Source organism: Ensifer sp. (assembly GCF_035999135.1).
In the GTDB taxonomy this organism is placed as follows: domain Bacteria; phylum Pseudomonadota; class Alphaproteobacteria; order Rhizobiales; family Rhizobiaceae; genus Ensifer.
In genome coordinates this window covers 1-57,671 of sequence record NZ_DASYGZ010000204.1, presented here as the reverse complement: position 1 = coordinate 57,671, position 57,671 = coordinate 1, and the positions used below count along the sequence as shown (strand labels likewise).

Genomic DNA, 57,671 nt, shown 5'->3' with positions numbered 1-57,671 from the left:
CACCAACCGCGGTTATATCGGCGCCAAGAAGGTCGGCATCTCCGCTGCCGGCCACACTTCCGTCCTGATGCAGATGGCCGACGTGCGCGTGCCACTGCAGAGCCAGCCGCTGCAGGCGCTGGTGTCCGAGCCGCTGAAGCCGATCTTCCCCTGCGTCGTCATGTCGAACTCGGTGCACGCCTATATCTCGCAGTCCGACAAGGGTGAGTTCGTTATCGGCGCCGGCACCGACCAGTACAATTCCTATTCGCAGACCGGTGGCCTGCAGATCATTACCCATACGCTCGATGCGATCTGCGAGCTCTTCCCGATGTTCCGCCGGGTCAAGATGATGCGGCAATGGGGCGGCATCGTCGACGTCACCCAGGACCGCTCGCCGATCCAGGGCGTCACGCCGGTTCCGGGCCTGTTCCTCAACGCCGGCTGGGGTACGGGCGGCTTCAAGGCGACGCCGGGCTCGGCTCATCTGTTCGCCCATCTGATCGCCAAGGGCGAGCCGCACCGTCTGGCCGCAGGGCTGACGCTGGAGCGCTTCCGCACCGGCCGGCTGATCGACGAGGCGGCTGCTGCCGCCGTTGCGCACTGAGGATTTCGAGATGCTTCTGATCTACTGCCCCTATTGCGAGGAAGAGCGCTCCGAGCTCGAGTTCCGCGGCGCCGGCGACGCCCACATCGTCCGCCCGGAAAACATCGCCGACATCACCGACGAACAGTTCGAGGAATTTTTCTTCCTGCGCCAGAACCCGAAGGGTCTGATCTTCGAACGCTGGCGCCATATCCACGGCTGCGGCCGGTTCTTCAACGCCGCCCGCGACACGGTTAGCGATCGTTTCTACACCACCTACAAGGCGGGCGAGCCGAAGCCTGACGTCGCCGCCATTCTTCAGAACGAGCAGGACAAGGGAGCCGCAAAATGATGGGGGCCAACCGCATTCCAGGCGTCGGCCGCCTGACACCGGCCCGCACGGCACGTTTCACCTTCGACGGCCGCACGCTGACGGCGCTCGAGGGCGACACGGTGGCTTCGGCCCTGCTTGCCAACGGCATCCATCTCGTCGGCCGCTCGTTCAAGTATCACCGTCCGCGCGGCATTCTGTCCGCCGGCGCCGAGGAGCCGAACGCGCTGCTCGACGTCTCGCGCGATGCCGCCCGCCGCCAGCCGAACGTGCGCGCCACGGTTCAGGAAGTGTTCGACGGCATGAAGGTGAGTTCGCAGAACCGCTGGCCGTCGCTCGCCTTCGACGTCGGTGGTCTCAACGACCTGATGTCGCCGTTCTTCGCCGCCGGCTTCTACTACAAGACGTTCATGTGGCCGAAGGCTGCCTGGCACGCGATCTATGAACCCTTCATCCGCCGCGCCGCCGGTCTCGGCGTTGCGCCGACGGAAGCCGATCCGGACCACTATGCGAGCCGCTATGCCCATTGCGACGTGCTCGTCATCGGTGCCGGCGTTGCCGGACTATCCGCAGCCCTTGCGGCGGCCAAGGCCGGCGCCAAGGTGATCATCTGCGACGAGCAGCCGGAAGTCGGCGGTGCGCTTCGCTACGAGAGCGGCACGACGATCGACGGCAAGGACGGCTGGGACTGGGCGCAGCAGACCGCCAAGGCGCTTGCCGCCATGGACAATGTCACGCTGCTCACCCGCACCACCGGCTTCGGCTATTACAACCACAATTTCGTCGGCCTGGTCGAGCGGGTCACCGATCACCTTGCTGCCCTCGACAAGTCGCTGCCGCGCGAGCGGCTGTGGCAGGTGCGCGCCAAGAAGGTGATCCTTGCCAACGGCCAGATCGAGCGCCACATGGTGTTTGCCAACAACGACCGTCCGGGCATCATGCTCGCTTCGGCAGGCCGCACCTATCTCAACCACTTTGGCGTTTCGGTCGGCTCGAAGGTCGGGGTCTATACCGCTCACGATTCCGCCTACGAAGCCGCCTTCGATCTCAAGCGCGCCGGCGTTTCGGTTCCGGTCATTGTCGACTGCCGCGAAAATCCGGGCGAAGCCGTTCTTGCCGAAGCACGCAAGCTCGGCATCGAGGTGCTGACCGGCCATTCCGTCATCAAGGCTGGCGGCAAGCTCCGCGTCAATTCGATCAGCGTCGCCCGCAATGGCGGCGGCTCGGCGCGAAAGTTTGCCGTCGACGCGCTCTTGGTTTCGGCCGGCTGGACGCCGTCGGTGCACCTCTTCTCGCAATCGCGTGGCAAGGTGAAGTTCGACAAGGCGACGGAGCGCTTCCTGCCCGGCACCTATCTGCAGGACTGCCTGTCGATCGGCGCCTGCAACGGCACCGACGACCTGCAGGCAACCATCGACGAGGCGCTCGCCGCCGGCGAACTGACCGCCCGTGCCGCCGGCTCCGAAGGCGGGACGCAGGTGACGCTTTCGGGTGAAAACCGCTTCGGCTGGACCGGCGGCATGATCGGCGCTGCCGAAGGCGCCGGCCCGGACACGACGGTCAAGGCCTTCATCGACTTCCAGCACGACGTCTGCGCCAAGGACATCCGTCTGGCGGTGCGCGAAGGCATGCACTCGATCGAGCACATCAAGCGCTTCACCACCAACGGCATGGCCTCCGACCAGGGCAAGCTTTCCAACATGCATGGTCTCGCCATCGCCGCCGAAGCGCTCGGCAAGGAGATCCCGCAGGTGGGCCTGACGACCTTCCGTCAGCCCTATACGCCGGTAACCTTCGGCGCGATCGTCAACCATTCGCGTGGGTCGCTGTTCGATCCGGCGCGCAAGACGCCGGTTCATGCCTGGGAGGAGGCGCATGGCGCCGAGTTCGAGGATGTCGGCAACTGGAAGCGCGCCTGGTTCTATCCAAAGGCAGGCGAAGACATGCACGAGGCGGTGGCGCGCGAATGCAAGACTGTGCGTGAGGTCGCTGGTCTCTTCGACGCCTCGACGCTCGGCAAGATCGAGGTCGTCGGCCCGGATGCGGCTCAGTTCCTCAATCTGATGTACACCAACGCCTGGGACAACCTGAAGCCCGGCCGCTGCCGTTACGGCATCATGCTGCGCGACGACGGCTTCGTCTATGACGACGGCGTGGTCGGACGGCTGGCCGACGATCGTTTCCACGTGACGACCACAACCGGCGGTGCGCCGCGCGTCATGAACCACATGGAAGACTATCTGCAGACCGAGTTCCCGCATCTGAAGGTGTGGCTGACCTCGACGACGGAGCAATGGGCCGTCATCGCCGTGCAGGGCCCGAAGGCGCGCGAGATCATCGCGCCACTCGTCGAAGGCATCGACCTTTCCAACGAGGCCTTCCCGCATATGAGCGTGGCCGAGGGCAAGATCTGCGGCGTGCCGACCCGGCTCTTCCGCATGTCGTTCACCGGCGAGCTCGGCTTCGAAGTCAACGTGCCTGCCGATTACGGCCAGGCCGTCTGGGAAGCGATCTGGGCACGGGCCGAACCGATGGGCGCCTGCGCCTATGGCACGGAAACCATGCACGTGCTGCGCGCCGAGAAGGGCTACATCATCGTCGGCCAGGATACCGACGGCACGCTGACGCCTGACGATGCCGGTCTCTCCTGGGCGGTGTCGAAGAAGAAGGCCGACTTCGTCGGTATCCGTGGCCTGAAACGCCCGGATCTCGTCAAGGACGGCCGCAAGCAGCTCGTCGGCCTTTTGACCAAGGACCCGAAGGTGGTGCTGGAGGAGGGGGCACAGATCGTCGCCGATCCGAACCAGCCGAAGCCGATGACCATGCTCGGCCACGTGACGTCGTCCTACTGGTCGGAGAACTGCGGCCGTTCGATCGCGCTCGCCATGGTCGCCGGCGGCCGCGAGCGGCTGGGACAGACGCTCTACGTGCCGATGACCGATCGCACCATCGCCGTCGAAGTGAGCGACATGGTGTTCTTTGACAAGGAAGGGGGCCGTCTCCATGGCTGACCAGGTTACTGTTAGCCGCAAGGCGGCGCTCAACGCACGCGGCGGCTCGGCCGAAGCGATCCTGACGCCGGCACCGGCCGCGACGCGCATCTCGCTGCGCGCCGGCCCCGATGCGCTGCATGCGCTTTCCGCCGCACTGGGCGTCACGCTCCCGACACGACCGAAGACCTCGGCCTCGTCGGGCCAGCGTCACGCGCTGTGGATCGGCCCCGACGAGTGGCTGGTGTTCGATGAAGGCGAAGCCGACCTGATGGCGGCGGCTGCGTCCAGCGGCACGCTGCATTCGGCGGTCGACATTTCGCATCGCAACGTCGCCGTCATCGTCAGCGGCCCGGGGGCGGACGTGGCCATCAACAGCGGTTGCCCGCAGGACCTGTCGCTGCCGATCTTCCCGGTTGGAGGCTGCTCGCGTACGATCTTTGGTAAGGCGGAGATCATCCTCTTCCGCACCGGCGAGGATCAGTTCCGCGTCGAGTGCTGGCGGTCGTTCTCGCCCTTCGTCTTCGGGCTCTTGTCCGAAGGCGCTGCCGACGCCGGTCACTGAGTGAAAAAGCCGGGAAGGGCTCACGGCGTTTCCCGGCTGTCGATTCTCACGCGAGCCGGAAATACCAATAGAGCGCGATCTCGCGGGTTCCCGGCTTCAGTGCCGAATAGAGATGCCTGTCGTAGCCCGCAAGCTCGAAACCATAGCGCTCATAGAAGCGGCAGGCGGCGACATTGTTCGACTGTGTCTCGAGCCGGATCCCCGGCAGGTCCTGTTGTTTCGCCCAAGCAACGGCCTGGTCCATGAGCGACTTGGCAACACCTGCACGTCGAGCGGCGCGGTCGACAGCGATATCGTCAACTTCGGCAAAGCCGTTCCAGGCCTTTGACAGCGCAATGTAACCGGCAAGCCTGCCATCGACGCGCGCGGTAAAGAGGGCGGCATCCGCCTCTGCGGATGCGTCCATCAACTCCTTCGCGTCGGCCTCATAGCTCTTCATGTAAGGTTCGACGGGAGCGACAGCGCCAAGACCAGGGCCGCTGAACGGCGGCAGCGCCTCTATCGTTACCTCGAAGGAAAAGTCGCAGCCTGCAAACGCGCTTGCGAAGCGTCCGTCGGCCGGCTCAATGGTGACCGTGGTATCCACCGGGTGCGTTCTCGGGCCGGCTCACGCGTCCACCGGCCGATCCTTGGGATCGAACTGGATGATCGTCTGCCATGTGGCCGTCAAAGCCGGTTTGCGCTCGCCCTCGATCTCGACGCTGACCTCATAGGTGATCATCAGCATGCTGGCGCCGCGGAAGCGGGCATCGGCCATGGTGAAGTGGCCGCGCACCTTGGCGCCGCTCTTGACCGGGGCGATGAACCGCACCTTCTCGAAGCCGTAGTTGATGCCCATCGTCTGCTCTCGGATCTTCGGCAGGCAATTGTAGTTCATCGCCGACAGCAGCGAGAGCGACAGGAAACCGTGCGCGATGGTGCCGCCGAAGGGCGTTTCGGCGGCGGCCCGCACCGGGTCGACGTGGATGTACTGGTAGTCGCTCGTCGCCTCGGCGAACTTGTCGATGGTTTCCTGGCTGACCGTGATCCAGTCGGAAACCCCGACCTCCTGGCCGACCAGCGCCTTGATCTCAGAAAGTGAAATGTCTTCAAGCATATGAACGCCCCGAAACAAGCCCCCCGATCGATATAGGCCGGCCCGCTGCAACCTGCAAGCGCTGGAAAAGCCTTAGAAAATTTCGACGAGGAAAGTGACGGAGCGGGGCGCGACATGGCCGGGGATTTCGGGCCTCGCCAGCACGTCCTGCCATTTTCCGCCAATGCTGTCAGGGGGCCTGACGGGATGCGGTGCATGGCTGCGGTTGATGACGATGGCAAGGCGCGCTTGCCGCTTCTGCTGGCGGTCCCGGGTGGTCATCACCATCATCAGGTTGTCCGTGGCAGGATGCTCCCAATCGCCTGTCGTCATCATCTGCCCGTCGAGGCGGCGCCATTCGACATCGCCGTTGCCGGTCAGGAATGTGGTTTCCTCGAAGATGCCGAAGCGCGCGCGCAATGCCGACAGCGCCGCGGTGTGGGCGACGATGTCGTCGTCCATCGTGGTCCAGTCCAGCCAGGTGATGGCGTTGTCCTGGCAATAGGCGTTGTTGTTGCCGTTCTGGCTGCGCCCGCCTTCGTCGCCGGCGGTCAGCATGATCGTCCCGCGGGTTGCAAACAGCGATCCGAGAAGCGCCAAGACATCATGACGCCTGGCCGCCCGGATCTCCGGATCGGCGGTCGGCCCTTCCGCGCCGTTGTTCCAGGAGTGGTTCTCGTTGTGGCCGTCGCGGTTTTCCTCGCCATTGGCCTCGTTGTGCTTGCCGGCATAGGAGACGATGTCGGCAAGCGTGAAGCCGTCATGGGCGGCGATGAAATTGACGGTCCGCGTGCCTTCCTCGCCCCAGCGGGAAAAACTGTTCGACGAGCCGGCAAGGGCTGTCGCCAATGCGCCGATCGCGTGGCGGTCGCCGCGCCAGTAGATGCGGATATCGTCGCGGGCACGGTCGTTCCATTCGAGGAACGGGGCGGGAAAGTTGCCGAGCTGATAGCCGCCGGGGCCGATGTCCCAGGGCTCGGCAATCAGCACGCGGTCGGCAAGCAGCGGATCGGCCGAGATCGCCTGGAAGAGCGAGGCGTCACGATGAAAGCCGCCCATGTCGCGGCCAAGGATCGAGGCAAGGTCGAAGCGGAAGCCGTCGACGCCTGCGGTGCGCACGAAATGGCGCAGGCTGTCGAGAATCAGCGCCTCGACCACAGGATGGTCGCAGGCAATGGTGTTGCCGCAGCCGGTATCGTTGATGAGTTCGCCCGGCCGGTCGGTGACATGGCGATAGTAGGTGAGGTTGTCGAGGCCGCGCATGGAAAGCGTCGTGCCGAAGCGGTCGCTCTCGCCGGAATGGTTGAAGACGAGATCGAGGATGACGCCGATGCCGGCCTTGCGCAGCGCCGCGACGGTCTTCCTCAGCTCCTTGATGCCGCCCGGCACCAGCCGCGGATCGAGGGCCATCGGCGCGATCGGATTGTAGCCCCAACCGTTCTTCAGCCCGAGCGGAGGCAGGTGGCGCTCGTCGATCCAGGCAACGATCGGCATCAGTTCGACCGCCGAAACCCCGAGGCGTTTCAGGTGCTCGATGACCGCGGGTTCGGCAAGGGCTGCCACCGTGCCACGCTTGGCCTCGGGAACGTCGGGATGTTTTATGGTGAAGGGTTTGACGGCAACCTCGTAGATCAGGCCGCCGGCCCTGAAGAGAGGGGACTTCGCCTTGGCGGACTTTGCGTCGCAGACAATCGCCTTGGGCACGAGATGGGCGGTGTCCTCGCCGAAGATCGTCAGGCGCGGATCATGCTGGAAAGGCCGGTCGAGTTCGACGGCATAGGGATCGACGAGCAGCTTGGAAGGGTCGAACCAGAGGCCGTGATCAGGCGAATAGACGCCATCGGCCCGAAAGCCGTAGCGCGTTCCCTTTGGGGCGTCAGTGACCGTCAGGCTGTGCAAGTCGCCGTTTCGCGCCATCGGCAGCTGCCGCAGCTGTTTCGCGCCTGATTTGTCGAACAGGCAGAGATCGACGCGGGCGGCGTTGCGCGACCACACCGAAAAGGTGGTGCCTTCGGAGGTGACGGTGGCGCCGAGGGGTGGAGTTGCAATCGTCGGCATGGCGGCGGGCTCCTTCGTGGCGTCGAAGTCGTATGGGGCGTACCCCCCCTCTGCCCTGCCGGGCATCTCCCCCACAAGGGGGGAGATCGGCCTGTGGCAACCTCTTGTTCAACCAGAAAACCCATGTCTCGGTTCACGGGTGATGGGCTGCAGCAACGTCAATGCCGTCTTCGGGCAAAGCCGTGCCACAAATCGATCTCCCCCCTTGTGGGGGAGATGCCCGGCAGGGCAGAGGGGGGTACTCGGTCAACGGAAAAAAGGGCCGCATCAAGCGGCCCTCGTTTCGGTCTCTCAGGTAATGACACTCGGCTCGGTGCGGCCGGTGCGGGTCTTGATGCCGGCGATGTCGTCGGCAACGGCGATCAGGTCGGCCAAGGCTTCCTGGGTGTCGATGCCGTGACGTGTCGCGTCCGGCTCGAAGCGCTCGATATAGACGCGCAAAGTCGCACCCGAGGTACCGGTGCCCGACAGGCGGAACACGACGCGCGAACCGCCTTCAAACAGGATGCGGATGCCCTGGTTCTTGCTGACGGAGTGGTCGACCGGGTCGTTGTAGGCGAAGTCGTCGGCGGTTGCGACCTTGAGCGCGCCGAAGGACTTGCCGGGGAGCGTCGCGAGCTGGTCGCGCAGGTTGGCGATCAGGCCATTGGCGGCGTCGCTGTCCACTTCCTCGTAGTCGTGGCGCGAATAGTAGTTGCGGCCGTAGGTCGCCCAGTGCTTCTCAACGATATCGAGAGCGCTTTCCTTGCGCGCGGCGAGAATGTTGAGCCAGAGCAGCACTGCCCACAAACCGTCCTTCTCACGCACGTGGTTTGAGCCGGTGCCCGCACTTTCCTCACCGCAGATCGTCGCCATGCCCTCGTCGAGCAGGTTGCCGAAGAACTTCCAGCCGGTCGGCGTCTCGTAGATGCCGATGCCGAGTTTCTCGGCAACACGGTCGGCAGCCCCGCTGGTCGGCATCGAGCGGGCGATGCCGGCGATGCCCTTGGCATAGCCCGGCGCCAGGTGCGCGTTGGCGGCAAGCATGGCCAGGCTGTCGGACGGCGTGATGAAGATGCCGCGGCCGATGACGAGGTTGCGGTCGCCGTCGCCATCGGAGGCGGCGCCGAAATCGGGCGCATCGGGCGCCATCATCGTCTCGTAGAGCGCGCGGGCGTGCACCAGGTTCGGGTCGGGGTGATGGCCGCCGAAATCGGGCAGCGGGATGAAGTTCATCACCGAGCCCTTCGGTGCGCCGAGGCGCTTCTCGATGATCTCCTTGGCATAGGGACCGGTGACGGCGCTCATGGCGTCGAAGACGACGCGGAAGCCGCCTTCGATCATCTTGCGGATGGCGCCGAAGTCGAACAGGCTTTCCATCAGTTCGGCGTAGTCGGCGACCGGATCGATGACGGTGATGGTCATGCCGTCGATGTCCTGCGTGCCCTCGGCATCGAGGTTGATGTCGGCGACATCGGAGATCTTGTAGCTGTCGATCACCTGGCTGCGGGCGAAGATCGCATCGGTGATCTTTTCCGGCGCCGGGCCGCCATTGCCGATATTGTACTTGATGCCGAAGTCTTCGGTCGGGCCGCCCGGGTTGTGGCTGGCGGAAAGCACGATGCCGCCGAACGCCTTGTACTTGCGGATGACATTGGAGGCGGCCGGCGTCGAGAGGATGCCGCCGCGGCCGACGAGCACGCGGCCGAAACCATTGGCCGCCGCCATCTTGATGGCGATCTGGATGACCTCGCGGTTGTAGTAGCGGCCGTCGCCACCGATAACAAGCGTTTCGCCCTGAAAGCCTTCGAGCGCATCGAAGATCGACTGGATGAAGTTCTCGGCGTAGTTCTTCTGCTGGAAGACCGGGACCTTCTTGCGCAGCCCTGACGTGCCAGGCTTCTGGTCGCCGTAGGGGGTTGTGGTGACCGTTCTTATCATGCTGACTTAACCTTTCCCGAGAAGACCGGAATATAGTGAGACGTATCGCTCGGCACTTGTGGCCCAGGAAACGTCCGATTTCATGCCCTGGGTCTGGATTTTCGACCAGACCTTAGGCTCGCTGTATGCACGCAGCACGCGCCGGATCGCAAGCCGCAACCCGTCGCCATTGACAGGCGTGAATTGGAAGCCGGTGGCGACCTTGGCGGCAAGGCCGGCCTCGTTGGCATCGATGATCGTGTCGGCAAGGCCGCCGGTGCGTGCGACGACGGGCACGCAGCCATAGCGCAGGCCATAGAGTTGGGTGAGCCCGCAGGGCTCGAACCGCGACGGGATGAGGATCGCGTCGGAACCCGCCTGCATCAGGTGCGACAAGGGTTCGTTGTAGCCGGTGACCATGCCGATATGGCCGCGGTGACGGGAAGCGGCCGCAAGCAACGCGCCTTCAAGGGCCGCGTCGCCCGATCCGAGCACCACCAGCCTGGCGCCAAGAGCGACGAGTTCGTCCGCCACTTCGGCAACGAGGTCCATGCCCTTCTGCCAGGTGAGGCGGCTGACGACGCAGAAGATCGGGCCGTCGCCCTTTTCGAGGCCGAAGCGTTCTTCGAGCGCCCGCCGGTTGAGGACGCGTTGCTTCAGGCTCGTCGCGCTGAAGGTCTGGGCGATGTGCGGGTCCGTCTGGGGGTTCCAGACATCGGCGTCGATGCCGTTGACGATGCCCGAGAGGTCGGCGACGCGGCTCTTCAACAGGCCTTCGAGCCCCATGCCGAATTCGGGTGTCAGTATCTCCTGAGCATAGGACGGGCTGACGGTGGTGATGGCATTCGCAGTCTGCATGCCACCCTTGAGGAAGCCGACATCGCCGTAATATTCGACGAACTGCATCGAGAAGGCTTCCGGCGGAAGCGCAAGTTCGGGAAAGACGGACGCGCCGAACTGGCCCTGGAAAGCGATGTTGTGGATGGTCATGACCGTCGGTGTCGCGGCGGCACGGCCGAAGCGCATGTAGACCGGCGTCAGCGCCGTCTGCCAGTCATGGACGTGGACGATATCGGGCTTGAAGCCGGGGACGATGTCGCCGGCGGCGATTTCGGCGGCCGCAAGCGAAAGTGCTGCGAAACGGCGGAAGTTGTCGGCATAGTCGAGGCCCGTCGCATCGACATAGGGGCCGCCGTCTCGATTGTAGAGTGCCGGCTGGTCGAGGATCAGGAGGTCCAGCCCGTCAATCTCCGCCGCAAGAACCGTGGCCGGATTGCCGAACAGGTTGTCGAAGCTGCCAACCTTCTTCTTCTTTTTCAGCTTCTGCAGCACGGCCGGATAGCCGGGCACCAGCGTTCGCGTCTTGACGCCGTGCGGCAAAAGCGCTGCGGGCAGCGCGCCGACGACATCGGCGAGCCCCCCGGTCTTGATCAGCGGATAGACTTCGGACGCAACGGACAGGACGTTCATGGAGTGCCTATAATCCCAACTTGTCGATCATCGTCTGCGTGATCAGGCAGACGCCGTTTTCCGAACGTCGGAAACGCTTGGCGTCGAGCACCGGATCGTCGCCGACGACGAGGCCCTCGGGGATCACGACACGGCTGTCGATGACCACGTTGCGCAGCGTCGCATGGCGACCGATCTTCACATCGGGAAGAACTACGGCATTCTCCAGACGGGAATATGAATTCACCCGGACACCTGTGAACAACAGGCTGCGGTTAAGGGCCGCGCCTGAGATGATGCAGTCACCTGAGATCAGCGACGAGGTCGCCGAGCCGCGGCGGTTTTCATCGTCATGCACGAATTTCGCCGGCGGCTTGATCTCGGCGAAGGTCCAGATCGGCCAGGTGCTGTCGTAGATGTCGAGTTCCGGCGTCACATGGGTGAGGTCGATATTGGCCTGCCAATAGGCGTCGATCGTACCGACATCGCGCCAATAGGCCTCGCGTTCGAAATCCGAGCGCACGCAGGACTCGGCGAAACGGTGGGCGACGGCTTTGCCGTTGTCGACGATGTAGGGGATGATGTCCTTGCCGAAGTCGCGGCTCGATTTCGGATCGGCGGCGTCGCGGCGCAGAAGATCCATCAGGAACTTCGTGTGGAAGACGTAGATGCCCATCGAGGCAAGCGCCATCTCCGGATTGCCGGGAATACCCGGCGGATCGGCAGGCTTCTCGACGAAGGCGATGATGCGGTCCTTTTCGTCGACATGCATGACGCCGAAGCCGGTCGCTTCCATGCGCGGCACTTCGAGGCAGCCGATGGTAACATCGGCGCCGGAATCGACGTGCTGCTGCAGCATCAATTCATAGTCCATCTTGTAAATGTGATCGCCGGCGAGGATGACCATGTACTCGACGCCATGGTCCTCGATGATGTCGATGTTCTGGTAGACGGCGTCGGCGGTGCCCTCGTACCACTGCGTCTCGGACACGCGCTGGCTGGCGGGCAGGATGTCGAAGCTTTCGTTTCGCTCGGGGCGGAAGAAGTTCCAGCCGCGCTGCAGGTGCCGGATCAGCGAATGCGCCTTGTACTGGGTGGCGACGCCGATGCGGCGGATACCGGAGTTGAGCGCATTCGACAGCGCGAAGTCGATGATGCGGGCCTTGCCACCGAAATACACGGCCGGCTTTGCCCGCCGGTCGGTCAGTTCCTTCAGGCGGCTGCCGCGGCCGCCAGCGAGAACATAGGCCATGGCATCACGTGCCAGAGGTTGCGTACGCTTTTCCACCATTTGTCCTCCCCAAACATTGACCTCGGGGTCGTCGAGGCGGCTTTCGCAGACGCCTCGCGGCCCTCGAAATTGGCTGCTATTCCTGCTCCAGCATCAGTGTCGCCAGAGGCGGCAGTGTGATGCTGGCCATCGTCGCTCCTGTCGTATTTTTCTTGGCAAAGACGGCGCCGCCGTTGCCCTTGCCGCTTCCTCCGTAGATTTCCGCGTCGGTGTTGAGGATTTCCTTCCAGCGACCCTCGACCGGCAGCGGAACGGCATAGTTTTCCCGATAGACGGGTGTGAAATTGGTGACGACGGCGACCAGTTTCTCGCCGGGCGCCTTGCGCAGCCAGGCAAAGACCGAGTTGTCGCGGTCGTCGGCAAGCAGCCACTCGAAACCCTCGCCTTCGCAGTCGCGGGCATGCAGCGCCGGCTTGGCGCGGTAGGTGCCGTTGAGATCCCGCACAAGGCGTCGCACGCCCTCGTGCAGGTGGTATTCGAGCAGGTTCCAGTCGAGCGCGCGCTCCTCGGACCATTCGCGCCATTGCGCGAATTCCTGGCCCATGAACAGGAGCTTCTTGCCCGGATAGCCCCACATGAAGGCGTAGTAGGCCCTCAGATTGGCAAACTTCTGCCAGTCGTCGCCGGCCATCTTGGCGATCAGCGAGCCCTTGCCGTGCACGACTTCGTCATGGGAGAGCGGCAGCACGAAGTTCTCGCTGAAGGCGTAGAGCAGACCGAAGGTCAGGTCGTTGTGGTGGTGCTTGCGGTGCACCGGCTCGCGCGACATGTACTGAAGCGTGTCGTGCATGAAGCCCATGTTCCACTTGAAGCCGAAGCCCAACCCCCCGGCGTGAACCGGATGGGAGACCTTCGGCCAGGAGGTCGATTCCTCGGCGATCGTCAGGATGCCCTTCTGGACGCCGTAGATCTCGGTGTTCATGGTCTGCAGGAAGCGGACTGCTTCGAGGTTCTCGTTGCCGCCATATTCGTTCGGCACCCATTCGCCATGCTTGCGCGAATAGTCGAGGTAGAGCATCGATGCGACCGCATCGACGCGCAGGCCGTCGACATGGAACTTTTCCGCCCAGTACAGCGCGTTGTTGACGAGGAACGACAGTACTTCCTGGCGGCCGAAATTGTAGATCGCCGTGTTCCAGTCGGGATGAAAGCCCTGGCGCGGGTCCTCGTGCTCGTAGAGCGCGGTGCCGTCGAACCAGCGTAGCCCGTGTTCGTCGGTCGGGAAATGCGCCGGCACCCAGTCGAGAATGACGCCGATGCCGACCTTGTGGCAGCCATTGACGAAGCGGGCGAAACCTTCCGGCTCGCCGAAGCGGGCGGTCGGCGCATAAAGGCCTGTCGTCTGGTAGCCCCAAGACGGATCGAACGGGAACTCCGAGATCGGCAGGAACTCGATATGGGTGAAGCCCATGTCGACGCAATACGGGATCAGCCGGTCGGCAAGCTCGTCCCAGGAGAGCATGTCGCCATTGTCGCGACGCTGCCAGGAACCGGCGTGGACCTCGTAGATCGAGATCGGCTGACGCCGCGCGTCGGTCGAGGCCCAGTGCTTGCGGTGCGCCTCGTCCTCCCAGGCCTGGGCGATCTCCGGCGTGGTCATCGAGGCGGTGTTGGGGCGAAGCTCGGAGCGCCGCGCGAAAGGATCGGCCTTCAGCGGCAGCAGCGTGCCGTTGCGGTCGAGGATCTCGTACTTGTACGCAACTCCGCCCTCGACGCCGGGAATGAAGATCTCCCAGATGCCGGTATCCGTACGCAGCCGCATGACGTGGCGTCGGCCGTCCCAGTCGTTGAACTGGCCCACCACCGAAACACGCCTGGCGTTCGGCGCCCAGACGGCGAAGTGGTAGCCGTGCGCGCCGTCATGCTCGATCGGGTGCGCGCCCATCTTGTCGAAGAGCCGGAGGTGCGAGCCCTCGCGGATGTAATAGTCATCCATCGGACCAAGAACGGGACCGAAGCTGTAGGGATCGACGACGACCCATTCGCCGCCCTGGTTGCGCGCGCGGTAGCGCACGGGCTGCGGTTTCTTGAGCGATATGGGCCCTTCGAAGAAACCGGCATCGTCGCGCCGTTCAAGGGTGCCCAGGTCCTTGCCGGCGAGCGTTTCGACCGCCACGGTCTCGGCGTCGGGAATGAAGCAGCGGGCGAGGAGCCCTTTGCCGTTCGGGTGTATGCCGAGCACCGCGAAGGGGTCGTCGTGCGTGCCCGCAAGGATGGCCGCGATATCCGGCGCTGACAGCAGACCTGAAGCTGCGGGTTCCGGGTCCTTGCCGGCCGAAGGCGTCATCCAGCTCTCCAGATTTCCCCGGCATACTGCCGGATGGTGCGGTCGGATGAGAACCAGCCCATCCGTGCGGTGTTGCGGATTGCCTGCGCGTACCACTCCGACGGCGTGGTCCAGAGGTGGTCGATCTCACGCTGGGCCTTGGCATAGGCCTCGAAATCGGCGGCGACCATGAACCAGTCGTGATTGTAGAGCCCTTCGACCAGGCTGGAGAAGCGGTTGCGGTCATCCGGCGAGAACACGCCCGAGGCAATTGCCTGCAGCGCCTGAGACAGCTCGCGCGAGCCTTCGATGATGGCGCGCGGATTGTGGCCTTCGGCCCGGGCTCTCGTCACCTCTTCGGCGGTCATGCCGAAGATCTTGATGTTCTCCTCGCCGATCCAGTCCCGCATTTCGACGTTGGCGCCGTCGAGCGTGCCGATCGTCAAGGCGCCGTTCAGCGCAAACTTCATGTTGCCGGTGCCGGACGCTTCCATGCCGGCGGTCGAAATCTGTTCGGAGAGGTCGGCGGCCGGAACCATGATCTCGGCGAGCGAGACGTTGTAGTTCGGCACGAAGACGATCTTCAGCAGGCCGCGCACGGCCGGGTCGTTGTTGACGACGCGGGCAACGTCGTTGGCGAGCTTGATGATCAGCTTGGCGTTGTGATAGCTCGGCGCCGCCTTGCCGGCAAAGAGCTTGACGCGCGGCACCCAGTCGAGTTCCGGATGCGAGCGGATCTGGTCGTAGAGTGCCACCGCCTCGATGATGTTGAGCAGCTGGCGCTTGTATTCATGGATGCGCTTGATCTGGATGTCGAACATCGCCGACGGATCGAGCCGGATGCCGAGGCGGCTCTGCACGACCTGGGCGAGGCGCACCTTGTTGGCGCGCTTGACGGCGGCGAAATGCTCCTGGAACTCGGCCTTGCCGGCGAACGCGTCGAGCGCCTGCAGCGCCTCGGTATTGTCCATGAACTCGTCGCCGATCGCCTCGCGGATCAGCCCGAAGAGTCCCGGATTGCATTGCATCAGCCAGCGGCGCGGAGTGATGCCGTTGGTCTTGTTGTTGATGCGGTCGGGATAGAGCTTGTGCAGGTCGGCAAACACCGTTTCCTTCATCAGCTCGGTGTGCAGCGCCGAAACGCCGTTGATCGAGTGCGAGCCGACAAAGGCGAGATTGCCCATGCGCACGCGCCGTTCGCCACTTTCGTCGATCAGCGAGATGTTGCGGATCTCGTCGTCGGTCGCACCCTTCTGGCGGCGGGCCTCGATCAGGATCTTGGCGTTGATCGCATAGACGATCTGCATGTGGCGCGGCAACAGCCGCTCGATCAGCGGCACAGGCCAGCTTTCGAGCGCTTCGGGCAGAAGGGTGTGGTTGGTGTAGGAGATGGTGCGGCGGGTGATGTCCCAGGCCTGCTCGAAATCAAGGCCGTGCAGGTCGGTCAAGAGCCGCACCAGCTCGGCAATGGAGATCGCCGGATGGGTGTCGTTGAGCTGGATCGCGACGGCGTCGGGCAGCGAGGTGAAATCCGGATACTGCTGCAGGTGGCGGCGCAGAATGTCCTGAAGCGAGGCGGACGAGAAGAAATATTCCTGGCGCAGCCGCAGTTCCTGGCCGGCCGGCGTCGCGTCGGCGGGATAGAGAACGCGGGTCAGGCTTTCCGCCTTGTTGCTTTCCTTCAGCGCGCCGATGTGGTCGCCGGCATTGAAGGCGGCAAGCAGGATCGGGTCGATCGGCTGCGCGGTCCAGAGCCGCAGCGTGTTGACCCGCTTTGCCCGCCAGCCGACGGCGGGCGTGTCGAAGGCGGTGGCGATGACGCGCTCGGCCGGCTTCCAGACGAACCGCTGGATTTCCTCGTCGATATTGGCGGTTTCGACAACGCCGCCGAAGCCGATTTCATAGGAGCTTTCGCGCCGCTCGAATTCCCAGGGGTTGCCGTGGGCAAGCCAGGTTTCAGGCAATTCCACCTGCCAGCCATCGGCCATCTGCTGGCGGAAGAGGCCGTGCATGTAGCGGATGCCGTAGCCATAGGCCGGGACGTCGACGGTCGCCATCGATTCCATGAAACAGGCTGCAAGGCGGCCGAGGCCACCGTTGCCAAGGGCTGCGTCCGGCTCCAGCTGGGCGACGACGTCGATATCGACGCCGAGCGAGGCGAGCGCATCGCGCATCTCGTCCATCAGGCCGATATTGGTCATGGCGTCGCGCATCAGGCGGCCGATGAGGAACTCGAGCGAGAGATAATAGACGCGCTTGGCGCCCGTCGCGTAGGTCTTGCGGGTGGAGTCCATCCACTTGTCGGTGATGCGGTCACGGGCAACCAGGATCGCCGCCGTCAGCCAGTCATGCGGCTTGGCGACCTTCGGATCCTTGCCGATGCGGTACTTCAGGCGTTCGAGGATTTCGACAGCGAGCTGGCTAGGTTCGGACGACCTTGGGGCGGGCTGCGGCACGTCGTTGGTGGAGAGCCTGTTCATCATGAAACTGTCTTTACCCTTTTGCGTTGGGAGATCGCAGGCCGGACCCGACCGGGGATAAAGGCAATTTATGCATCGATCCGAAGCGCTTGCAACAGATGTTTTTAAATGGATTAGACTTGTCTCAAGCGGTGGGGAACGCGTACCCCACAAACGCAAAATGCCGCCCGGGAGAGCCGGGCGGCATCAATGATATCAGGCGTGCGAGACTACTTGGTCAGGCGGGTCGCCATGGCCGATGCCCGCTCGCCGATCGCCTTGAAGGCTGCGATCAGATCGGCGGCTTCTTCCGCCTGGAAGTAGTTCGCGTCGGTGGTGGCGCAGGCCTTGAGCAGCGACTTGCCGCGGTCGGGCGCCATGAAGGCGACGGTGTAGACCTGCACATTGTTCTTGCGCGCCGTATCGCACCACGAAAGCGTCGTCGTATCGTCGCTCGTGTTGTTGTTGTCGCCATCGGTCATGAAGACGATGTACTTCGTCGGAACCTGACCGTTCTTGTCCTTGTGGGCCGTATCTTCGGTTGCAGCGGTCACGCGGCCATAGGCTGTCTTGAACGCATTGCCAGACGCGGTGCCGCCAGTTGCGGCAAGCGCATTGACGTAGGTCGAGGTTCCCTTGGTGCCCCAATCGAGTGTCCCGGCCGTATCCTGCGCCGAGTTGTAGGAGATGGCGGCAGTGCGCACATAGACCGTGTTCGGATCGGCGGTGTTCAGCTGCTTGAGAAGATCGCTGACGGCGGTCTTCAGTGCGTCGATCTTCGTGACATAGCAGGGGCTGGTCGCCTTCAGGTTCGGATACTTGCTCCAGTTCGCTTCGGTGTAGTTCGGGCATGACGTCTTCTTGGCGTCCTGCGTATTGGTTTTCCAAGCCATCGAGCCGGAACGGTCGAGCACCAGATACATCGAGAGCGCGTTCTTGCTTTCGGTGGCGCTCTCGGCGGTGGCGAGGGTTTCGATATCAATCGATTTCTGGCCAAGCAGGCGCGTCATCGCGTTGAACTGGATCGTCTGTCTGTTGAGCACGGTAACCTTGAAGGTTTTCCCGGTTGGGCCGTTCTTGCCCTCGACGATATCAACGGTTGCCTTCACGGAAACCGGGTCGATCGCGTTGGGATCGGACTTGGCCGACGCGGTGCCCGCGCCAGCGTCGCCGCCCAGATTGTCGACCGACGTGGCACTGGCCTGCCCTTTGAGGAATGCAAGCGCAATCTCCTTGGCCTTCTCAGTCGTCGGCGGAGTTTTAGTGACCAGCGACGAAGCGGCCGCAAGGGCTGCGGCATCGGCTGCGTCCTGCATCTGAGTCTTGGTCGTCACCATGCCGGCGAGGTCAATGGCGACGCCGCCGGCCGCCAGGATCAACGGCGTTGCGAGCGCAGCCATAATGCCAAAATTGCCACCCCGGTCCTTGAGCATCGCTACAAGGGACCGGCCTACTGTGTATCGTCTTCCCATCTTTGCACACCCCAAAGGAACACGTTGCAAGCTTGAGGGCATCAATAGCGCCGATGGCTTACGATATCGTTTGGGTAATCGCTGCAATTTTAACGGAATTCAGGAAAAGCAGCGCGAACAGCAGGTTCGCCGGTCATGGTCCTGTGCGGAAGCGGGAATCGATCTGTGCCAAATCGGATCACGGTACCGGAATGACGTCGACGGACTGCTTGGTTTCCTGGCTGCCATAGCTTTTCAGGATGCCGATGACAGGTGCGACATCGCCGTAGTCGCGCCCGTGGCCGACGACGATATGGTCGGTTCCGGCCGGAATATTGTTGGTCGGGTCGAGTTCGATCCACCCACCGGTTGCGCCGCACCAGACGCGAACCCAGGCGTGCATGGCATCCGCACCCTCCAGCCGCTCCTTGCCGGGTGGCGGAATCGTCCTTAAGAATCCGCTAACATATCCGGCGGGAATTCCGAGGCTCCTCAGCGCCACGATCATCACATGGGCGAAGTCCTGGCAGACGCCACGCTTCAGTTTGAAGGCTTCCGCCGGCGTGGTGTTCACCGTCGTTGCTTCGCCGTCATAGGTAAAGTCGCGATGGATGCGTTCGCAAACCGCCACGGCGATCTGGCGGATCGTCATGGCGTCGTCGACGATGTCGCTCGCATAGGCCGCTATCTCGGCGACGTCGGGCAGGAGCGGGCTCGGGCCGGTGAAGTGGTGCGGCGCCTCCGCGGCGACGGACCAGCAGCTGGCAAGCTCTGCCGGCAGGCCGGCAAGATGCGGCGAAAAATCAGCGGTCAGGGCCTGCGTCTCCACCTGCACACGCGCCTGCATGCGGATCGTCAGGTCGGCATGCGAGGCGCGAAAGAGGATCGAGGTGAACGGGTTGGCGAAGAAGTCGGTGCTTTCGCTGCGTTCGGCCGGCATCGGCTGACAGCTGATCGATCCGACGACGAGACGCTGGCGGCCGGGCAGGTTGGCCGGCAGCACGCGCACGAGATGGCGACCGCCGGAGACCGGCACTTCGTAGTCGTAGGTGATCTTCAGGCTGACGTCGTAAAGCATTGGGTCGCCCTTACCCGAGATAGGTTCGCGCAAGCAGGTCGGAAAGGTTTTCCAGATCCCGCTCCAGCCGGTTGTAGACCTCGAGGTTCAACGCTTCGGGCGTCATCACCGCCAGGCTCGAATGCAGGCGCATGGCCTCGCGGTAGAAGGGGGACATCTGACCGTTGACCAGCGCGTTCGGCAGCAGTTCCACCTCGGTCTTGATCTCGTTGACCTGGTAGAGCACCGAGCGCGGATTGAGCGGGTCGAGCGCCAAAAGGTCCGTGACCGTCAGGGCGGCGGTGCTGACATTGTAGCGGCGGCGATGGGTCATGACGCTGTCGCCGATCTCAAGCAGCATGTCGTAGGCGCCATCAGGTGCGTCCGGTCCGGACATGTGCCCGAGCAGGCGGGTCATGTGCAGGCCGCGTTCGAGATAGCGGCCGATGGACAGGAAACGCCAGCCGGTGAAGCGGTACATGTTTTCGTGCACGAGACCGGCAAAGCCTGCGAGCTTTCGCAGGAGCACGGTCATCGCCCGCGTCGCATCGTCGCCGGCCTGGACCGTCGCGTGGAATTTGCGGGCCGTCTGTGACAGGTCGTTCAGTGCCAGCCAGCCGTCCGGCGAGAACCGGTCGCGAATGTTGCCGGCGCTGAAAAGGGCGCTGGAAATGTTGGCAAGCAGGCTGTCGGGCACCGGCTGGCGCGTGTCGATGTCAAGGGCTGCGAGATAGTCGCTGACGTCCTTGAGCAGCGGCAGGTCCGGATTGGCGGTTTCGGCGAAACGCCCGTGCCATGCGCGCAGGATGCGCAGCGCCCCCTCGGCACGTTCGATATAGCGGCCGAGCCAGAAGAGGTTGTCCGCCGCCCGGCTCGGCAGGCTGCCGGGCATGTTGCGGGTAAAGCTTTCCTCCGAAGGTAGCAGCGTGGTGCGCTCGACCGGCCGGTCGCTGACGATCCAGACGTCGGCGGCGGTGCCGCCGGCTTGCATGGCGATCGCCGCCACGTCGTCGCCCGAGCCGATCCGGGCAAAGCCGCCCGGCATGATCTGCCAGCCGTCGCGGGTGCGGGCGGCAAAGACACGAAGGCTCATGGGGCGCGGCGTCAACCGGCCGCGCACCCAGGCGGGCGTGGTCGAAAGGGTGACCAGTTCCTGGCCCACGAGCTTGCCGCCTTCGGCGTCGAGCCAGTCGGCAATCGAGGCCCTTGCCTCCTCGTCGAGTGCCGCGCCGAGCACGGACTGGCCGTTGTCGTCGAAAAAGGGGCGGGTCGCATAGGCCGGACCGATCACCATGCGCTCGATGTTGGCGGCGACCTGCTGCCGCTCCGCACTCTGGCCGCACCACCAGGTGGCGATCGAAGGCAACAGCTGTTCCTCGCCGAGCAGGTGGCGACAGATCGCCGGCAGGAACGCCAGGAAGGCGCGGGTCTCGACGATGCCGGTGCCAAGCGCGTTGACGATCGAGACGGAACCGGCGCGCAGCGCCTCGACGATGCCGGGCGTGCCGATATGGGAGGACTGGTTGAGTTCCAGCGGATCGGCGAAAGCGGCGTCGAGCCGCCGCCAGAGCACGCCCACGGGCTTGAGCCCGGCGACGGTGCGCACCATCACCCGGCCGCCGACGACGGTCAGATCTTCGCCTTCGAGCAGCATGAAGCCGAGGTAGCGGGCGATATAGGCATGCTCGAAATAGGTTTCGTTGGCGATGCCGGGAGACAGAACGGCGATGCGGTCGTCCGGGTGCAGCCTGCGGCTTTGCAGCGTGTCGCGAAACTCACCGAAAAAGCCTGCCAGCCGGTGGACGTGGGTCTCGGCATAAAGGTTGGAAAAGGCGCGGGTGGTCGCCACCCGGTTTTCCAGCGCGAAGCCGGCGCCCGACGGCGCTTCGGTGCGATCGGACAGGACCCACCAGTTGCCGTCGGGACCGCGGCCGATCTCGAAGGAGACGAAATGCAGGAAATGGCCATCGGCCGGCTTCACGCCGACGAGGGGCCGCAGGAATTCCGGATTGGAGGCGACGAGCGCCGGCGGCAGCAAGCCCTCGCGCACCAGCCGGTTCTCGCCATAGATGTCGGCGACCACCTTTTCCAGCAGGTCCGCGCGCTGCACCAGCCCCTGCGAGACGACGGCCCATTCCTTCTCGTCGATCAGGACCGGAATGTGGGACAGCGGCCAGCTGCGCTCGGAGTTGTCCTTGGCGCCATAGACCCTGTAAAAGACGCCGGCGTCGCGCAGATAGCGGTCGGCGCGCGCGAAGCGGTTGGCAAGCTCGGTCTCGTCGAGGCGTCCAAGCGTCGCAAGCAGCCGCTGCCAGACCGGGCGGACGTTGCCCTCCTGGTCAAGCATTTCGTCGGCGATATCAGGAAGGGCGCGGTAACCGAACACCGGGTCCTCATCGGTGGCCCGATGGTCCGCGGCCGCTGTCTGCTTCTTGGCCATTTACGCTCCTGGCGGACGCCTGAGATCAAGCGTCATCGGGAATTCCATCGTCGGGCTTTCCGGACGCAGCGGATAGCCGCCGGGCGTATGGCCCCAGGGCTCGAACCGCGCCAGCCGTCGCGCCTCCGCTTCGTTGCCGTTGACCGGAAACGTGTCGTAGTTGCGCCCGCCCGGATGAGCGACGTGGTAGATGCATCCGCCGATCGCCCGATTCGACCATGTATCATAGATATCGAATGTAAGGGGAGTGTCGACCGGCAGGACCGGGTGCAATCCCGAGGCCGGCTGCCAGGCCTTGTAGCGGACACCGGCAACAGTCGTTCCATTGGCGCCCGTGCGGGCAAGCGGCACGGGCCGGCCGTTGCAGGCAACCGCATAACGCTCGGGATTGGCGGTATCGAGCCTGACCTGAAGGCGTTCGACGGAGCTGTCGACATAGCGAACCGTGCCGCCGATCGCGCCCTGTTCACCCATGACGTGCCAGGGTTCCAGCGCTTGGCGGATTTCCAGTTTTGCGCCTTCGTACTCCACCTCGCCGCAGAAGGGGAAGCGGAACTCAAGTTGCGCCTCGAACCATTCCGGCTTCAGGTCAAAGCCGTGGGTGCGCAGATCGGCGAGCACATCGAGGAAGTCCTGCCACACATGGTGCGGCAGCATGAAGCGATCGTGCAGCGTGGTGCCCCAGCGCACGAAGCGGCCGTCGACCGGGTGTTTCCAGAAGCGGGCGATCAGCGCGCGCACCAGCAGCTGCTGGGCGAGCGACATGCGGGCGTTCGGCGGCATCTCGAAGCCGCGGAACTCGACCAGGCCGAGCCGGCCGGTCGGTCCATCCGGCGAAAACAGCTTGTCGATGCAGATTTCCGCCCGGTGGGTGTTGCCGGTGACGTCGACGAGCAGGTTGCGGAACAGCCGATCCACGAGCCAGGGCAGGGGCGGCGGCGTCGCCGAGCCGGGCATCGGCACCTGGGCGAGCGCAATCTCGAGCTCGTAGAGCTGATCGTGCCGGGCCTCGTCGATGCGCGGCGCCTGCGAGGTCGGGCCGATGAACAGGCCCGAAAACAGATAGGAGAGCGAGGGATGCCTTTGCCAGTGCAGCACCATGCTCTTCAGGAGATCCGGACGGCGCAGGAACGGGCTGTCATTGGGATTGGCGCCGCCGACGACCACATGGTTGCCGCCGCCGGTGCCGGTGTGACGCCCGTCGATCATGAACTTGTCGGCCCCAAGCCGGCTCTCGCGCGCTTCCTCGTAGATCGCCGTGGTGATGTCGACGCAGTCGCGCCAGCTGGCTGCCGGATGGATGTTGACCTCGATGACGCCCGGATCCGGCGCGACGCGAATGACGTTGATGCGCTCGTCCTGCGGCGGGGCGTAGCCCTCGATATGCACCGGCAGGCCGATCGCTGCCGCGGCCCGTTCCGTCGAGGCGATGAGGTCGAGATACTCCTCGATGCTCGCCGTCGGCGGCATGAAGACGCAGAGCCGCCCATCGCGGGGCTCGACGCTGATCGCGGTGCGCACAAGGCCGGCGATCTCGTCGCGCGGTGCAGGCTGCGGTGTTTCCGGAACCGCTGCGGCCTGGAAGCGAGCCTGTTGCGGCCGGCTGGTTTCCTCGGAGAAATCCGGCAGGTCGTCGCGCGGCACGGTCGGATCGACCGGGTTGACATAGGGGTACCAGGACGGAGCGATGTAGGGCAGGGCTCCGAGCGGCAGGCGGTAGCCGACGGGGCTGTCGCCGGGGACCAGGAAGAGCTTGCCGCGGCGGGTGCTCCACTTCTCACTCATCCATTGGCGACCCGTGGCGCGCGCATTCCACGCCTGCACCGGCAGCACGTATCCGGTCGGCGTCGTCAGGCCCCGCTCGAAGACGCGCGCCATGCGGCTGCGTTCTTCGGGATCCTTGAGCTTGGAATTGGCCGGATCGACGTTATCGGGCAGGTTCGCTTCCTTGAGCAGCCACTCTGCCGGATCCTCGAAGGCGGGCGCCACCATGTCGGCGGCGACATCGAGCTCGCCGGCGATCGCCTTCAGCAGCCGTTCGGCGTCTTTTTCGGTGACGTCGTGGCGGCCGGCCTCCTCGGCGATGAGGTCCGGGCGGCGCCAGATCGGCACGCCGTCCTTGCGCCAGTAGAGCGAGAACGTCCAGCGCGGCAGGCTTTCGCCTGGATACCACTTGCCCTGGCCGTAATGCAGGAAGCCGCCGGGAGCAAAACGCTCGCGCAGGCGCCGGATCAGATCGTCTGCCTTCTCGCGCTTGGTCGGACCGACGGCTTCGGTGTTCCATTCCTCCGCCTCGAAATCGTCGATCGAGACGAAGGTCGGCTCGCCGCCCATCGTCAGGCGGATGTCGTTGTCCTCGAGCACGCGGTCGATCTCGCCGCCGAGCGCGTCGAGCGCCTCCCAGCTCTCGTCGGAGAACGGCTTGGTGATGCGCGGATGCTCAGCGACGCGCGTGATCTTCATGTCGAAGGCGAAGTCGGTGCGGGTGTCGGGATCGCCGGAGAAGCCACCGGAAATGGGGGCTGCGTTGCGATAATGCGGCGTTGCTGCGAGCGGTATGTGGCTCTCGCCGGTCAGGAGGCCCGAAGTGGGGTCGAGACCGACCCAGCCGGCACCGGGCAGGTAGACCTCGGCCCAGGCGTGCAGGTCGGTGAAGTCGTGATCGGTACCCGAGGGACCGTCGAGGGCTTTCAGATCCGGTGTCAGCTGGATGAGGTAACCGGAGACGAAGCGGGCGGCGAAGCCGAGATTGCGCAGGATCTGCACCAGCAGCCAGCTGGAATCGCGGCACGAGCCCTTGGCCGATGTCAGCGTATCCTCAGGCGTCTGGACGCCCGGCTCCATGCGGATGACATAGCCGATTTCCTGCTGCAGGCGGGCGTTCAATGCCACGACCATATCGACCGTGCGCTGACGGGAGCGGTCGACCGTCGCAATGAAAGCCGAGAGTGCCGGCCCCATCGGCTCAGGCGTCATGTAGATCTTCAGGTCGTCGCTGAGATCTTCGGGATAGGAAAACGGCCAGTGCTCGGCTTCCTCTTCGACGAAGAAATCGAACGGATTGTAGATCGTCATGTCGGCAACGAGATCGACCTCGATCTTCAGTTCACTGACAGGGTCTGGAAAGACGAAGCGGGCGAGATAGTTGCCGTAGGGATCCTGCTGCAGGTTGACGAAGTGATTGCCGGGCGAAACCTTCAGCGAGTTGCTGATGACCTTGGTCTTGGAATGGGCGGCTGGCTTCAGCCGGATGATTTGCGGCGACAGCCTGACGGGACGGTCATAGAGGTAATGGGTCAGGTGATAGATACTGGCCTTGATCGACATGCCGGATTCGGTCCCCTTCTTGGAAGGTCTTGCGCCTCCATCTCCGGGAAGTTTGTGCAATGCAAATTGAGAATGCAAGCGCGAAAGCGCGCGAGGAAAATCAAGGTGCTGCAAGGCTTTCGCACGCCTCCTCGAGCGTGCGAAAGCAACGGGTGCGAGCAACGGTCAGACGATCGGCGGATTGATCCGCGCGAAACCCTCCTGGCGATAGTAGGGGAAGTAGGGATAGGCAGGCGTCGTCCTGCTCGCCTCGTCGAGGCGCGCAACCTGCTCCGGCGACAGCGACCAGCCGACGGCGCCGAGGTTCTGGCGCAGCTGCTCCTCGTTGCGGGCGCCGATGATGACGCTCGAAATCGTCGGGCGCTGCAGCAGCCAGTTGATGGCGATCTGCGGGATTGTCCGACCGGTTTCTTCCGCCAGTTGATCGAGCACGTCGACGACATCGTAGAGTTTTTCGTCGTCGACCGGTGGACCGAAGACGGCGGTGTCGTGCAGCCGGCTGCCTTCCGGCCAGGGCTTTCCGCGGCGGATCTTGCCGGTGAGGCGGCCCCAGCCGAGCGGGCTCCAGACCAGTGCGCCGACACCCTGGTCGGCGCCGAGCGGCATCAGTTCCCATTCGTAGTCGCGACCGACAAGCGAGTAGTAGACCTGGTGGGCGACATGGCGCACAAGGCCGTGTCTTTCCGAGGCCGCCAGCGACTTCATCAATTGCCAGCCAGCGAAGTTGGAGGCGCCGACGTAACGCAGCTTGCCGGCGGCAACGAGGCCGTCGAGCGTCGACAGAACCTCTTCGACCGGTGTGCCGGCATCAAACGCGTGCAGCTGCAAGAGGTCGATGTAATCGGTGCCGAGCCGCCTGAGAGCGTCATCGACCCCTTTCACCAGACGTGCGCGCGAGGTGCCGGCGTCGTTCGGGCCGTCGCCCGTCGGCAAGCCGATCTTGGTCGAGATCAGGACCTGATCGCGCCGCCCCCTGATCGCCGCGCCAAGCACGCTCTCCGACGCGCCATCCGAATAGACATCGGCCGTGTCGAAGAGGTTGACGCCGGCCTCCAGCGAAATGTCGATCAGCCGGCGTGCTTCCGTCTCGCCGCTGTTGCCCCAGGCGCTGAAGAGCGGTCCCTTGCCGCCGAAGGTTCCTGCGCCGAAACTCAGGGCCGATACCTTCAGTCCGGATGATCCAAGCCGTCTGTATTCCATTTTCCAACTCCTCGCAGGCTTTCCGTGTTGCAGGCGGCGGATGTCGCCCGCCCATGACGAGAAGGTGGTCACGATTTCATTTGCGATGTAGACCAGATGAAGGAACATCATTTGTGAGTTGAAGTCACATGTCGCGATTGCCGATAAACCGTTCGGGCGAAATGGCGGTGTTTGCCAGGGTGGTGGAACTTGGCGGCTTTTCCGCTGCGGCGCGGCTTTGCTGCATGACGCCGTCGGCAGTCAGCAAGCTCGTCCTCAGACTGGAGGAGCGGCTCGGTGTCCGGCTGGTCAATCGCTCGACACGGCGGCTGCAGCTGACGGCCGAGGGCTGTGCCTTCTACGAACGCGCCGTGCGCATCCTGGCCGACATCGATGAGGCGGAGCGCCTGGCCGGAGCGGGTGAAACGCCCGAGGGCCGGGTGCGGCTGAACGTCAGCGCGTCCTACGCAACCCATGCGCTGATGCCGGTCCTTTCGGAATTCCTGTCGGCGTTCCCGGCCGTTTCGATCGATATCCTGCAGACCGATACCGTGGTCGATCTGATGGTGGAACGTGCCGACGTCGCCGTACGTGCCGGCCCGCTCAAGACCTCAAGCCTGATCGGCAGAAAGCTCGGCACCACGTCGATGACCATCGTCGGTGCACCGTCCTATGTCGCACGCCACGGCGAGGCCAGGACGATTGCGGATCTCGAGGTGATGAACCGGCTGAGCCACAGCTACACGCGCGCCGTCGCCGGCTGGCCGCTGCTGGCGGACGGGCAGGAGGTCGCACTGCCGCCCAGCGAACACGTGCGGGTCAGCGATGGCGAAGGCTTGCGCCAGCTTGCGCTTGCAGGCGTCGGTCTCGCCCGCTTGCCGACTTTCACCGTGAAGGAGGATATGCGCGCCGGCCGGCTTCTGCCGGTTGCCGAGCACCTGAACCCCGGCGACAGCGAGGCATTTCATGCGGTGTTTAGCGGTCAGGGCGGGGCCTTGCCGGCGCGCGTGCGGGTGGTGCTCGATTTTCTTGCTACGCGCGCGCGGATTTCGCCGACGTGAGGTGGGCAAGGGATGCGGACGCCTGCTGGACGCAGACGCGGTTCCGGCCTTCGGATTTGGCGCGGTAGAGTTCGGTGTCGGCACGCGCGATCAGGCGTGTCCAGCCGCCGTTGGCGCTCCGGCCCTCTGCCACGCCGAAGCTCGCTGTCACGGTCAGGGCGCGGCCCTCCGAGACGACGATCGGCTCACGCGCCAGATTGAACCTGATCCTCTCAGCAAGGGCCAGCGCGGACTCGATGTTGTCGCCGGGGGTGATCACCGCGAATTCTTCGCCGCCGAAGCGTGCCACGAGATCCGAGTTGCGCACGGAATTGCGGATGATGCGCGCCGTTTCCTTCAGCACGATGTCGCCGACCAGATGGCCGTGCGTGTCGTTGATCTGCTTGAAATGGTCGATGTCCATCAGGATCAGGCAGACTTGCTGATCGCCGCCGTTCTTGTGCTCGGCGCTGCCGATGAGCTCCAGGGCGCGGCGGTTGAGCAGGCCGGTCAGTTCGTCCGTTTCGGCCTGGCGCTCGAGGTGCTGCATCAAAAGGGTACGCTCGTCGAGGCGCTGGCGCAGCACGTCGATCGCATCGAACAGGCGGCCCATCTCACCCTCGCCGCCCTTGCCCTGAAGGCGGGAGATCGGGCGATCGTTGGCGAGTTCGATGATGCTGTGACGCGCCAGAAGCAACGGTTCAAAGACCAGGGAGCGGGCGCGGCGCATCAGGACGAGCAGCACGAGGAACAGCGCAAAGGTGGCAAGAGTGGCGACGGCGAGCTTGATCGAGGCCCGCGTCTTATTGGCGGAGAGCCGTTCGACGGTCGCATCCATGAAGGAGCGGCGCAGGTCCTCGAGCGGCTTCATCTTCGGGACGAAGCGGTCGGTCAGCTGTTCGGCCGTCATGGGATAGGCGCCGGAATTTCTGCCGACGGCGATGATGCCGTCGATCATCGCCAGGCCCTCGCCGAAGAACTCGCGGTCGATCTTCGCCAGATCGCCGATGTCTGCCGGGCTGAGACCCGGAAGCGCACCGGGCTTGCCGACGATCGACCAGACTTCCTGAAGCCGTCCGCGCGTGCGCTCACTGTCGGCAAGGTTCTGCGCCTCGAGCGGCTTGCCGACCGCGACCGGGGCCATGATCTGCGAGCCGAGGCGGCCGCCGTCCTCGCGCAGGTTGGCGAGCATCTGCGCGGCAAGCGCGATGCCGGCAAGATTAGGGTCGGTGTTGGTGAGGCGCTGAATGTTCCAGTCGATCGCAGGGCGAAGCGCGTCGATCACGCCGAACATCGCCTCTATGGCCGCCTGGATTTCGGCAAGGTTGCGTTCCTCGGGGGGAAGGGCGGCGATGCGATCGACCTCGACGCGCGCAAGCGCCAGCCGGCGCTGAACCTCGACCAGGATCGGCGAAAGCGCATCAGCGGGCTCTGCCCGGCTGGCATTGTCGATGTCGGCGACGAGCTGCGCCAGGGATGCGTCGCTGCGTGCACGAAATTCGGCAAGGCGGGCTTTGACCGGCGAGCCGGGCGCCACACCAATGCCAAGCATGCCATTGGACGGCCCGCGCTCGGCCGACAGATAGTTTGCCGCGTCAAGCACACGGCAGAAGGCCATCACCTCGGTCAGATTGCGGCGGGCGATGACGAAGTCGCTATAGGACGCGGCAATGATCTCCGTCGCAAGGACGCCCGTGCAGGCAACGACGATCGCGATCAGCCACTGGAGCTTTCGACGCAGCACCTTGGCCGTGCGCGCTTCCGCAACGTCCGCACGAGGGGACGCATAGCTGCCGCCTGTGTTGCTCATTGATGCGAAGTTGCTCCACTCATGTCGTCACCATCGCATGCAAGGCGCGACAAATTCTTGTACACGACAAGAAACCCATCCGAAATCAGTGTGCTTGCCGCCCCACTTATCGTATAAGATGTTAAATAATCTTGAAATACCCTTAAATACTAGGGGCGATACCGCAACCGAGGGATGCGTCAGACGCAGGGCAGGCCCCTCCGTTTGCCCGCATTGACGCCAAATTCTGATCTCACTCAAACAACAGAAGCGGCCCGCCTTCTTGCGGAAGGCGAGCCTGATCTTTGCATTGCCCCGGTTTTACTTCAGAAACTGTTGCGCAAGAAGACGTCGCCCAACAGTCGAGACGCGGTGAAGCCGGGGAGAGATACCGGAGGCGACCCGTTCGTCCCGGGAATTACCGTCTTGGACCGACCAGTGCGAACAACGCGCCTTGCGGGTCGAGCGCCTGGACGATCCAGGCGCCCCCGGGGACCTCCATCGGCTCCAGCACGATCTTGCCGCCGCCGGCCTTGATGCGCTCGATCGAGGCATCGAGCGCTGCGACATTGATGTAGTAGAGCCAGTAGGGCGAGGGGACTTCCTTCGGCTTGGTCATCATCCCGCCGATTGGCGCGCCGCCTTGGGCAAAGATCTGGTAAATACCCATCTCGCCCATGTCCATCGCCTGATCCTTGGTCCAACCGAAGAGCTCGGCATAGAAAGGAAAGGCCGTATCGAGATCGCCAGCGGCCAGTTCGTGCCAACCGACAAGGCCCGGTGTCATCGGATCTGTGACCGGAGGCGGATCGCCGATCCCCTTGAAGATAGAGAATACGGCGCCGTGCGGATCGGTGACGACCGCGAAGCGGCCGATGCCCGGGATGTCGTCCGGCGCGCGGTGAACCTTGCCGCCCTTGGCTGCGATCTTGTCCGCCGTCGCATCGACGTCATCGACGCCGACATAGCCGAGCCAGGCGGGAGGCACCTTCATCTCGAGCGCGCCGTCGGGCATCGTCATCAGGCCCGCCACCGGAATCTCGCCGACATGAAACAGCGTATAGCTGATCCCGGGCATGCCGGCATCGCGCGCATCCCAGCCGACGACGTCCCTGTAGAACGTTTCGGCCGCGGCCATGTCGGTCGTCATCAGTTCATACCAGACAAATTTGCCGTGATCTGCCATTGTCTTCCTCCAGTGTGCGGGGGTTCGTAGCGGCGTGCCTTGTGCCTTGCCCTCAGTGTGCCTTGCTCTCAGTCGCGGCGCTGGTACTGCGCCGTCATCATGTGTTTCCAGCGTCCGTCGGACGTCTGCACCTCGGCCTTCAGCCGGCGACGGGAATGGTCCATGAGCGTGATGACGTCCCGATAACGCGCCGTGCGGCCCGGATTCTCGAAGTCCGGTCCGTCGCAATAAAGCGCCAGCGACGTTCCGTCCGCATCGAGTTCTCCGTCATAAAGCCACATGTGGGGCATCATTGAGCCGACCCAGGTGCCGACGTAGCGGCCGGTTTCCGGCCTGAAGCCGAGTGTCATCAGCGTCTGGCCGAAGCTGCCGTCCGGCATGGTCCCCTGGCCCTCGCAGACAACCCACATGCCCTGAAGCGAACGCACGTGCTCCGTCCAGTCTCCGCTGCCATCGGGTTTGCCGTCTGGGCCAGAGGTTTGAACCTGCCAATCGCCCAGGATCTGCTCGAGCCAGCGATGCGCTTCTTCCGGTTCTGCCGTCACGGGGGCCTCTTTCCGGCGGGCACGGACCATCGACCCGGCGCGCGAGTTTCATGAGAACGCGTCTGCAGGCGAAAGGTTCCGCCCGCGACGGACCCGTTAGCCGGCGTTGCGCTTCTGGTCGTATTCGTCGTGGCGGCGCACGAAATCCATCGTCCCGCCCTCATTGCGGCCCTTGGGCGCCCGGTCGAGCAGCATCAGCGTTCCGGCCAGTTCTTCCAGCCCGCGGGCGTAGCTGGAATAGGTGTGGTAGACCGCCCCGTCGTCGCCCTTCTGAAAGGCGCTGAGACCGGGCAATTCCTCGTGGGCATTGGCGCTTTCGATCTCTGTGAAATTGTAGGAGACCGCGCCGCTCGCAAGTTCCTCCGGCGAGAAGGCCACATGGAAATCGCGGTTGAAGCCGTTGCCCTCGGCCGAAACCCAGGGGAAATGCCACTCCATGCGCCTTTTGTAGGCTTCGATCTTGGCAAGCGATGCGTTCGAAGCGGCGACCAGCGTCACGTCGTGATGGTTGAGATGCGGCAGCATCCCGTCGAAATGGTCGACGAGGAACGAGCAGCCGGGGCAACCGGCGTCCCAGCCGGGGCCAAACATGAAGTGATAGACGACGAGCTGGCTGCGCCCGTCAAAAAGCTCGGAAAGCTGTTTCTTGCCGGCTGGCGTGTCGAAGACATAGGTCTTCTCCATCTTCACCCAGGGCAATGCCAGGCGGGCGGCGTTGACCCTGTCGCGCAGGTGCGTGTGCTCCTTTTCCAGCGCCAGCAGCGCCTTGCGCGCGCTGGACCACTCCTCAGGCGATACGACTGCGTGTTCCTGTCTCATGCCTGCTCCTCCTAAACACCGCACTTGACTAATTACGTTGATATCAACATTAATCGGGCATGTCAAAAATGCCGCTCGTTTCGTTCGACACGACCCTGCATGTGAAGGACACCTGCCTCTGCCTGCACGTGCAGCGTGCCGCACGCGCCATCGCCCGCCGGTTCGACGAGGCGCTGCGTCCCCTCGATATCACCAACGGACAGTTCTCCCTCCTGATGTCGCTCAACCGTCCGGCGCCTCCGAACATGGGTTCGGTGGCGCAGCTGCTTGCCATGGACCGGACGACCTTGACGGCGGCATTGAAGCCGCTGGAGCGGCGCGGCCTGGTCGAAAGCGTCCCGGATGCCGACGACCGGCGGTCGCGGCGATTGCGGCTGACACCGGAGGGGCAGACGCTGTTGGCGCGTGCCGTGCCGATCTGGCGCAACTTGCATGAGGCGCTCGATCCGGTGCTCGGCGATGGCGGCCCGGGCCGCCTGCGTGTGGATCTCCTAAGGTTGGCTTGACCGGCGGTCGTTCAGTCCCCCGGCGCAGGGCGCTCGTTGAGCACCTCGATCACCTCGGCGATCAGGGCAGAGGCCTGCCGCAGCCGTCTTTCGCCGAGCGCGCCGCCAAGGCGGTCCGCCCAGGTCGCTTGCCGCTCCTTGATTTCGTGCAGCGCGGTCTCGCCGGCCGTCGTCAGAACCATGAGCTTGGCCCTCTGGTGCGTCGGGTTGTCTCTGTAGTCGATCAGCCCGTCGGTCTCCAAGAGGTCGGCTATGCGCTGCACCCCCTGGCGCGCAAGGCCGAGCGCGCGCGCAGCATCGGCAACCGACATCGGGGCGTAGTTTGCCGCAGCCAGCACCTGCCATCGGGCACTCGTCTGTCCGGAAGGCTTGGCGAGTGCGTCCCCGGCCTGCGTCAGCGGGCCGCCAAGTCGTAGCACCGATATGGCGAACTCCGCAAAGGCGTCTCCTGCGGGCGTACGATCAGGGTCTTTCATGTTGACTGCACCGCCGTTGTGTGGATGTTATTGTGACATCATGTTGTCATGATGCGGTCATTTCAGCAAGCCATTTCAGCAAGGGAGAAGAGAGCATGGCGAGAAGGACTTACAGGGGTGGTTGCCATTGTGGCAAGCTGCGATACGAAGCGACTTTCGATCTCGACGCCGGTACGACGCGATGCAATTGCTCGTTCTGTGCCAGGGCCCGCTACTGGGGTGCACAGGTCCAGCCGGAGGATTTTCGTCTCCTGTCGCCGGAAGATCAGGTTGGGCTGTATCAGTTCGGTGCCAAGGTCGGCAATCATCGCTTCTGCCCGGCCTGCGGCATCGTCTCCTATAGCCATGGTTATGTCGAGGAACTCGGCGGCGCCTATTACAGCATCAATATCGCCACGCTGGACGATGTCGATCCCTCCGTTCTCGCCAACGTGCCGGTGCAGTATCTGGATGGTCGCAACGACCGATGGGACGAAACGCCCGCGGAGTGCCGCCATCTCTGACAGATCGCGGAAATCAAATAATTTGACAACATATTGTCAATATGGCAAATGCACTGCATGAACTTCACCCGGCTGCGTATCGCGCGCCGGGTGGGTGGCAACAGGGGCCAGCCTGGCCCGGCACGCAGGAGCGACGGCTATGAAAATGACGTACAAGGGAAGCTGCCATTGCGGAACCATCCGCTACGAGGCCGATATCGATCTCGATGCCGGCACCGGAAAATGCAATTGCTCGATCTGCTGGAAGCGGCGCTATTGGGGGGCGGTCGTCAAGCCCGACGATTTTCGCCTGCAGTGCGACGAGGCCGGCATCGCCGATTACCAGTTCAACAGCAACAGCGTGCATCACCGCTTCTGCAGGACATGCGGGGTTGCCGCCTTCGGTCATGGCTACATCGAGGAAATCGGCGGCGCCTATTATTCGGTCAACGTCGCCTGCCTCGACGATCTCGATCCGGCGGTGCTCGCCGAAGCGCCGGTGCAGTACATGGACGGGCGCAACAACAACTGGTTCCACGCGCCGGCCGAAACGCGCCACCTCTGACACGCGCGGTCGAGCAGTCCGTCACATCTTGCGGAATTCGAGGTGGTAGATGACCTCCTCGCCGGTCGCCGGGTCTATGCCCGGCGCGCCATAGATTACCAGCCGGTCACCTTCCACGGAAAAGGGCCGGATCAGGTCGGACACGCCCCAGGCAGGGTTCCAGCTCGCATCGACGTGATGGATGATCCGGCCGTCTTCGAGCGTGTAGGAGCCGGAATAGGCAAGCATGGAATCGAACAGCGCCGCCTTCTCGTCGTGCGACGGCACGAGCCCCTTCAACTGTGGGCGGTCGCGCTTGACCACCACAGCGCTCATGCGGCCATCCGCGAAGTAGGAGAGATAGCCGATGGGCCTCGGCCCCATGGCGTCGCTCACCTGGCCGGTGGCGACGACCTCCCGTGTCCAGGACAGCATCTTCCACGTGCCGAGCAGTTCGGACTCGTTGGTCATGATCCACCTGTCTGATTTTAGGTTTGACTAAAATAGCAGACGGGTGGGCTCCGGCAAAGCGATACGCAGTTTGCGGGCAGAAACGAGCAACAAAAAAGGCCCCCGACTTGCGGCAGCCCCTTCTTGTTGTTTGTTGTCTGCGCGAAACTTAAAGCTCGCCGAGGTCGCGTACCGCGCCACGGTCGGCCGACGTTGCGAAGGCGGCATAGGCCTTGAGCGCCGTCGTCACCTTGCGCTTGCGGATCTCGGTCGGCTTCCAGCCCTGGGCATCTTGCTCGGCGCGGCGACGGCCAAGTTCCGCCTCGTCGACGCGCAGGCTGATGGTGCGGTTCGGAATGTCGATGTCGATCATGTCGCCTTCGCGCACCAGCCCGATCGTGCCGCCATTGGCCGCTTCCGGAGAAACGTGGCCGATCGACAGGCCCGAGGTGCCGCCGGAGAAGCGGCCGTCGGTGATCAGCGCGCAGGCCTTGCCGAGGCCCTTCGACTTCAGATAGCTCGTCGGATAGAGCATCTCCTGCATGCCAGGGCCGCCCTTCGGGCCTTCATAGCGGATGACCACGACGTCACCGGCCTTGATCTCGTTGGCAAGGATCGCCTTGACCGACGCATCCTGGCTTTCAAAGACGCGGGCCGGGCCGGAGAATTTCAGGATGCTCTCGTCGACGCCGGCCGTCTTCACGATGCAGCCGTCGATGGCGATGTTGCCCTTGAGGACCGCGAGGCCGCCGTCCTTGGAGAAGGGATGTTCGACCGAGCGGATGACGCCCTTTTCACGGTCGGTGTCGAGCTCGTCCCAGCGCGCTTCCTGGCTGAAGGCGACCTGCGTCGGGATGCCGCCCGGTGCTGCACGGAAGAAATTGCGGACCGTTTCGCTCGACGTGCGGGTGATGTCCCAGCGGTCGATGGCGTCGCCGATCGTGGCGCTGTGCACCGTCGGGCAATCGCGGTTGATGAGGCCGCCCTTTTCGAGTTCGCCAAGGATCGACATGATGCCGCCGGCACGGTGCACGTCTTCCATGTGCACGTCGCTCTTGGCGGGCGCCACCTTCGACAGGCAGGGAACCTTGCGCGACAGCCGGTCGATGTCGGCCATGGTGAAATCGACCTCGCCCTCGTGGGCGGCGGCGAGAATGTGCAGAACGGTGTTGGTCGAGCCGCCCATGGCGATGTCGAGCGCCATGGCGTTCTCGAACGCCTTCTTGGAGGCGACGTTGCGCGGCAGGACGCCGTTGTCGTCCTGCTCGTAGTGGCGGCGGGTGATGTCGACGATCAGGTGGCCGGCTTCGACGAACAGGCGCTTGCGGTCGGCATGCGTCGCCAGCGTCGAACCGTTGCCCGGCAGCGACAGGCCCAGCGCTTCGGTCAGACAGTTCATCGAATTGGCGGTGAACATGCCGGAGCAGGAGCCGCAGGTCGGGCAGGCGGAACGCTCGATGACCTTGACGTCCTCGTCGGAAATGTTGTCGTCGGCAGCGGCGACCATGGCATCGACGAGGTCGAGCGCATGGGTCTTGCCGTGCAGCACGACCTTGCCGGCTTCCATCGGCCCACCCGAGACGAAGACGGCGGGAATGTTGAGGCGGAGTGCGGCCATCAGCATGCCGGGGGTGATCTTGTCGCAGTTGGAGATGCAGACCATGGCGTCGGCGCAATGGGCGTTCACCATGTATTCGACCGAGTCGGCGATGATCTCGCGCGAGGGCAGCGAATAGAGCATGCCGTCATGGCCCATGGCGATGCCGTCATCGACCGCGATCGTGTTGAATTCCTTGGCGACGCCGCCGGCGGCCTCGATTTCGCGGGCAACCAGCTGGCCAAGGTCCTTGAGGTGCACGTGGCCGGGCACGAACTGGGTGAAGGAGTTCACCACCGCAATAATCGGCTTGCCGAAATCGCCGTCCTTCATGCCCGTAGCGCGCCAGAGGCCGCGGGCGCCGGCCATGTTGCGGCCGTGGGTGGTGGTGCGTGAGCGATAGGCGGGCATGGGCATGTTCCTTCACGGACGGGGGGCATTGCACTGGAAAACGACGATCTCGATCGCCACAGAAGCGGCTACCTAGCGCAAAATTGCGTGCGCGTCATCTTTTGCGTCAGATTATTTCGACGCCGCGCGGCCGCGTTTTACGGGGTTTCCGTCTCCCTGACGCCAATCTAGAGCATCCTGCCTTCAAGTGGAATCACTTGCGGGCGGAAAGATGCTCTAGCCTCAAAGTGCCGGAGCGTCCTTTGTGTGTTCGGGTGAACGCACGGCGCTCTGGCGATGGGCCGGCGCCTTGCACAGCGCCAATCCGGCAGCTTTACGGAAATCTTATGCCGGGCACCGAAAGTCGGAATCGAATCCGGACGCAGGGCGGCGCTAGCCTCTCAGCCATCGAATACGCCATCGACTGCGGACGAGTGCCATGCCCCTTCACGATTTCAGCTTTCCCGTTCACGCCCTCGGCGGCCTGTCCAGTCAGGCAGCGCATGAACGGCCGGAAGGTGACGAACGCCCTCATGATGCCTTGGATGCCTTGCTCTTGCGGCTGACGGCCGTTCGCCGCCTGCGCGAGCACCACGTCTGGGAGGCCGTGCGGATCGTTCGGGAACTGCCGGGTCTTGCCGAGGATGACTGGCCGTCGCGTCGGTTCAGCGACCTGATGGCGGCCGACGCGCTGGTCGAAGCGGTCATACACCTGACATCCACCACGCAGGCGAAACTCTGCCTGCGCACGCTTGGCCATGAGTTCGGGCTCTGGACCTGCGCGCTGCGCTACCAACCGCACGCTCGAGGTCGGATCACCTTCAAGGCGCGGCACGCCGATCTGGCGGCTGCGATCCTCGGCGCCTTCCTGCGCTCCTGCCGCGGCCATCAACTGGCCGCCGGCGCTGCCGTCCGCGGCAATCTTCCCACCTGAAGGACACGTGTCATGAACATGCATTCGTTGCGCCTCGAAGGGGCGATCACGGCGCTCGTCACCCCGTTTCGCGATGGCAAGGTCGATACTGTCGGCCTGATGTCGCTGGTGGAATGGCAGATCCGCCATGGCATCTCGGGTGTCGTTGCCTGTGGCACCACCGGCGAGGCGCCGACGCTTAACCGCGCCGAGCGGACGATGGTGATCGAGCGTTGCGTCGAAGTGGCCGAGGGCAAGATCCCGGTCATCGCCGGCACCGGCTCAAACAGCACCGAGACGACGATCGACCTGACGGCGGAAGCCAAGGCACTCGGGGCTGATGCGGCACTCGTCGTTGCACCCTATTACAACAAGCCTTCGCAGGAGGGGCTCTTTCGCCACTTCGAGGCGGTCAGCAAAGCCGTCGACCTGCCGATCATCGTCTACAACGTGCCCTCGGGTACCGGCGTCGACCTGGCGCCGCGGACCCTCGAGCGGCTGGCGGAGCTACCGGGCATCGTCTGCATCAAGGATGCAACCGGTGACATCGGCCGTTTCCTCTCTTCTCCGGCGGCCGTGAAGACCCGGACCCGCCAGCTCTCGGGTCACGACCAGACCGCACTGCCGTTCAATCTGTGCGGCGGCCACGGCACCATTTCGGTGGTGTCCAATGTGGTGCCACGGCTGACCGTGGCGATGCATCAGGCGATCACCACCGGCAACGTCGCGGCCGCCATTGCCATCCATGAACGGCTTCGGCCGCTCCTAGTCGCGCTTGAACGCGAGACCAATCCGGGCCCGATCAAATACGCGCTGCATCTGGTGCGCGCGCTCAGCCCGGAAATGCGCCTGCCGCTGACGCCGGTTGCGCCCGAAACCGCCGCCGAGATCCGCGCGGCGCTCGAGCCGCTGACCGAGATCCGGGGTGAGACCCTGATCGGCGGTGGCGTGCGCATCGCGCTCGCAAGCTGAACCTTCTGCTTTTGTCCTCGGCCGCCCTGTCCCGATGCCCTTGTTTTCAGGCTTCGGATGGGCGCGGCGATCCCCTCACCACCAAAGGAGACAGATCAATGTCACGCCTTCCTCATCTCGCAGCCCAGGCCGAACTCTGCCGGCGCGCAAGAACGGCAAAACATGTGGAGAATGACCGGGGCAGCGATACTGCCGTTCGCGATGCCTTTCTCGGCATCGGCATCAGGCTCGGTATCGTGCTTGCGCTTGCTTACGGCATTCAGGCCGCCATTCCGTGGATCGCCGGCTAAGCGCTTCTGATCATCAACAGGAACCATAACATCATGGGCAGTACGCAACAGATACGCCGCGGCTTTCGCGCGCGCGCACGTTTCGTCGTCGGTCGCGACCGGCATGGCTGGTGGGTCGTTTCCGACCGAAAGGGCGTGGTCGGCGGCCTCTTTTCCAACGAAAGCGCGGCCATCCACTTCGCCGTGGAGGCGAGCGACCGTCATCCGGAAGAGGTGTGCCGCGCTCCGGAAGGTGCTGCGATCGATCTCGACACGTTTTCACGTCGAGCAAGGGTCGCAGGACGGCGCACGACCCATTCATGATTGAAAGGGCATCAGCCGCGGCAAATCGCGGCTGATGCTGTATCCGGGGGGCGCGTCGACCGGTGCCGACACTTTGCCTCTGGCAACTAGCCGAGCGACGCGATCGCCTCGTCGATCAATGCGACAATCTCCTTGGCATGCGACGCGAGCGAGGCATGGCTGGCGTCGAGCGTGATGATCTTCTTCGCCTTGATGCGTTCGGCCATCCACTCTTCGGTTTCCGGCGGGATCATGTGATCCTGGCTCGAGACCTGGTACCAGCTCGGCTTCGTCTTCCAGGCCGGCGGGCCGGCCTTGTCCTCGAAGCAACGCCCGGCGATCGGTTTCTGTGCCACGGCCATCACCAGGGCGTCGGTTTCGCTGAGGTCCTGCCCGAAGCTCTGGCGGAAGGTCGCCTGGTCGAGCCAGAGGAATCCATCCTTGTCCGGGCGGATGCTGGCGGCACCGGAGGGCGCGTCGCGTCTTGCAAAGATGCTGCCGAGGCTGTCACCTTCATCCGGCGCGAAGGCTGCGACATAGACGAGGCCAACGACATTTGCGGCGTGACCGGCGCCGCTGATGACGGCGCCACCATAGGAGTGGCCGACGAGCAGGGTCGGGCCGTCAAGCGATTCGGCCAGCTTGCGGGTGCGCTCGACGTCGTCGGCAAGCGATGTCAGCGGGTTCTGCACTGCGGCAATCCTATAACCCTTGGCATGCAGCGGCGGGATGACATGACGCCAATGGGAGGCGTCGCCCCAGGCGCCGTGGACGAGCACGATGTTCTTGACGGCAGGCATGGTCCGTTCCTTTCTCTTTCCGGGAGATATGGCCGGACGGCATCGGTGACATCAGCGATACCGCCCGCTGGTCTGCGTGCATGACTTCGACCTCCGATTGCCCGCCATGAAACAGGCAAGTCGGCGCCATGGCGAATGGCATCTGCCTTCTTCACTGCCCAGCGAATGCGGTCGGGTCGACAATGCAAACTAGCGCCTGGATGTCGCTCTTCCATGACGCGGGGAGATTAAACTTTGTACAGGGAATGCCGGTCGTTGCGGCCGGCTGAAACGGCGGGGATCGCGGCCAAACGAAAAAGGCCTCTCGATTTCTCGAAAGGCCTTTTGAATTCGAATGGTGGGCGTGACAAGGATCGAACTTGTGACCCCTACGATGTCAACGTAGTGCTCTCCCGCTGAGCTACACGCCCATCCGATGAGCGGCATAGACCACAAAAGCCGTTGCCGCGTCAATAGGGTTTTCGAAGGTTTTTTGACAGAATTTTCAGAGCGGCAAATTTCGCCATTGGAGCCGAGCCGATGCGACACCGGCAAGGCCCGGATTTCCGGGGTTTCTGCTAAGATATTGAAACGAAAAGACCGCCGGAGATCCCTGTGGATCGCAGCGGTCCTTTTCAAAGTCGCATTCAGTACAGTCGCGGCAGGTCGCGCCTGTGGAAAACCGGTGTGGTTAGGCCGCGGCCAGCATCTTGTTGACCTCGTCGACGAGGTCGCGAAGGTGGAAGGGCTTCGACAGCACCTTGGCATCCTTCGGGGCCTTGCTGTCCGGGTTCAGTGCCACGGCGGCAAAGCCGGTGATGAACATGACCTTGAGGTCCGGGTCGAGTTCGGTCGCCCGGCGGGCGAGCTCGATGCCGTCCATTTCCGGCATGACGATGTCGGTCAGGAGAAGCGAGAACGGTTCTTCTCGAAGCCGGTCATAGGCGCTGGCGCCATTGTCATAGGACATGACCTTGTAGCCGGCCTTCTCCAGTGCCTTGACCAGGAACCGGCGCATGTCGTTGTCGTCTTCGGCAAGAAGGATTTTCGCAGTCATGAATTCGGCCGTGCTTCTCTTTAATTCAGTTCATTGCGCGTAGATTGCGGCGTTTTATCCAAACCGCAACGCGGTAAATATCTCGTGAACGCGGGACGTCAATTCCCCGGGATGCTGTGATGGGCCACTATGGACACAGAGCGGGCCAACTGGCAACATGATGACAATTGCAAGTACGGCATATGGTAAAAAAGGGTTCAGATGGGGGAAATAGCGGAGAGGGAACTGTTCGAGGTCCTGGAACCTCCGATCCAGCGCATTCCCTTTGTGTTCAACTCGCCGCATAGCGGCCGGTACTATCCCCAGAGTTTTCTCGATCAGTCCCGCCTCGACGCGCTTTCCATACGCCGGTCGGAAGATCACTATGTCGACGAGCTGTTTCAGAACGCGACGTTCCTCGGCGCGCCGATGCTTCTGGCACATTTCCCCCGCGCCTTCCTCGACGTCAACCGCGAGCCTTACGAACTGGATCCGCGCATGTTCGAAGGCCCGTTGCCGCCGCATGCCAATATCAGCTCGATGCGTGTCGCCGGTGGGCTTGGCACGATCCCGCGTCTCGTCGCCGAGAACATGGAAATCTATCGCCAACGCTTGCCTGTCGAGGATGCGCTGACGCGGATCGAGACGATCTACAAGCCCTACCATGCCACCTTGCGCAAACTGATTGCACGCACCCATGTCCAGTTCGGCATGTCGGTGCTGATCGATTGCCATTCGATGCCGGGCAATGTGCATCTGCCCGGCAGCGGCCAGCGGCCGGATTTCATCATCGGCGATCGCTATGGAACCAGTGCCGCCGGCGAGCTCTCGCGCGCCGCCGTCGACCTGTTGCAGCAGCTCGGCTACAGCGTGGTGCGCAACAAACCCTATGCCGGCGGTTTCATCACCGAGCACTACGGCCGGCCGACGCGCGGGCTGCACGCGCTGCAGATCGAGATCAACCGGGCGCTCTATGTCGACGAGACGACGCTGGTCAGAAAGCCGGGCTTCGGCGCGCTCGTGGCGGATCTGACGACCTTCGTCGCCGCGCTTGCCCGCCACGTCGAGGACTATGGCGCCTATATGCCGCTGGCGGCCGAATAGTCCTTGCAGAAGTGCCGCATCCCTGACCGTCGCAAATCGCTGCGAAACGACGCCCGGCGGGAGCTTCAGACACGTCCATAATGATGTGGGGGAGCTTCAAAAAAAACCGCGCCATCGGCGCGGTCAAGTCTAGGGAGGAAACACCCAAGGAGGGTATTTACAGTCACAGGTGACTGTACGAAAACCATAATATTGCACTGCACAAATGTCAAGTTGTGGCGCTGAAAAGTTTTGCGCCGCATCAAAGAAATTTCACTCGCAAGCACTACTTGAAACGATTTAGGTGCCCGAAACTACAAGTTGGCGGGCGAATGCCGCCCGTTAAGACTTGGCGAACGAGCAGGTCACTGCGTCGCAGCACGATGGCACGAGACGGTCGGTGGATGCCTGGCGGACGGGCAGGTCGTTGCCTTTCCACGATTTTCGTCTATTCAGGTTGAACCCTCCGCATCCTTCCTTGAGAGAGAGCCATGTTGCCCGACCGCGCCTTCTTCGATCGTCTTGCCGAAGCCGCCAAGGCGGAAACGCTGCCGCGCTTTCGTATCGGCACCAACGTCGTCAACAAGCTCGAAGGCGGTTTCGACCCGGTGACCGAAGCCGACCAGTCGGCGGAAGCGGCAATCCGCGCGCTGATCGAGGCGCATTTCCCGGATCACGGCATTCTTGGCGAAGAGCATGGCAATGTCGGGCTCGACCGAGAACATGTCTGGGTCATCGATCCGATCGACGGCACCCGCGCCTTCATCTCCGGCCTCCCGGTCTGGGGGACGCTGGTGGGCCTTTACCGCAACGGCGACGCGGTCATGGGCATGATGGACCAGCCGTTTACCGGCGAGCGTTATCTCGCCGATGGCGAAAAGGCGATCTACCGCGGACCTGACGGCGAAAAGGTGATTTCGACCAGGGCCTGTGCGTCGCTTTCGGACGCCGTGCTGTTCACCACGTCGCCGCATCTCTACACCGGCGCGCTCAAGAGCCGGTACGAGGCGGTTCAGAGCAAGGTCCGCCTGTTCCGCTACGGTTGCGATTGCTACGCGTTCGCGCTTTTGGCGGCCGGTCACATCGACCTGGTGATCGAGTGTGGGCTGAAGCCCTACGATGTCGGCGGCCTGATCCCGCTGATCGAGCAGGCGGGCGGCATCATCACCAACTGGCAGGGTGGGCCGGCGGAAATGGGCGGCGAGGTGATCGCGGCCGGCAGCGCCGAACTGCACGCCCAGGCGCTCGAAATCCTGAACGGCTGAGCCGGCCTGCTCGAGGGGCTTGCGCCTGTCGATTTGCCTTGCGCGACCGCGGGCTGTGTCCGCGCAATCAGGCGGCGGTCGTTTCGCGCCCGTCGCTTTCTTCCGGAATGATGAAGGCGAGGATCGCGGCCATTGCCTGCGCGCGGTAGCGATCGGCTTCATGCAGCAGTTCGTGGCGCGCGCCGTCGATCGGGATCATCTGCGCGGCGCGGAAGTTGCGGGCCAGCCACTCGACGGATGCGTGCGGCACCAGGCGGTCCGCCGTCGGCGCCAGGATGATCGTCGGCAGCGTGATGCGCGTCAGATGCTCGCGGCGAATGACGCGGCGAATGGCGCGGAAGGCTTCGCGCAGCCAACGGGCCGTCGGCGGGCCGAGCCGCAGTTGCGGATAGGCATCCGTCAGCGCGATGTTGCGCTGGTATCTTCGCCTGTCCGCGGTCAGCACATTTTTTTCAAACGGGCGGTTGCCCTTGTCGGGATGGGCCGGCAGGGCGCCGAGGCCGACGCAACGCATCAGGGTTGCGACGATTGCGATGCTCTTTTCGCCGAGCGCCTGGCCGCCAAGCCCGACGAAAGGCGCCAGCACCACCAGCCGGTCGATGCGGCTCGAAAGCGTCGGCGCCAGCGATAGCGCGACGAGCGCGCCCATCGAATGGGCAACGATCGAAAATGGCAGGCGGGTGTCGGGCAAAACGATCTGCTCGAGGAACGTGCTAAGGTCCCGCTCATAGTCGGTGAAATGATCGACGTAGCCGCGTCCGGCGTGCGGCAAGAGCCGCTCGGAACCCGCCTGACTGCGCCAGTCGAAGGTCGCCACCCAGAGACCCGCGGCGGTCAGATCCGCGATCGTCTCGAAATATTTCTCGATCGATTCGTTGCGGCCCTGCAAAAGGACCACCGTGCCGCGCGCCATCGGCTGTTTCGTCTTGAAGATCGCGTAGCGGATCTTGCGGCCACCCACGCCGTCGAAAAAGCCCGCCACATGATTGTCCGGGATCGGATTGTCCGGTGAAGCGTGGAGGATCGAGGTCATTGGAGCGAAACCGGAAAATGCGCGTTGATCGGTTTCATCAGGGATAGGCGGCGGGGTGTCGGCCGTCAAAGAAAAAAGCCGGAAACGGTGGGTGAAATCCGGACGATCACCGTTTCCGGCCGCTGAAGGGGAAGGGACATGTCACTTCAGCCCGGGCATTGCCGCCCAGGATTCGAGTTTTAGTCCTGCCCGGCTGAACGACAGCAGAAGCGGTCGTTCATGTCGGGTTCACGGAGAAAAATCGTCGGCGGTCACGTCTTGAAGTCGCGAAACGGCCTCCCCAAATCAGGGTCACGGACGCCGACGACGGGTCCGTTCACCGGTCCTGCCACTGCCAGAATGGGGTGGCCGACTAGACATCGCAAACAGTTGCTCCCAGGAGGACACCATGCGTCATTTCGATTTCTCGCCCCTTTACCGTTCCACCGTTGGTTTCGACCGCCTGTTCACGATGCTTGACAGCCTCGGCCAGCCGGGGGAAGCGCAGACCTATCCGCCCTACAATATCGAGCGCACCGGCGAAAACGCCTATCGCATCACCATGGCCGTCGCTGGCTTTGATGAAAGCGAACTCTCGATCGAAGCACGTGAGCACACGCTGACCGTCAAGGGCGAAAAGGCTGAGGAAAAGGGTGAAGAAAGCCAGTTTCTCCATCGCGGCATTGCCAAGCGCGCGTTCGAGCGCCGCTTCCAGCTTGCCGACCACGTGGAGATCAAGGCCGCTTCGCTGAAGAACGGCCTGTTGCACATCGACCTTACCCGCGAAATCCCGGAAGCCGCCAAGCCGCGCCGGATCGAGATCGCGTCGGTTGCCGCGCAAGCCAAGCAGATCGAGGCCCAGAGCCTCTAATCACCATGCCCGGTCAGGGCACGAACAGGCCTCCCACAAAGAGCGGCGTCCCCAAGGGGACGCCGTTTTTTGTTGGTCAGGATGTTCTTTTGCTGCATCAGGACTGCGCCGGTAGGGCCACGGCGGAGGCTGCTGCTTTCTTTGCCGCATAGCGCTGGGCGATCACGGCGCAGGCCATCAGCTGGATCTGGTGGAACAGCATCACCGGCAGCACGATCGCACCGATGTTCTGGCCGGCGAAGATCGCGCTTGCCATCGGAACGCCGCTCGCAAGGCTCTTCTTCGAGCCGCAGAAGGTGATGGCGATTTCGTCGGCCTTGTCGAAGCCGAGAAGGCGGCTGCCATACATGGTAACGGCCAAGACGACCGCGAGCACGACGATTTCGATCACCACGAGCACACCGAGGTCGGTCAGTGAGAAGGTCTGCCAGAGACCCGAGGTGACCGCCTGGCTGAAGGCGAGATAGACCACCATCAGGATCGAGCCGCGATCGACCGGGGCAAGCAGCCCCTTGCGTGCGCGGATCCAGTTGCCGATGAAGGGCTGGAGCATCTGGCCGATGATGAAGGGCGCAAGCAGCTGCAGCAGGATCTGCTTCACCGCGTCGAGCGTCACGGTGCCGTGGCCGCCGGCGGAAAACAGCAGCCCGACCAGAAGCGGCGTCAGGAACATGCCGAAAATGTTGGAAGCCGACGCCGAGCAGATCGCTGCCGGCACGTTGCCGCCGGCCATCGAGGTAAAGGCGATCGACGACTGTACGGTCGACGGCAGCACGCACAGGAAAAGCAGGCCGGTGTACAGCGACTGCGGGAGGATCGAGTCCGGCACGAAGCCGATCGCAAGGCCGATCAGCGGGAAAAGCACGAAGGTCGCGGCCAGGATCGTCAGGTGCAGGCGCCAGTGCAGGATACCGGCGATCACGACGTCACGCGACAGCCGCGCGCCGTGCAGGAAGAAGACCATGCCGACAGCCACTTTCGTCGCCATGCCGAACCAGACGGCTGCGTCCCCGTAGATCGGCACAACGGACGCGAAGAGCACCGTCGCGAGAAGCAGCATCGTGAACGTGTCGGGAAGGTAGCGGCGCATGGCTGGTCACTGGCTCGTTATCAAATCTCTTGCCCGGATCTCTCATTATGAAGCAGGATGCAAGGAATAACAGTTATCACGAAATGAGATGGAATATGTTGGACCTCGTGCAGTTGCGCAGCTTCGTTGCCCTGGAGCAGATGGGCAGTTTCACGCTCGCGGCGGAAAAACTGTCGCTCGGGCAATCGACGGTCAGCCAGCACATTCAAAGGCTTGAGGCTTCGCTCGGACGTACGCTGGTTGCGCGCGACACGCACCGAGTGTCGCTCACGGCCGATGGCCAGGCGCTGCTTTCCCATGCCCGTTCGATGCTGGCGATCGACGGCGAGGTCAGGGCGCTGTTTGCCGAAAGCAGCCTGCGCGGCCGGCTGCGTCTCGGGGTTTCGGAGGATTTCGTCATGAGCCGGCTGCCGGCGGTGCTCGAAGATTTCGTCCGTGCCCATCCGTCGGTCGACCTCGAACTCACAGTCGCGCTGAGCGGCGTACTCTATCAGATGCAGGACAATGGCGAGATCGATCTCGTGCTCGCCAAGCGCAGGCTCGGCGATATCAGGGGCGAACTGGTCTATCGCGAGCCGCTCGTATGGCTGGCGCGCGACCCGGAAAGGATCAAGCGCGACAAGGTGCTGCCGCTGATCGCCTTCCCGCCGCCGAGCATCACCCGCAGCGTCGCGCTCGAAGTGCTCGATCGGCACCGTCTGCCGTGGCGGATCGTGTGCACCTGTGGCAGCCTCAGCGGCCTGACGGCCGCTGCCCGGGCCGGCATGGGCGTGCTGGTGCAGCCGCGCAGCATGGCGCCGCAGGGGCTGAAGGAAATACCGCCGGGCGCCTTGCCGCCGCTCGAAGACGTGGAATTCGTACTGGTGCCAAGCAAGGGTGTCGACCGAAAGCTGAGTGCGGCGCTTTCGGTCGAGATTCTTGCCAACTTAAGGACGGTGCAGGCGCAGGCCTGACCGTGCTCAGCAGCCCGCGGTGAACCGGTCGACGTCGTCGGCCTTCGTCGCAAAGCTGGTGACCAGACGATAGAGGCCTTCGTCTCCGGCAAGGCTGCCCTCAAGGTCGTGCGGCACCGGCCAGTCGTAAAAGACCGCGCCCTGCTGGCGCAGCTTCGCCGCCACGTCTTTCCTGATGATTGCGAAGACCTCGTTGGCGTCTGGCTGCCAGGCAAGCCGGCTTGTGGCCGATGCCGCGATGCCTTCGGCCAGGCGCGCGGCCATGGCGTTGGCATGCCGGGCAAGGTTCAGCCAGAGGTCGCCAGCGAGATAGGCGTCGAACTGGGCGGCAATGAACCGCGACTTGGAGAAGAGCTGTGCTGCGCGCTTCCTGAGGAAGTGCATCTCATGCGCCTTGGAAAGGTCGAAAAGCACCAGCGCCTCGGCGCACCAGCAGCCGTTCTTGGTGCCGCCGAACGAAACGAGGTCGACGCCGCGCTTCCAGGTCATTTCGGCGGGTGTCGCGCCAAGGCCGACGAGCGCGTTGGCGAAACGCGCGCCGTCCATGTGGACTGGCAGCTTGTGCGCCTTGGCCACCGTCGCGATCGCGTCGATCTCGGCCAGAGAATAGACCGTACCGCTTTCCGTCGCCTGCGTCAGGGTCACCGCCGCTGGCTGGCCACCATGGACATTGTCGAGCGGGAAGCGGCGGATCTCGACTTCGAGCCGTGCCGCGTCCATCTTGCCGCGCGGTCCGTCGACAGGCCTCAGTCTCGAGCCGTGCGCGAAGAATTCCGGTGCGCCGCATTCATCGGCAATGACATGCGCTTCGCGATGACCGAAGGCGATCCCGCCGGCGCGGTTGGCGCTGGCAAGCGACAGCGAATTGGCTGCCGTTCCGGTGGCGACGAAGAAGACGGCGACGTCTCTCTCGAAGATCTCCGCGAACTTCTTTTCCACCTTCCGGTCAAGTTCGCTGGTGCCGTAGGCGGACGCATAGCCGCCGGCATGCGTCATGAGGCTTTCGGCGATGGCTGGATGGGCTCCGGCCCAGTTGTCAGACGAAAAAATCATCACTTCTCACTCTGTTTTACCGTCATTTCGACGGGTCTAACCGACCTTAACCGAGTTCTTGACCGGATCAATCGCGGTTTGAGGCGAGAAGGCCAACAGGCGACCAGTTTGAAACCAAAAGGAAGAAAACGCCGATAAGCCGAAATTAAATTATAAAAGCCGGAAACTTCCGGTAATGTTCGGCAAAATCTTCTCTATTATTTGCTGATATGCCTCTTGCGGAGGGGGGTGGTTTCTGGCATAGAGCACATGAAATAGGACAGGTTTGCTGTCCTATTTCGGTCTAGGGACCGGAACAATCGCCGCGAGTGCCTAAAAAATTGGCAGGCGGCGTGCGAAGCAGGGGGATTCACCGGATTTCATCCGGTTGTTATCGCCTGCCGTCAGGATGGTCGCAGACATCAGTGCCTGATGATGCCGTGCTTATTTGCGACCTGATCAGGATCATGAGACGATGAGTGCCCCGGCTTTTTGGCGTGCCTTTGCACGCAACGAAGAGCCATGCGCGGGCGGTACCATGCCCGGCGGTCGCAGGGTTCAACAGGAGGGAAAACGATGACGGATCATTCGCCATCACAGCAATCTGGGCTCAACCTCGCACATAGCGTTGCGACGGCTGAAAAAACGCCCGCATTCCCGACTGGCCTGCCGCGAAAACAGGGTCTCTACGATCCGCGCAATGAACATGACGCCTGCGGCGTCGGCTTCGTCGCGCATATGAAGGGTCAGAAGTCGCACCAGATCGTGCGCGACGGCCTCTTCATGCTCGAAAACCTGACGCACCGCGGTGCCGTCGGCGCCGACCCGCTGATGGGCGACGGCGCGGGCATCCTCGTGCAGATCCCCGACCGCTTCTTCCGCGAGGAGATGGCAAAGCAAGGCATCACCCTGCCGAAGGCCGGCGAATATGCCGTCGGTCACATCTTCATGCCGCAGGACGATGCGCTGGTTGAACACTTCAAGCAGGTGATCAAGGACGTCGTCACCGAAGAGGGCCAGGTGCTCATCGGCTACCGTGACGTGCCGGTCGACAATTCATCTCTGTCGAAGGCGCCCGAGATTGCCGCGACCGAGCCGCGCCATGTGCAGATCTTCGTCGGCGCAGGCCGTGATGCTGCCACCAATCCGGAGTTCGAGCGCCGCCTCTTCACGCTGCGCAAGGTGATCTCCAACCGCATCTATGATGAATACAAGGGCGAGGAGAGCAACTTCTACCCCGTGTCGCTGTCGTCCTCGACGATCGTCTACAAGGGCATGTTCCTCGCCTACCAGGTTGGCGCCTATTACAAGGACCTGGCCGACCCGCGGTTCGAAAGTGCCGTGGCGCTCGTGCACCAACGCTTCTCGACCAACACCTTCCCGTCGTGGAAGCTTGCCCACCCCTACCGGATGGTCGCGCATAACGGCGAAATCAACACGCTGCGCGGCAACGTCAACTGGATGGCGGCGCGCCAGGCGTCGGTGTCCTCGCCGCTCTTCGGCGACGACATCTCCAAGCTCTGGCCGATCTCCTATGAGGGGCAGTCGGACACCGCCTGCTTCGACAACGCGCTCGAGTTTCTCGTCCAGGGCGGCTACTCGCTGTCGCACGCCGTCATGATGCTGATCCCGGAGGCGTGGGCTGGCAACCAGCTGATGTCGCCCGAGCGCAAGGCGTTCTACGAATATCACGCCGCCCTGATGGAGCCGTGGGACGGCCCGGCCGCCGTTGCCTTTACCGACGGCCGCCAGATCGGCGCGACGCTCGACCGCAACGGCCTGCGTCCGGCCCGCTACATCGTCACGTCAGACGATCGGGTGATCCTCGCTTCGGAAGCCGGCGTGCTTCCGGTCGATGAGAGCAAAATCGTCAAGAAGTGGCGCCTGCAGCCGGGCAAGATGCTTCTCATCGACATGGAGCAGGGCCGCATCATCTCCGACGAGGAGGTGAAGTCGTCGCTTGCCCAGAAGCATCCCTACAGCAAGTGGCTTGAAGACACCCAGCTCATCCTCGAAGAACTGAAGCCGGTCGAGCCGCGCGCGCTTCGCCGCGACGTCTCGCTGATCGATCGCCAACAGGCCTTCGGCTACACGCTCGAAGACACCAAGATCCTGATGTCGCCGATGGCGACGACCGGTCAGGAAGCGATCGGCTCGATGGGCACCGATACGCCGATCTCGGCGATGTCGGACAAGCGCAAGCTGCTCTATACCTATTTCAAGCAGAACTTCGCGCAGGTCACCAACCCGCCGATCGATCCGATCCGCGAAGAGCTGGTGATGAGCCTCGTCTCGTTCATCGGTCCGCGCCCGAACATCCTCGACCACGAGGGCATGGCGCACGCCAAGCGGCTGGAAGTGCGCCAGCCGATCCTGACCAACGGCGATCTCGAAAAGATCCGCTCGATCGGCCACACCGAGGATCGCTTCGACACCAAGACGCTCGACTTCACCTACGACATTTCGCGCGGCGCCGAAGGCATGCCGGAAATGCTCGACCGTCTCTGCGAGCGCGCGGAAGCGGCGGTGAAGGGCGGCTACAACATCATCGTGCTTTCGGACCGCCAGGTCGGCCCGGACCGCGTGGCTATTCCCGCGCTGCTCGCAACCGCCGCCGTGCACCACCACCTGATCCGCAAGGGTCTGCGCACCTCGGTCGGCATCGTGCTCGAATCCGGCGAACCGCGCGAGGTGCATCACTTCTGCCTGCTCGCCGGCTACGGCGCTGAGGCGATCAATCCCTATCTCGCCTTCGACACCCTGACCGACATGCACAAGCGCGGCGACTTCCCCAAGGAAGTCGACGGCAGCGAAGTCGTCTACCGCTACATCAAGGCCGTGGGTAAGGGCATCCTCAAGGTCATGTCCAAGATGGGCATCTCGACCTACCAGTCCTATTGCGGCGCGCAGATCTTCGACGCCGTCGGTCTGTCGTCGAAGCTCGTCGACCAGTTCTTCTTCGGCACGGCGACGACGATCGAAGGCATCGGCCTCGAAGAAATTGCCGCCGAGACGGTTGCCCGCCACAAGGCGGCCTTCGGCGCCGATCCGGTTCTGGCCAACACGCTCGACATCGGCGGCGAATATGCCTTCCGCATGCGCGGCGAAAGCCACGCCTGGACGCCCGACGCAATCGCCTCGCTGCAGCACGCCGTGCGCGGCAATGCTCAGGACCGTTACCGCGAATTCGCCGAGATGGTGAACAACTCGGCGCTGCGCATGAACACGATCCGCGGCCTCTTCACGGTCAAGAGCGCGGAAGCCCTTGGCCGCAAGCCGATCTCGCTTGACGAGGTCGAACCGGCTGCCGATATCGTCAAGCGCTTCTCGACCGGCGCGATGTCCTTCGGCTCGATCAGCCGCGAGGCGCACACGACGCTGGCCATCGCCATGAACCGGATCGGCGGCAAGTCGAACACCGGCGAGGGCGGCGAGGAAAGCGACCGCTACCTGCCGCTGCCGGACGGTTCGACGAATCCCGAGCGTTCGGCGATCAAGCAGATCGCGTCCGGCCGCTTCGGCGTGACCACCGAGTATCTGGTCAACGCCGACATGCTGCAGATCAAGGTGGCGCAAGGTGCCAAGCCCGGCGAGGGCGGCCAGCTGCCCGGTCACAAGGTCGATGCGACGGTCGCCAAGACCCGTCACTCGACGCCGGGCGTCGGCCTGATCTCGCCGCCGCCGCACCACGACATCTACTCGATCGAAGACCTGGCGCAGCTGATCTACGATCTGAAGAACGTCAATCCGGAAGCCGACGTCTCGGTCAAGCTCGTCTCGGAAGTCGGCGTCGGCACGGTTGCCGCCGGCGTCGCCAAGGCGCGTGCCGACCATATCACCGTTGCCGGCTTCGACGGCGGCACCGGCGCCTCGCCGCTGACCTCGCTGAAGCATGCTGGCAGCCCCTGGGAAATCGGCCTTGCCGAGACCCAGCAGACGCTGGTGCTGAACGGCCTGCGTTCGCGCGTCGCGCTCCAGGTCGACGGCGGCCTGAAGACCGGTCGCGACGTCATCATCGGTGCGCTTCTCGGCGCCGACGAGTTCGGCTTTGCGACCGCCCCGCTGATCGCTGCCGGCTGCATCATGATGCGCAAGTGCCACCTCAACACCTGTCCCGTCGGTGTCGCCACCCAGGATCCGGTGCTGCGCAAGCGCTTCAAGGGCACGGCCGAGCACGTCATCAACTACTTCTTCTTCGTAGCCGAAGAGGTACGAGAGATCCTCGCCTCGCTCGGTTTCAGCAAGCTCAACGATATTGTCGGCGCGTCCGAACTGCTCGAAAAGGACAGCGCGCTTGCCCACTGGAAGGCCAACGGCCTCGATTTCTCGAAGATCTTCCACAAGGTGGAGGCTCTGAAGGAAGAGACCCATTGGACCACGCGCCAGAAGCATCCGATCGACGACGTCCTCGACCGCAAGCTGATCGCGGAAGCCAAGGTTGCGCTTGAAACCAAGGCTCCGGTGAAGATCGAAGCCGAGATCAAGAACGTCGACCGCTCGGCCGGCGCGATGCTGTCGGGCGCCCTTGCCAAGCGTTGGGGTCACAAGGGCCTGAAGGACGACACGGTTCACGTGACCCTCAGGGGCACGGCCGGCCAGTCGTTTGCGGCATTCCTCGCCCGCGGCATCACCTTCGACCTCGTGGGCGACGGCAACGACTATGTCGGCAAGGGTCTGTCGGGCGGCCGGATCATCGTTCGTCCGCCGGAAAACGCGACGATCGTTCCCGAGCAGTCGATCATCGTCGGCAACACCGTGCTTTACGGCGCGATCTCGGGCGAGTGCTATTTCAACGGCGTCGCCGGCGAGCGCTTCGCCGTTCGCAACTCCGGCGCGGTGGCCGTCGTCGAGGGCGTGGGCGACCACGGCTGCGAATACATGACCGGCGGCGTCGTCGTCGTGCTCGGCGGAACGGGCCGCAACTTTGCGGCCGGCATGTCGGGCGGTGTCGCCTATGTGCTCGACGAGGAGGGCGATTTCGCCCGTCGCTGCAACATGGCGATGGTCGAGCTGCAGCCGGTTCCGGAAGAGGACGACATGCTGGAGAAGCTGCACCACCACGGCGGCGACATCATGCACAAGGGCATGGTGGACGTCTCCGGCGACATGACGCGCCACGACGAGGAGCGGCTCTATCAGCTGATATCCAACCACCTTCACCACACGGGCTCGCCCCGTGCGAAGGAGATCCTCGATCACTGGACGGATTTCCGGCCGAAATTCCGCAAGGTCATGCCGGTCGAGTACCGTCGTGCGCTCGAGGATATGGAACGCATGAAAATGGCAGAGGCGGCCGAATAGGAGGCCCCGGTGACCAAGGCTCCCGGTTCATCGAAGACTGGTTCGGGGGTCCCTCACGCGCGCTTGTCAAAGGCGCCTGTTCAGACGCAAAGCTTTCAGGATAGTACGATGGGTAAGGTAACTGGATTTCTCGAGATCGACCGGCAAGTGGCAAAGTACCAGCCGGCGTCTGATCGCATCCGCCATTTTCGCGAATTCACCATTCCGATGTCAGAACCGGAAGTGCAGAAGCAGGCCGCGCGCTGCATGGACTGTGGCATCCCCTATTGCCATGGCCCGACCGGCTGCCCGGTCCACAACCAGATCCCGGACTGGAACGATCTCGTCTACAACGGCAACTGGGACGAGGCGATCCGCAACCTGCATTCGACCAACAACTTCCCGGAATTTACCGGCCGCGTCTGCCCGGCGCCGTGCGAGGAGGCCTGCACGCTGAACCTCGAAGATACGCCGGTGGCGATCAAGACGGTCGAGCAGGCGATCGCCGACAAGGCCTATGAGATGGGCTACATCGTGCCGCAGCCGGCCGTCACCAAGACCGGCAAGAAGGTCGCGGTCATCGGCTCCGGCCCCGCCGGCATGGCGGCTGCCCAGCAGATGGCCCGCGCCGGCCACGAAGTTCATGTCTACGAGCGCGAAACCAAGCCCGGCGGCCTTCTGCGCTACGGTATCCCGGACTTCAAGATGGAGAAAAACTTCATCGACCGCCGTGTCGATCAGATGAAGGGCGAAGGCGTGACCTTCCATTGCGGCATCAATGTCGGCGTCGACATGCCGATGCAGCGCCTTCTCGACGACCACGATGCCGTTCTTTACTGTGGCGGCTCGGAAACGCCGCGCGACGCCGGCATCCCCGGTGTCGAGTTTGCCGGCGTTCATGACGCCATGCCCTATCTCGTCCAGCAGAACCGCCGCGTCGGCCGCGAGAACATCGACAGCGTTGGCTGGCCGTCGCAGCCGATCCTTGCCGGCGGCAAGCACATCGTCGTCGTCGGCGGCGGTGACACCGCATCCGACTGCGTCGGCACCGCCTTCCGCCAGGGTGCTGTCAAGGTGACCCAGCTCGACATCCGTCCGCAGCCGCCGGAAAAGGAGGACAAGCTCGCCGTCTGGCCGTTCTGGGCGACGAAGATGCGCACCTCCTCCAGCCAGGCCGAAGGCGCCATCCGCGAGTTCCAGGTTGCGACCCTGGAGTTCGTCGGCGACGAGGACGGCAACCTCATCGGCGTCAAGTGCTGCCAGGTGGATGACCGCCGCAAGCCGGTCGCAGGCACCGAGTTCATCATCAAGGCGGACCTCGCCTTCATCGCCATCGGCTTTAGCGGCCCCTTCACCAACAGCGTCCTGAAGGACCTCGACGGCAAGCTGACGCTCAACACCGATCGCCGTGGCTCGACCAACGTCGTTGCCAACGAGCGCGACTACAAGACCTCGGTGGAGAAGCTCTGGACTGCCGGCGACGTGCGTCGCGGCCAGTCGCTCGTCGTCTGGGCGATCCGCGAAGGCCGCCAGGCGGCGCGCGCGATCGACGAAGCGCTGATGGGCTCCACGACTCTGCCGCGGTAATGCCTTTCTCCCAAGCATGAAAAAAGCCCCGCAGCGATGCGGGGCTTTTTGTTGCGCGGCATTTGCCGCTTGTTCAGTTGCGGATCACCGGGTTGCTGATCACCGTACCGGGCTTCGACAGGCGGAAGTCGTCGATGCGGCCGGCGGGTGCGGCCGCGACATCGCCCTTGTCGACCAGGAGATCGCGCGGGCTCTTGCCGGTGCCCTTGTCGGGTGCTGCGTTGCCGAGAAGGGCGCCTGCGCCATCCAGTTCCGGGTCGGTCAGGCCGATCGGCTGGGTCTTGATGATATCTTCGTTGCCGAGCGGCGCGGTCACCACCAGATCCTTGAGTTCGTTGGCCCCGGGCACGTTGCCGTCGGTGGCAGCCGCATCGCCAAGCAGCCGGCGGATGTCCTTCTCGACATAGAAGGCGAGCTTGCGCTTGCCGGCCTTGGTCAGGTTTACGCCATCGGCGCCGCGCAGGCGCACCTGCTGGCCGTTGATGTCGGAGCCGGTCAGCACGAATTTCCCGCCCTCGTCGACGAAGCCGTCCCAGATGTCGACGAACTGGCCTCCGACCTTCTCGATTTCTTCGCGATAGATGCCGTTGAAGGTCACCATGTCGGCGGTCATCGCGGCCGACTGGAAGGGCGGCATGCCCACCCACAGGACAGGCAGCTTCTCCTTGCGGGCAAGCGCTGCCAGCGCGTTGACGCGCTTGCGGTATTCCTCGGTCCAGGCGTCGGTGCGGAACTTTTCCTTGGCATCCGCGATCTGCATCTGCTGGCGGTCATTGGCGCCGAGGCTGACGATGATGACAGACGGCTTCACCTCGGCGACATAGCCGGGAAGGGTGCCCGGCCAGTTGAAGTAGTCCTCGCGCACCAGGCCCGACGAACCGTTGGCACGGGTCTCCACCGCAATGCCGGGCGTCTGCTCGAAGGCCGTTTTCAGACCGTCTCCGATGCTTCCGGCCATGAAATCGCCAACGACCAGAACCTTCTTGGCGTCGGCCGCCTTCTCCACGACCTCAGGCACCGGGGCAGGGGTATCGGCAAGCTTCGTCTTGGGCTTCTGCTGCCCCTGGCCCTTCTGACGCTGCTGTTGCTGGCGCTGGCGTTTCGGGCGCGGCTGGTCGGGAAAGTAGGAGCGGTCTTGATAAACCGGCCGATCGCGGCTGAGCCCGCCAAAAAGCATCTGGAACAGATTGCGGCGCGGGACGGGCTCCTGCGCTGCGGCAAAGCCGGCATGGAGGCTGACGACAAACATCGCCAGAGCGGCGATGCAGGTCGTCGCAAGCCTGAGGGGCGTTCGGCGCGGTTGCGTGCGGCGCTTGCTCGTCATCGTGTTCATGGCTCTTTGTTCGCGCGGCAATGTGCCGCCGTCATGGCACGGCACGCCGCACGCAAGGGTGCAGTGGGGGTGCAGCGGGCTTGTCGACACATGGTCTCACGGATGGGGCGATTGCGAAACCCTACAGCGCCGCGCGTCCTCGCGGACGCGCGGCGCTGTAGGGTTGGAACCGTGTCAGTTGCGCAGGGCGCGCAGCAGCATCTGGGTCGGCTGTCCGTCCGGCGCCAGGCCGTTCTGCGACTGGAATGCCTGGATCGCGGCCTTCGAGCCGGAGCCGAAATTGCCGTCCACCTCGCCGCTGTAATAGCCGAGTTCCTTCAGCCGGTTCTGCAGCTCGAACTTTTCGCTGATGTCGAGCGAGCCGTCCGGGCGCGGCCAGCGCTGCTGCATGCCCTGATAACCGGCGATCTGGTCGGCGAGCAGGCCGACGCCGAGCGCGTAGCTGTCGGACGCATTGTAGCGCTTGATGACGAAGAAATTCTTGGTCATCAGGAAGCCCGGGCCCTCGCCGCCGCTTGGCAGCTTGAGTTCGGCGCGGGTTGCGCCGTTGCGGAATCCCTTGCCGTTCGGCCTGACGAAACCGAGCGAGGCCCATTCCTTGAGCGTCTTGGTCTGGCCGGAGTACTTCGAGGCGTTTGCCGGCGGCGCGACTTCGTAGCCCCAGGTCTCGCCGGACTGCCAGCCGTTCTTCTTCAGAAGGTTGGCGGCGGTGGCGAGTGCATCCGGCACGGAGTTCCAGATATCGCGATGACCGTTTCCATCGGCGTCGACCGCGTAGAGCAGATAGCTCGTCGGGATGAACTGGGTGTGGCCCATGGCGCCGGCCCAGGAGCCGGTCAGCTCGCGCGGCGTGATGTCACCGCTCTGCAGGATCTTCAAGGCTGCGATCAGCTGCTTCTTGGCGTAGTTCGAGCGCTTCGGGTCGGCATAGGCAAGGGTCGCCAGTGCGCGCGGCACATAGTGCAGGCGGTCGTCCTTCTCCAGCACGGCGCCGTAGTTGGATTCCATCGACCAGATCGCAAGCAGAATGGTCTTGTCGATGCCGTAGTGCTTTTCCAGCGCCTTCAGCGTGCGCGCGTGCTTGGCGGCCATCTCCTGGCCGACGCGCTTGGTGTAGGGGTTCACGCGGGAATCGATGTATTCCCAAATCTTGTGCTTGAATTCCGGCTGGTAGTTCGCCTTCTCGATCACGGTCTGATCGGGGGACTTCACACCGGAAAAGGCCTGACGATAGGTCGCCTTCGAGATCCCGGCCTTGGCCGCGGTCGCGTAGAATTCATTGATCCAGTTCTGGAATCCGGCATCGGCACGCGCCGGCGCAGTGCCGAGCGTGGCAGCGGATAGGACGAGGGCGGCTGCGATATGACGGAAAAACGTCCTGCGGTTTCTGATCATCGGCTGTCGGTTCCGTTTCTCTGCGGGGCTTCGGCCGTCATGGCCCGAATCACTCCGCAAGGTGGCAGTCTGGGGCCAGCCTGACGGTGGGGGCAGTCGTCGGCGGCTCCTGTTTCGGATCCGGCCGCGCTTGTTGCATTGCCGGATTGCAACGAATCTACAGAAACGTGGTCAACAAACCCTTTACCATGAAATTGTGGTGGCGTCTTCGGCTGCAGAAAATGTCAAGCCTTGGTCGTGGAGTTCGCATATGCATTTGTTTCGTCGGTTCA

General features: G+C 63.7%; 45 protein-coding genes and 1 tRNA gene (1 of these 46 running past the window's edge). 18 read left to right on the top strand and 28 right to left on the bottom strand.

Features of this window, described 5'->3' with window-relative positions:
* The 4 genes in view from VGO12_RS27075 to VGO12_RS27060 are tightly spaced (at most 10 nt apart) and all read left to right on the top strand, a layout consistent with a single transcriptional unit that may run on beyond the window.
* Nucleotides 1–586 carry the 3' end of a sarcosine oxidase subunit beta family protein gene (locus VGO12_RS27075; RefSeq protein WP_327515810.1) on the top strand. 668 nt of this gene lie to the left of the window's left edge, so only the last 586 of its 1,254 coding nucleotides appear in the window; the start codon falls outside the window, past its left edge; the stop codon is at nucleotides 584–586.
* 10 nt (nucleotides 587–596) lie between these two features.
* Nucleotides 597–917, top strand: coding sequence for a sarcosine oxidase subunit delta (locus VGO12_RS27070; protein WP_327515809.1), 321 nt, complete (start codon nucleotides 597–599; stop codon nucleotides 915–917).
* Nucleotides 914–3,907 (top strand): sarcosine oxidase subunit alpha, encoded by a 2,994-nt coding sequence (locus VGO12_RS27065; protein ID WP_327515808.1) that lies wholly within the window; start codon nucleotides 914–916, stop codon nucleotides 3,905–3,907. The genes VGO12_RS27070 and VGO12_RS27065 overlap by 4 nt, the downstream gene beginning before the upstream one ends.
* Nucleotides 3,900–4,451 carry a sarcosine oxidase subunit gamma gene (locus VGO12_RS27060; RefSeq protein WP_327515807.1) on the top strand — a complete coding sequence of 184 codons (552 nt, stop codon included), beginning with the start codon at nucleotides 3,900–3,902 and terminating at the stop codon, nucleotides 4,449–4,451. The genes VGO12_RS27065 and VGO12_RS27060 overlap by 8 nt, the downstream gene beginning before the upstream one ends.
* Before the next feature lie 46 nt (nucleotides 4,452–4,497).
* Here VGO12_RS27060 and VGO12_RS27055 read toward each other — a convergent pair whose 3' ends face one another.
* The 13 genes from VGO12_RS27055 to VGO12_RS26995 form a co-directional block, all read right to left on the bottom strand.
* Nucleotides 4,498–5,037 (bottom strand): GNAT family N-acetyltransferase, encoded by a 540-nt coding sequence (locus VGO12_RS27055; RefSeq protein WP_327515806.1) that lies wholly within the window; start codon nucleotides 5,035–5,037, stop codon nucleotides 4,498–4,500.
* A 21-nt stretch (nucleotides 5,038–5,058) separates the two neighbouring features.
* Nucleotides 5,059–5,547: a MaoC family dehydratase gene (locus VGO12_RS27050; protein ID WP_327515805.1), complete on the bottom strand. Its 489-nt coding sequence runs from the start codon at nucleotides 5,545–5,547 to the stop codon at nucleotides 5,059–5,061.
* 72 nt (nucleotides 5,548–5,619) lie between these two features.
* The gene (gene glgX, locus VGO12_RS27045; RefSeq protein WP_327515804.1) at nucleotides 5,620–7,584 is read right to left on the bottom strand and encodes a glycogen debranching protein GlgX; all 1,965 of its coding nucleotides are present in this window, start codon (nucleotides 7,582–7,584) and stop codon (nucleotides 5,620–5,622) included.
* Nucleotides 7,585–7,875: 291 nt separating this feature from the next.
* A complete protein-coding gene (locus VGO12_RS27040) occupies nucleotides 7,876–9,504 on the bottom strand; it encodes an alpha-D-glucose phosphate-specific phosphoglucomutase (RefSeq protein WP_327515803.1) in 1,629 nt (542 codons plus the stop codon).
* A 6-nt stretch (nucleotides 9,505–9,510) separates the two neighbouring features.
* Nucleotides 9,511–10,953, bottom strand: a complete 1,443-nt coding sequence (gene glgA, locus VGO12_RS27035; protein ID WP_327515802.1) for a glycogen synthase GlgA — start codon at nucleotides 10,951–10,953, stop codon at nucleotides 9,511–9,513.
* A gap of 7 nt (nucleotides 10,954–10,960) precedes the next feature.
* Nucleotides 10,961–12,223 carry a glucose-1-phosphate adenylyltransferase gene (gene glgC / locus VGO12_RS27030; protein WP_327515801.1) on the bottom strand — a complete coding sequence of 421 codons (1,263 nt, stop codon included), beginning with the start codon at nucleotides 12,221–12,223 and terminating at the stop codon, nucleotides 10,961–10,963.
* A 76-nt stretch (nucleotides 12,224–12,299) separates the two neighbouring features.
* The gene (gene glgB, locus VGO12_RS27025; RefSeq protein WP_327515800.1) at nucleotides 12,300–14,510 is read right to left on the bottom strand and encodes a 1,4-alpha-glucan branching protein GlgB; all 2,211 of its coding nucleotides are present in this window, start codon (nucleotides 14,508–14,510) and stop codon (nucleotides 12,300–12,302) included.
* Nucleotides 14,507–16,972, bottom strand: coding sequence for a glycogen/starch/alpha-glucan phosphorylase (locus tag VGO12_RS27020; RefSeq protein ID WP_414650789.1), 2,466 nt, complete (start codon nucleotides 16,970–16,972; stop codon nucleotides 14,507–14,509). Before VGO12_RS27020 ends, glgB begins: the two co-directional genes overlap by 4 nt.
* A gap of 206 nt (nucleotides 16,973–17,178) precedes the next feature.
* Entirely contained in the window at nucleotides 17,179–18,420 is a 1,242-nt protein-coding gene (locus VGO12_RS27015) for a TadE/TadG family type IV pilus assembly protein (protein WP_327515799.1), read from the bottom strand.
* A 178-nt stretch (nucleotides 18,421–18,598) separates the two neighbouring features.
* Nucleotides 18,599–19,477, bottom strand: coding sequence for a transglutaminase family protein (locus tag VGO12_RS27010; protein ID WP_327515798.1), 879 nt, complete (start codon nucleotides 19,475–19,477; stop codon nucleotides 18,599–18,601).
* 10 nt (nucleotides 19,478–19,487) lie between these two features.
* Nucleotides 19,488–21,896, bottom strand: a complete 2,409-nt coding sequence (locus VGO12_RS27005) for a circularly permuted type 2 ATP-grasp protein (protein ID WP_327515797.1) — start codon at nucleotides 21,894–21,896, stop codon at nucleotides 19,488–19,490.
* Nucleotides 21,897–25,223: a transglutaminase family protein gene (locus VGO12_RS27000; protein WP_327515796.1), complete on the bottom strand. Its 3,327-nt coding sequence runs from the start codon at nucleotides 25,221–25,223 to the stop codon at nucleotides 21,897–21,899.
* Between the two features lie 165 nt (nucleotides 25,224–25,388).
* The gene (locus tag VGO12_RS26995; RefSeq protein ID WP_327515795.1) at nucleotides 25,389–26,423 is read right to left on the bottom strand and encodes an aldo/keto reductase; all 1,035 of its coding nucleotides are present in this window, start codon (nucleotides 26,421–26,423) and stop codon (nucleotides 25,389–25,391) included.
* A 128-nt stretch (nucleotides 26,424–26,551) separates the two neighbouring features.
* Between VGO12_RS26995 and VGO12_RS26990 the strand changes: the two genes are divergently transcribed.
* Nucleotides 26,552–27,463, top strand: a complete 912-nt coding sequence (locus VGO12_RS26990) for a LysR family transcriptional regulator (protein WP_327515794.1) — start codon at nucleotides 26,552–26,554, stop codon at nucleotides 27,461–27,463.
* On the opposite strand, the gene VGO12_RS26985 is transcribed toward VGO12_RS26990, so the two are convergent.
* The 4 genes from VGO12_RS26985 to VGO12_RS26970 all read right to left on the bottom strand — a co-directional run bounded on the left by VGO12_RS26985 (nucleotide 27,435) and on the right by VGO12_RS26970 (nucleotide 31,781).
* Nucleotides 27,435–29,252 (bottom strand): GGDEF domain-containing protein, encoded by a 1,818-nt coding sequence (locus VGO12_RS26985; protein ID WP_327515793.1) that lies wholly within the window; start codon nucleotides 29,250–29,252, stop codon nucleotides 27,435–27,437. The two genes, VGO12_RS26990 and VGO12_RS26985, sit on opposite strands and share 29 nt — an antisense overlap.
* 397 nt (nucleotides 29,253–29,649) lie before the next feature.
* On the bottom strand, nucleotides 29,650–30,417 hold the full coding sequence (locus VGO12_RS26980; protein ID WP_327515792.1) for a VOC family protein: 768 nt from the start codon (nucleotides 30,415–30,417) through the stop codon (nucleotides 29,650–29,652).
* A 68-nt stretch (nucleotides 30,418–30,485) separates the two neighbouring features.
* The gene (locus VGO12_RS26975) at nucleotides 30,486–30,962 is read right to left on the bottom strand and encodes a DUF1579 domain-containing protein (protein WP_327515791.1); all 477 of its coding nucleotides are present in this window, start codon (nucleotides 30,960–30,962) and stop codon (nucleotides 30,486–30,488) included.
* Nucleotides 30,963–31,058: 96 nt separating this feature from the next.
* Entirely contained in the window at nucleotides 31,059–31,781 is a 723-nt protein-coding gene (locus VGO12_RS26970) for a thioredoxin family protein (RefSeq protein ID WP_327515790.1), read from the bottom strand.
* 59 nt (nucleotides 31,782–31,840) lie between these two features.
* Here VGO12_RS26970 and VGO12_RS26965 point away from each other — a divergent pair, with 59 nt between their 5' ends.
* Nucleotides 31,841–32,287, top strand: coding sequence for a MarR family winged helix-turn-helix transcriptional regulator (locus VGO12_RS26965; protein ID WP_327515789.1), 447 nt, complete (start codon nucleotides 31,841–31,843; stop codon nucleotides 32,285–32,287).
* A gap of 11 nt (nucleotides 32,288–32,298) precedes the next feature.
* Here the strand turns inward: VGO12_RS26965 and VGO12_RS26960 are convergent, their stop codons facing one another.
* A complete protein-coding gene (locus VGO12_RS26960; RefSeq protein ID WP_327515788.1) occupies nucleotides 32,299–32,763 on the bottom strand; it encodes a MarR family winged helix-turn-helix transcriptional regulator in 465 nt (154 codons plus the stop codon).
* A gap of 95 nt (nucleotides 32,764–32,858) precedes the next feature.
* Here VGO12_RS26960 and VGO12_RS26955 point away from each other — a divergent pair, with 95 nt between their 5' ends.
* Nucleotides 32,859–33,266, top strand: a complete 408-nt coding sequence (locus tag VGO12_RS26955) for a GFA family protein (protein ID WP_327515787.1) — start codon at nucleotides 32,859–32,861, stop codon at nucleotides 33,264–33,266.
* Nucleotides 33,267–33,405: 139 nt separating this feature from the next.
* On the top strand, nucleotides 33,406–33,810 hold the full coding sequence (locus VGO12_RS26950; RefSeq protein WP_327515786.1) for a GFA family protein: 405 nt from the start codon (nucleotides 33,406–33,408) through the stop codon (nucleotides 33,808–33,810).
* 21 nt (nucleotides 33,811–33,831) lie between these two features.
* Here the strand turns inward: VGO12_RS26950 and VGO12_RS26945 are convergent, their stop codons facing one another.
* A complete protein-coding gene (locus tag VGO12_RS26945) occupies nucleotides 33,832–34,260 on the bottom strand; it encodes a lipocalin-like domain-containing protein (protein WP_327515785.1) in 429 nt (142 codons plus the stop codon).
* Nucleotides 34,261–34,408: 148 nt separating this feature from the next.
* Nucleotides 34,409–36,247, bottom strand: a complete 1,839-nt coding sequence (gene ilvD / locus VGO12_RS26940; RefSeq protein WP_327515784.1) for a dihydroxy-acid dehydratase — start codon at nucleotides 36,245–36,247, stop codon at nucleotides 34,409–34,411.
* Between the two features lie 418 nt (nucleotides 36,248–36,665).
* On the opposite strand from ilvD, the gene VGO12_RS26935 reads away from it, so the two are divergent.
* From VGO12_RS26935 to VGO12_RS26920, 4 genes are all read left to right on the top strand, one after another.
* Nucleotides 36,666–37,160: a hypothetical protein gene (locus VGO12_RS26935; protein WP_327515783.1), complete on the top strand. Its 495-nt coding sequence runs from the start codon at nucleotides 36,666–36,668 to the stop codon at nucleotides 37,158–37,160.
* Between the two features lie 12 nt (nucleotides 37,161–37,172).
* Entirely contained in the window at nucleotides 37,173–38,111 is a 939-nt protein-coding gene (gene dapA, locus VGO12_RS26930; protein WP_327515782.1) for a 4-hydroxy-tetrahydrodipicolinate synthase, read from the top strand.
* A 98-nt stretch (nucleotides 38,112–38,209) separates the two neighbouring features.
* A complete protein-coding gene (locus VGO12_RS26925) occupies nucleotides 38,210–38,401 on the top strand; it encodes a hypothetical protein (RefSeq protein ID WP_327515781.1) in 192 nt (63 codons plus the stop codon).
* 33 nt (nucleotides 38,402–38,434) lie between these two features.
* A complete protein-coding gene (locus VGO12_RS26920) occupies nucleotides 38,435–38,704 on the top strand; it encodes a hypothetical protein (protein ID WP_327515780.1) in 270 nt (89 codons plus the stop codon).
* A gap of 86 nt (nucleotides 38,705–38,790) precedes the next feature.
* Here the strand turns inward: VGO12_RS26920 and VGO12_RS26915 are convergent, their stop codons facing one another.
* The 3 genes from VGO12_RS26915 to cpdR1 all read right to left on the bottom strand — a co-directional run bounded on the left by VGO12_RS26915 (nucleotide 38,791) and on the right by cpdR1 (nucleotide 40,519).
* Nucleotides 38,791–39,483 (bottom strand): alpha/beta hydrolase, encoded by a 693-nt coding sequence (locus tag VGO12_RS26915; RefSeq protein WP_327515779.1) that lies wholly within the window; start codon nucleotides 39,481–39,483, stop codon nucleotides 38,791–38,793.
* Between the two features lie 335 nt (nucleotides 39,484–39,818).
* Nucleotides 39,819–39,893, bottom strand: a tRNA-Val gene (locus tag VGO12_RS26910).
* Nucleotides 39,894–40,153: 260 nt separating this feature from the next.
* Complete coding sequence (gene cpdR1, locus VGO12_RS26905) at nucleotides 40,154–40,519, bottom strand: response regulator CpdR1 (RefSeq protein WP_034786813.1); 366 nt, start codon at nucleotides 40,517–40,519, stop codon at nucleotides 40,154–40,156.
* A 201-nt stretch (nucleotides 40,520–40,720) separates the two neighbouring features.
* Here cpdR1 and VGO12_RS26900 point away from each other — a divergent pair, with 201 nt between their 5' ends.
* Together VGO12_RS26900 and hisN are read left to right on the top strand one after the other, a co-directional pair.
* A complete protein-coding gene (locus tag VGO12_RS26900; RefSeq protein ID WP_327515778.1) occupies nucleotides 40,721–41,602 on the top strand; it encodes an N-formylglutamate amidohydrolase in 882 nt (293 codons plus the stop codon).
* Between the two features lie 470 nt (nucleotides 41,603–42,072).
* Complete coding sequence (hisN, locus tag VGO12_RS26895) at nucleotides 42,073–42,846, top strand: histidinol-phosphatase (protein WP_327515776.1); 774 nt, start codon at nucleotides 42,073–42,075, stop codon at nucleotides 42,844–42,846.
* 67 nt (nucleotides 42,847–42,913) lie between these two features.
* Here hisN and VGO12_RS26890 read toward each other — a convergent pair whose 3' ends face one another.
* Nucleotides 42,914–43,879 (bottom strand): alpha/beta hydrolase, encoded by a 966-nt coding sequence (locus VGO12_RS26890; protein ID WP_327515775.1) that lies wholly within the window; start codon nucleotides 43,877–43,879, stop codon nucleotides 42,914–42,916.
* Between the two features lie 388 nt (nucleotides 43,880–44,267).
* On the opposite strand from VGO12_RS26890, the gene VGO12_RS26885 reads away from it, so the two are divergent.
* Complete coding sequence (locus VGO12_RS26885; RefSeq protein WP_327515774.1) at nucleotides 44,268–44,729, top strand: Hsp20 family protein; 462 nt, start codon at nucleotides 44,268–44,270, stop codon at nucleotides 44,727–44,729.
* Nucleotides 44,730–44,826: 97 nt separating this feature from the next.
* On the opposite strand, the gene VGO12_RS26880 is transcribed toward VGO12_RS26885, so the two are convergent.
* Entirely contained in the window at nucleotides 44,827–45,819 is a 993-nt protein-coding gene (locus VGO12_RS26880; RefSeq protein WP_327515773.1) for a bile acid:sodium symporter family protein, read from the bottom strand.
* A 95-nt stretch (nucleotides 45,820–45,914) separates the two neighbouring features.
* Between VGO12_RS26880 and VGO12_RS26875 the strand changes: the two genes are divergently transcribed.
* Complete coding sequence (locus tag VGO12_RS26875; RefSeq protein WP_327515772.1) at nucleotides 45,915–46,772, top strand: LysR substrate-binding domain-containing protein; 858 nt, start codon at nucleotides 45,915–45,917, stop codon at nucleotides 46,770–46,772.
* A 6-nt stretch (nucleotides 46,773–46,778) separates the two neighbouring features.
* Here the strand turns inward: VGO12_RS26875 and VGO12_RS26870 are convergent, their stop codons facing one another.
* Nucleotides 46,779–47,825, bottom strand: coding sequence for a low specificity L-threonine aldolase (locus tag VGO12_RS26870; RefSeq protein WP_327515771.1), 1,047 nt, complete (start codon nucleotides 47,823–47,825; stop codon nucleotides 46,779–46,781).
* 555 nt (nucleotides 47,826–48,380) lie between these two features.
* Here VGO12_RS26870 and gltB point away from each other — a divergent pair.
* Nucleotides 48,381–53,105, top strand: coding sequence for a glutamate synthase large subunit (gltB, locus tag VGO12_RS26865; RefSeq protein ID WP_414650788.1), 4,725 nt, complete (start codon nucleotides 48,381–48,383; stop codon nucleotides 53,103–53,105).
* Between the two features lie 108 nt (nucleotides 53,106–53,213).
* Nucleotides 53,214–54,671 carry a glutamate synthase subunit beta gene (locus tag VGO12_RS26860; protein WP_327515769.1) on the top strand — a complete coding sequence of 486 codons (1,458 nt, stop codon included), beginning with the start codon at nucleotides 53,214–53,216 and terminating at the stop codon, nucleotides 54,669–54,671.
* A 73-nt stretch (nucleotides 54,672–54,744) separates the two neighbouring features.
* Here the strand turns inward: VGO12_RS26860 and VGO12_RS26855 are convergent, their stop codons facing one another.
* A complete protein-coding gene (locus VGO12_RS26855) occupies nucleotides 54,745–56,004 on the bottom strand; it encodes a DUF459 domain-containing protein (protein WP_414650787.1) in 1,260 nt (419 codons plus the stop codon).
* Between the two features lie 174 nt (nucleotides 56,005–56,178).
* Nucleotides 56,179–57,399, bottom strand: a complete 1,221-nt coding sequence (locus VGO12_RS26850) for a lytic murein transglycosylase (RefSeq protein ID WP_327515768.1) — start codon at nucleotides 57,397–57,399, stop codon at nucleotides 56,179–56,181.
* Between the last annotated feature and the right edge of the window lie 272 nt (nucleotides 57,400–57,671).

Coding starts and splice junctions, on each gene's coding strand:
- VGO12_RS27070 (WP_327515809.1), top strand. CDS start 597: ATGCTTCTGATCTACTGCCCCTATTGCGAGGAAGAGCGCTCCGAGCTC.
- VGO12_RS27065 (WP_327515808.1), top strand. CDS start 914: ATGATGGGGGCCAACCGCATTCCAGGCGTCGGCCGCCTGACACCGGCC.
- VGO12_RS27060 (WP_327515807.1), top strand. CDS start 3,900: ATGGCTGACCAGGTTACTGTTAGCCGCAAGGCGGCGCTCAACGCACGC.
- VGO12_RS27050 (WP_327515805.1), bottom strand. CDS start 5,547: ATGCTTGAAGACATTTCACTTTCTGAGATCAAGGCGCTGGTCGGCCAG.
- glgX (WP_327515804.1), bottom strand. CDS start 7,584: ATGCCGACGATTGCAACTCCACCCCTCGGCGCCACCGTCACCTCCGAA.
- VGO12_RS27040 (WP_327515803.1), bottom strand. CDS start 9,504: ATGATAAGAACGGTCACCACAACCCCCTACGGCGACCAGAAGCCTGGC.
- glgA (WP_327515802.1), bottom strand. CDS start 10,953: ATGAACGTCCTGTCCGTTGCGTCCGAAGTCTATCCGCTGATCAAGACC.
- glgC (WP_327515801.1), bottom strand. CDS start 12,223: ATGGTGGAAAAGCGTACGCAACCTCTGGCACGTGATGCCATGGCCTAT.
- glgB (WP_327515800.1), bottom strand. CDS start 14,510: ATGACGCCTTCGGCCGGCAAGGACCCGGAACCCGCAGCTTCAGGTCTG.
- VGO12_RS27020 (WP_414650789.1), bottom strand. CDS start 16,972: ATGATGAACAGGCTCTCCACCAACGACGTGCCGCAGCCCGCCCCAAGG.
- VGO12_RS27015 (WP_327515799.1), bottom strand. CDS start 18,420: ATGGGAAGACGATACACAGTAGGCCGGTCCCTTGTAGCGATGCTCAAG.
- VGO12_RS27010 (WP_327515798.1), bottom strand. CDS start 19,477: ATGCTTTACGACGTCAGCCTGAAGATCACCTACGACTACGAAGTGCCG.
- VGO12_RS27005 (WP_327515797.1), bottom strand. CDS start 21,896: ATGGCCAAGAAGCAGACAGCGGCCGCGGACCATCGGGCCACCGATGAG.
- VGO12_RS27000 (WP_327515796.1), bottom strand. CDS start 25,223: ATGTCGATCAAGGCCAGTATCTATCACCTGACCCATTACCTCTATGAC.
- VGO12_RS26995 (WP_327515795.1), bottom strand. CDS start 26,423: ATGGAATACAGACGGCTTGGATCATCCGGACTGAAGGTATCGGCCCTG.
- VGO12_RS26990 (WP_327515794.1), top strand. CDS start 26,552: ATGTCGCGATTGCCGATAAACCGTTCGGGCGAAATGGCGGTGTTTGCC.
- VGO12_RS26985 (WP_327515793.1), bottom strand. CDS start 29,252: ATGAGCAACACAGGCGGCAGCTATGCGTCCCCTCGTGCGGACGTTGCG.
- VGO12_RS26980 (WP_327515792.1), bottom strand. CDS start 30,417: ATGGCAGATCACGGCAAATTTGTCTGGTATGAACTGATGACGACCGAC.
- VGO12_RS26970 (WP_327515790.1), bottom strand. CDS start 31,781: ATGAGACAGGAACACGCAGTCGTATCGCCTGAGGAGTGGTCCAGCGCG.
- VGO12_RS26965 (WP_327515789.1), top strand. CDS start 31,841: ATGTCAAAAATGCCGCTCGTTTCGTTCGACACGACCCTGCATGTGAAG.
- VGO12_RS26960 (WP_327515788.1), bottom strand. CDS start 32,763: ATGAAAGACCCTGATCGTACGCCCGCAGGAGACGCCTTTGCGGAGTTC.
- VGO12_RS26955 (WP_327515787.1), top strand. CDS start 32,859: ATGGCGAGAAGGACTTACAGGGGTGGTTGCCATTGTGGCAAGCTGCGA.
- VGO12_RS26950 (WP_327515786.1), top strand. CDS start 33,406: ATGAAAATGACGTACAAGGGAAGCTGCCATTGCGGAACCATCCGCTAC.
- VGO12_RS26945 (WP_327515785.1), bottom strand. CDS start 34,260: ATGACCAACGAGTCCGAACTGCTCGGCACGTGGAAGATGCTGTCCTGG.
- ilvD (WP_327515784.1), bottom strand. CDS start 36,247: ATGCCCGCCTATCGCTCACGCACCACCACCCACGGCCGCAACATGGCC.
- VGO12_RS26935 (WP_327515783.1), top strand. CDS start 36,666: ATGCCCCTTCACGATTTCAGCTTTCCCGTTCACGCCCTCGGCGGCCTG.
- dapA (WP_327515782.1), top strand. CDS start 37,173: ATGAACATGCATTCGTTGCGCCTCGAAGGGGCGATCACGGCGCTCGTC.
- VGO12_RS26925 (WP_327515781.1), top strand. CDS start 38,210: ATGTCACGCCTTCCTCATCTCGCAGCCCAGGCCGAACTCTGCCGGCGC.
- VGO12_RS26920 (WP_327515780.1), top strand. CDS start 38,435: ATGGGCAGTACGCAACAGATACGCCGCGGCTTTCGCGCGCGCGCACGT.
- VGO12_RS26915 (WP_327515779.1), bottom strand. CDS start 39,483: ATGCCTGCCGTCAAGAACATCGTGCTCGTCCACGGCGCCTGGGGCGAC.
- cpdR1 (WP_034786813.1), bottom strand. CDS start 40,519: ATGACTGCGAAAATCCTTCTTGCCGAAGACGACAACGACATGCGCCGG.
- VGO12_RS26900 (WP_327515778.1), top strand. CDS start 40,721: ATGGGGGAAATAGCGGAGAGGGAACTGTTCGAGGTCCTGGAACCTCCG.
- hisN (WP_327515776.1), top strand. CDS start 42,073: ATGTTGCCCGACCGCGCCTTCTTCGATCGTCTTGCCGAAGCCGCCAAG.
- VGO12_RS26890 (WP_327515775.1), bottom strand. CDS start 43,879: ATGACCTCGATCCTCCACGCTTCACCGGACAATCCGATCCCGGACAAT.
- VGO12_RS26885 (WP_327515774.1), top strand. CDS start 44,268: ATGCGTCATTTCGATTTCTCGCCCCTTTACCGTTCCACCGTTGGTTTC.
- VGO12_RS26880 (WP_327515773.1), bottom strand. CDS start 45,819: ATGCGCCGCTACCTTCCCGACACGTTCACGATGCTGCTTCTCGCGACG.
- VGO12_RS26875 (WP_327515772.1), top strand. CDS start 45,915: ATGTTGGACCTCGTGCAGTTGCGCAGCTTCGTTGCCCTGGAGCAGATG.
- VGO12_RS26870 (WP_327515771.1), bottom strand. CDS start 47,825: ATGATTTTTTCGTCTGACAACTGGGCCGGAGCCCATCCAGCCATCGCC.
- gltB (WP_414650788.1), top strand. CDS start 48,381: ATGACGGATCATTCGCCATCACAGCAATCTGGGCTCAACCTCGCACAT.
- VGO12_RS26860 (WP_327515769.1), top strand. CDS start 53,214: ATGGGTAAGGTAACTGGATTTCTCGAGATCGACCGGCAAGTGGCAAAG.
- VGO12_RS26855 (WP_414650787.1), bottom strand. CDS start 56,004: ATGAACACGATGACGAGCAAGCGCCGCACGCAACCGCGCCGAACGCCC.
- VGO12_RS26850 (WP_327515768.1), bottom strand. CDS start 57,399: ATGATCAGAAACCGCAGGACGTTTTTCCGTCATATCGCAGCCGCCCTC.